Genomic DNA, 55,202 nt, shown 5'->3' on the forward strand with positions numbered 1-55,202 from the left:
GGCGCTGCTCGCCATGACTCAGGCTCTCGACCAGCGCCCCTGCCCTGCCGTGCATGCCCACGCTGCGCAGCAGTTCATGCGCGCGCGCTTGCAGCGGGGCGTCGCGCTGGATCGAGCGCCAGAAGCTGAAGGCGTGCCCGTCCTGGGCCAGGATCGCCAGCACGGCGTTCTGCAGCACGGACATGCTCCGGGCCAGCGCCGTGATCTGGAAGGACCGCGAGATGCCCCTGCGGGCCCGCTGCGCCGGAGACAGGCCCGTGATGTCCTGATCGTGAAGAAGGATGCGCCCGCGGTCCGGCCGCAGGGCCCCGAACAGCTGGCTGATCAGCGTCGTCTTGCCCGCCCCGTTGGGGCCGATCAGGGCATGGATCTCGCCCTTGCGGATGTCCAGCGACACGTCCCGGGTGGCGACGACGCCACCGAAGGCCTTGAACAGCCCGTCCATGGCCAGCACCGGTGCGACGGCGGCGCTCATGCCGAACCTCCCTTGGTTCCCAGCAGCAGGCTGGCCAGCCCCCGGCGCCCGCCGCTCACCGCGACGATCAGGAAGGCTCCGAACCAGAACTCCCAGTAGGCAGTCTTGCTGCCCAGCAGCTGCTCGATGAGCACGAACGCGGCCGCCCCCAGGACCGGGCCGCAGGCCGTCCCGCTGCCGCCGAGCACGACCATGAACATGAGCGCCGCGGACAGCTTCCAGCTCGTGAGGTCGGGCGTCACGAAGCTGGTGAGGTTGGCGTTCAGGAACCCGGCCAAGCCGCAGACCGCCGCGGCGAGCACGAAAGCCGCCAGCCGGTAGCGATCGACACTGAAGCCCGACGCCTCCACGCGCTGCTCGCTCTGGTTCGCGGCCGCCAGGACCAAGCCGAAGCGCGAACCCTTGATGCGCACGAACCCGAGCGAGGCGAGCGCCAGGGCGCCCAGGGAGGCGAAGTACAGGACGGGCCGGCTGCCCAGGTCCAGCCCCCCGGAGAACACGCTCGACCCGGTGATCGGGGTCTCCTCGTTTTCAGTGCAATAAGTGACGGTACGCAAAGCTAGCACTGGCGCGGGGGTGGTCTGGGTAGACCGTTGATTTCATTGACTTTCCTGTTCGCTTTGTAAACGGGTATGGTGGCCTCCCACTTTTGAGGTTCACGATGCAGGGTTGGCACACAACGTTTTTGGGGATGCGTGGGCTCCCCCGCGATATCAGCGACTTCGAGATGAAGGCATTTTTCACCTTCGATGGTGCCGAGCGCGACGCAATCAATGCACGCCGAGGTGATTCCCATGGCTGACGACAATTACCTTGGCCGGTCAACGACAACTATCTTGGCCGGTTGAGTCCGGTGCCGGGCAGGTCCGGGGGGCGGGGTTTAGCGTGAGGGGATCGAACAGCTCGAACCTCGCGGATGCCCGGCAAGAAGATCACGGACCACCAAGTGTTGAAGTACAAAGAACAACGCAACCGGCTGACGCAGGTTGCAGCGGCCGCCAAGGCGGGCATCAGCGAGCGCAGCGCTCGGCGCGTGGAGCGCAGCGACACACTGCCCTCGCAAGGCCCGGCGCGCAGCTGGCGCACGCGCCCTGATCCGCTGGCCGACGTATGGGACGCCGAGGTCGTGCCGCTGCTGCACGCCGACGCCCAGTTGAACGCGGTCACGCTGCTGGAGGAATTGCAGCGCCGTCACCCGGGCCAGTACGGCGCCAGCATGCTGCGCACGCTGCAGCGCCGACTGCGGCAGTGGCGTGCCGTGCACGGTGCCGAGCGCGAGGTGTACTTCGCGCAGGCCCACCCACCGGGCCGGCTGGGCCTGTCGGACTTCACCGTCGCCGACGCCCTGGGCGTGGTGATCGACGGAGCTGCCTTCAATCACCGGCTGTACCAGTTCGCGCTGGCGCACTCGGGCTGGCGCCACGTCGTGGTCGTCACCGGCGGGGAGAGCTTCCTGGCCCTGTCCAGCGGGCTGCAGGCGGCGCTGTGGCGTCTGGGCGGCGTGCCCGAGGAGCACCGCACCGACAGCCTGTCGGCCGCGTTCAACAACCTGGCCGAGCAGCAGGAGCTGACGCAGCGCTACGAGGCGTTGTGCAGTCACTACGGCATGCGCGCCAGCCGCTGCAACCCGGGCCAGTCGCACGAGAACGGCGCCATCGAATCGCGCCACGACTCGCTCAAGACCGCATTGGACCAGGCGCTGCGCCTGCGTGGCACGCGCCGCTTCGACGCACGGGCCGACTACGAAGCGTTCGTCGATGCCGTCGTGCAACGCTTCAACGCACGGGTGGCCCCGCGCCTGGGCGCCGAACGCGCGCTGCTCAGGAGCCTGCCGCCACGGCGCACCGCGCAGTACGAGGAGTTGCCCGCGCGCGTGAGCAAGTACGCCATCTTCACCGTCAAGGGCGTGCAGTACAGCGCGCCCAGCCAGCTCATTGGGCACCGGCTGATGGTGCGCCAGTACGCCGAGCACATCGAGTGCTGGCTGGGCGGCCAGTGCGTGCTGCAGCGCCCGCGGGCCACGCATCGCGATGGCCAGCGCCATCCGCGCGACATCGACTACCGCCACCTGGTGGCCGCGCTCAAGCGCAAGCCCGGCGCGTTTGCGCGCTGGGTGCTGCGCGACGCGGTGTTCCCGCGCGACGTGTACCGGCGCACCTGGGAGCGGCTGGCCGCGGCGTTGCCTGAGCGCCAGGCCTGCAAGACCATCGTGGGCTTGCTCGCGCTGGCCGCCGACGGCCACGAGGCACAGCTGGCCGATGAACTGGAGCAACTGATCGAGCTGGACCAACTGCCGGACCTGCACGCGCTCAGCGCACTGCTGGCCCCGCCCAGAGGGCACATGCCCGAGGTGGCGGTGCAACTGCCCGCGCTGGCCGACTACGACACCTTGATCGCGCAAGCGCAGGAGGTGGCTCGATGAGCGGCTCCACGATCACCGCCGGGCGGCTGGAGCTGATGCTGGCCGAGCTGCGGCTGCCCACCGTGCGGCGGCTGGCGGCCCAGGTCTGCGCGCAGTCCGACCGCGAGGGCTGGCCAGCACACCGGCTGCTCGAAGCCTTGCTGGAACACGAGTTGGCCGAGCGCGAGCAACGCCGGCTGGAGCGCCACCGCGCCGAGTCCGGCCTGAGCCCGGACAAGCGGCTGTCCGGGTTTGACTTCGCGGCGGTGCCCAGCGTCTCCAAGGCCCAGGTGATGGCGCTAGCCGAAGGCCACGAGTGGCTGGAGCGCGGCGCCAACGTGCTGCTGTTCGGCCCGCCGGGCGTGGGCAAGAGCCACCTGGTGTGCGCACTGGGCCACGCGCTGATCGACGCCGGGCGCCGGGTGCTGTTCACCCGCTGCAGCGACCTGGTGCAGCGGCTGCAGGCCGCAAGGCGCGACCTGCGGCTGCCGCAGGAGCTGGCCAAGCTGGAGCGCTTCGATCTGCTGATCCTGGACGACCTGAGCTACGTGCGGCGCGACCAGGCCGAGACCTCGGTGCTGTTCGAGCTGATCGCCGAGCGCTACGAGCGCAAGAGCCTGGCGATCACGGCCAACACGCCGTTCTCGCAGTGGGGCGAAGTGTTCGTGGAGCCGGCCATGACGCTGGCCGCGGTCGACCGCCTCGTGCACCACGCCACCATCCTGGAGATGAACGTGGAGAGCTACCGCCGGCGCTCGGCCCACGCAGCCCAGCCAGCGCGCCGGCAGGTCGCCTCCGACGCGGCCGAGCCCGTGTAGCTCTGCGCAGGCCGCGGGGCCGTGGACAAGTCACCTGCCCACAGGCAAGCCTGTGGACAGCCCCTGCGGGGTCCGTGACTTGCCCACCGCTTGACGATGAGAAAGGAACCACAGAACCAGAACAGCCGACCACCACATCAACGACAACAACTCCCGCTCCCGACCGGCCAAGATAGTTGTCGTCGAGCGGTCAAGGTAGTTGACGCCGGCCATTCCCACAAGCTTGGTCTGGCGCTCCATATTGGTTTCCTGCGCATGAGTGGGCGTTTGCTCGGTGCCTTTCGGGTAATTCCAGTAGCCTTGTGGCGCCACCTTGGCAACGAGCTTGGCATTGCAGCACCAGAAGTCGCCTCGCTGAGAGCCATGTATGAACGCGGGCGCACGCTATTCGATCACCAACAAGTAGCCTGCACGGTCCTTGGATTCCAGTGGATGAGCGAGCACCAGCGCCGCTCACTGGTACGTGAACTGCGCGACGAAGTGGCGCGCTGCGCCGACCGCGATCAGCTACTCGTGCGGGCGCGTCAATGGCTGTACAAGAACAAGCTGGTGATCGTGCACGAGCGGGCAATTCGGACACTGATTGCGGCGGCACTTGCCCAGCTTGAAGTTGAAACAGGCACCGCCATCGCCGCCAGCGTTGATCCAGCAACACTTGATCGCTGGCGAGCCTCAGTTTCAGAGCTGCGCCCAGATGGACAAACCCAGCAGAGTTGGCTATGGGCTGCACCGGCGAAACACTCAACCCGCCAAATCAGCGAGGTACTGGAGCGCATCGACCTGCTTTACACGCTGGACGTTCATAAGCACCTGGCAGACATCCCCGATCTCATCTTGCGCCGCTACGCGCGCCGACTTGTCTCCAGGCCGCCCTCAGCCGGAGCCAAGATCAAAGAGCCAGCGCGCACCGTGGAGGTCGCATGCTTTCTTCGGTATTGCCTGTTCACCACCACAGACCAGTTGATCCTTATGGTGCAGCGCCGGATCGCCGATCTGTGGCGTCAGGCTGCCGCCGATGTCCCCGCTACCGTCAATTGGGCCGCAATGTACAAAACGCTGCTCGGCGAACTTGTTGCCTTGAGCGCGCAAGGTGCGGTGCCAGATGCTGAGTTGCGTGCCCGTCTTGAAGCCTTGATCACCGAAACCCAGAAACGCAAACCACCGAGCAGGGCCTCCCTGGTCCGCGAGGGATTGATTGATGGAATTCGCCCCGTGCGGTCGTTGCTCGTCGCCATTGCAAAGCTGCCCTGGCAGGCCACCGGCGAGCATCCTGCCATCGAGTACCTTGCCAAGCTGCAAGCTTTATATCTCAAAGGATCCAGAAAGCTGCCAGTTGAAGTGGTGGCACCAAGTCTGGGAATGATCTGGCAGGTTTCGATCTCCAGCCCAGACCGGGAACGGGCGTTTCAGGCGTTGGAGGTGGCCACCCTGTTTGCCCTGCGCCGCGCGGTGCGCAATGGCTCGGTCTGGATTGAGCACAGCCTGAGCTTTCGGGGTCGTGCGCGCTTGTTCTTCACGGACGAGCGTTGGCAGGCAGAGTCCAAGAAACACGATGCCCGTCTATCGTTACCCAGCAAGGCTGCCACTTTCTTGAAGCCTTTGCTGGCCAGAGTAACTGCCGGTGTCGATGCGGTGGCCGCTGCAGCCCGCAGTGGCGTACTGCGCGTGGATGATGAACTCCATTTGTCGCCATTGCCCGCAGAGGACGAAGACCCAGAAGTGACCAAGCTGCGCGCGGCTTTGGATCACCGCATCGGTGAGGTTCAATTGCCGGAAGTGATTCTGGCCGTTGACGCCCAGGTGCGCTTTAGCTGGATCATGCTCGGACGTGAGCCGCGCTCTACCGACGAGCTGCTGATGGTCTATGCCGGCATCATGGCCCACGGCACCAGTCTGACTGCGGTCGAATGCGCGCGCATGATTCCGCAATTGTCTGCCACCAGCATTCGCCAGGCCATGCGCTGGGCGCGGGACGAACGGCGTCTGAGCCAGGCCTGCCAGGCTGTGCTGGAATTCATGCAGCGACACCCGATTGCCGCCACCTGGGGGCGGTCCGATTTGGCATCTTCTGACATGATGAGCATGGAGACCACCAAACGGGTGTGGCAAGCCCGGCTTGATCCTCGGCGCAACACACCTTCCATTGGAATCTACTCCCATGTAAAAGACCGGTGGGGCATCTTCCATGCGCAGCCCTTTGTGCTCAATGAGCGCCAGGCGGGCGTGGCCATTGAAGGTGTCATCCGCCAAGAAAAGCTGGAGACCAGCCAGCTTGCTGTGGATACCCATGGCTACACCGACTTTGCCATGTCACATGCCCGTTTGCTTGGTTTTGATCTTTGCCCGCGGTTGAAGGAACTCAAACAGCGCCACCTCTTTGTGCCACGCGGCACCAAAGTGCCCGCAGAAATCGCTGCGGTGTGCGAAGCCAATGTCGACGTCGCTTTGATCGAAAAGCATTGGGATAGTCTGGTGCACCTGGCAGCCTCGGTCATGAGCGGACATGCCAGTGCGGTGGCAGCTCTTGCGCGGTTCGGTTCTGCCGCCCAGGGCGATCCAATCTATGAGGCTGGCGTGCAATTGGGGCGGTTGCTGCGTACGGCGTTTTTGGCTGACTACTTTGTCAAGGACGCTTTCAGGAACGAGTTGCGCCGGGTGCTCAATCGGGGCGAGGCTGTTAACGCCCTCAAGCGCGCCATTTATACCGGCCGGATCAGCCCGGCGCAGGCCAAACGTGTCGATGAAATGCAGGCTGTGGCCGATGCGTTGAGCCTGATGGCCAACATCGTGATGGCGTGGAATACCTCACAGATGCAGGCGGTCCTGGATCGCTGGTCGAACCGCCGCCAGGTCATTCCACCGGAACTGATCGGGAAGATTGCGCCCACCAGGCTGGAGAGCATCAACTTGCGGGGTGTGTTTCGCTTCCCGGTTGACCGCTATGCTGACCAAATCCTGCCTTCGCGGCCAAATGCATCGATAACTGGCACCAATGGATGAAACCGACCACGGTTTGACGCCACGAATCGCAGATTTGAAAGTGAACAGGAAAGTCAATGAAATCAACGATCTACCAACACCACCTCCGCGCCAGTGCTAGCTTTTCGTACCGTCACTTATTGCACTGAAAACGAGGAGACCCCAACGTGGACATCCAGATGCGCACCAATGTGCCGCACATCTTCGCCATCGGCGACATCGTGGGCCAGCCCATGCTGGCGCACAAGGCGGTGCACGAGGCGCATGTGGCGGCGGAAGTGATCGCCGGCGAATTGCAGGGCAACAAGGAACTGGCCAGCGCCGCCTTCAACGCCCGCGTGATCCCCAGCGTGGCCTACACCGACCCCGAAGTGGCCTGGGTGGGCCTGACCGAAGACCAGGCCAAGCAGCAGGGCATCAAGGTCAAGAAGGGCCTGTTCCCCTGGGCGGCCTCGGGCCGCGCCATTGCCAACGGCCGCGACGAAGGCGTCACCAAGCTGCTGTTCGACGACAGCCCCGAAGCAGGATCAGGAGACGGCCATGCTGGCCGGGGCCACGGCAAGATCCTGGGCGGCGGCATGGTCGGCACGCATGCGGGCGACATGATCGGCGAGATCGCCCTGGCCATCGAGATGGGTGCGGACGCTGTCGACATCGGCAAGACCATCCACCCGCATCCGACGCTGGGCGAGAGCATCGGCATGGCGGCGGAAGTGGCGCATGGCAGCTGCACGGATGTGCCGCCTGCGCGCAAGTAAGTCCGCAGCCAAGCTACCCTGACAAGGCCCGAACTGGCGACGGTTCGGGCCTTGTGCTTTGCGTACCCAAACAATCGCCGCAGAATACTGTGCATTTGTACAGTATTCATGTCAGCCACTTCCAAGCCCAAGCTCTACAACCCACGCCACCCCGAACGCACGCTGCTCTACCAAATGGTAGCCGAGCACTACGAGACCTGGCTAGAGTTGGCCAGCGCGGGTCAGTTCGACGGCCAGGGCGACCACCACACCCCCAAGCCCTTCGTGCGCAAAGCGTTTGCCAAGTATCTTGAGTGCGGCATCTTTGCCCATGGCTTTGCCCGCGCTCGCTGCGGCGACTGTGGGCACGACTACTTTGTAGCCTTCTCCTGCAAAGGCCGGGGAGTCTGCCCCTCGTGCACCACGCGGCGGATGGTGGAGACGGCGGCACACCTGAGCGACCACGTTTTCCCCCGCCTGCCGGTGCGCCAGTGGGTGCTCTCCGTGCCCAAGAGGTTGCGGTACTTCATGCAACGCGACGGAGCGGTGCTGAGCATGGTGCTGCGCATCTTTCTGCGGGTGATCGCACAAACTCTGCAGACCCACAGCCCCGGTGCGGCCCATATGGACAAGGCAGGCCTGCACATCGGTGCCATCGCCTTCATTCACCGATTCGGCTCCAGCCTCAATGAACACGTCCACTTCCACGTTTGTGTGGTGGACGGGGTGTTTGAGGAAGTGGAGGGCGAGGGCGATGCTGATGCGACCCCTCGAATCTCATCGCCGGGTGTCATCTTTCACGCGGCCACCGGCATCGATGCGGCTACCGTGGCCCCAGTGCAGACCACACTGCAAAAACGCATCCTGCGCGCCTTCGTTGCTCGGGGCCTGCTGGAGAACTGTGACGCCAAAGACATGCTGGGCTACAAACACAGCGGCTTCTCGGTGGACGCCGGTGTCTGCATCGAAGCCCACGACCGCGCTGCGCTGGAGCGGCTGCTGCGCTATTGCGCGCGTCCACCGTTTTCCATGGAGCGCCTACGCAAAGAGGGAAGCAAACTGGTGTACCGCTGTGCCAAACAGCGCAGCGAGCCCACCAGTGACAAGCGTGGTGCCAAGGCAGATGAGCTGCACCTCACACCGCTGGAACTGATCGACCGCATCGCCGCGCTGGTGCCACCGCCACGCACCCACCGGCACCGCTACTTTGGTGTGCTGGCACCAAACTCGCCGCTGAGAGCGGCGGTAACGGCGCTGGCTCAGCCTGCTGCGTCGCAACCAGCCACGGTGGAGACTGCACAACCTGGCGCGGGCGTACCTGGGGTGGCGGCGCCGGGCAACGCGGCCACACCCACACCCGAACCTGAAGCACGCCCGAAGCGAGCGGCGCATTACTTGTGGGCGGTGCTGATTGCCCGCATCTACGAGGCATTTCCGCTGCTGTGCCCCATGTGCGGTGGGCAGATGCGCATCATTGCCTTCATCACCCACAGCGCCGAAATCCGCCACATCCTGAACCACATCGGGGTGGAGTCTGCCCCCCCGCACATCACCCCGGCACGCGGGCCACCGCTGTGGGAGGGCTGCGACGCGCCGGTGGATGATGGTGCGCAAGGCGAGCCGGATTGGGATCTGGCAGCTCAACCCGACGAGGTAGACCAGCGCGTCAATTGGTGACCCAGTGAAGCGGCGGTATCCATCGCTGCGGGGAAGCAGCTGCGCGCGCGCCAGGCCCAAATGCATACTGCCTCCCAAGCTCTTGCCATTGAGCGGCAAGCGAGCGCTCAACCTTCCTTGGCCGAACGTGTTTCGAGGCCCAAAACTCGTGCCATACTTGGCCTCATGCGGTTGAATTTCCTATCCGTCGCGCGCGGCTGGTCAGGCACCAGCAGGCGCGGCACGCCGCCGATGAACTGCAGGGCCGCGATGATCGAGCGCACCCAGTCCTCGGCCTGCTGGGTGCGCGTGGCGCAGGCATAGGTGAGGTTGGAGGCGCCCAGCACGGCCACGAAGATCTGCGCGCGCGTGATCTCCCCGCTGAACATGTCCACCAGCTCCACCGTCTGGCCAGCGTAGTCCACGAACAGCCGCTCGCCGGCCTTGTGCACCTGGCGCATGGAGCGCTTGAGGCCTCGTGCAAAGCGCGCGTACTTCTCGCAGAAGGCGCTGTACTTGTACGCCCGACCGTCGTGGGCGAGCTGGTACTCCTCCCACAGCAGCTGCAGCGTCACGCCGGGGCGCTTGAGCTGCTGGTGCAGCTCGGACCAATCGGGCTCCAGGTGGCGGGCGCTGCGGGCCACGGGCGCGGGGTGCAGCCGCGCCTGCAGGGCATCGTCGTCCAACTCGCGGGCCTGCGCCCAGGACAGCCCGGCGGCCCGCGCGCGGCTGGCGATGTCGCTCACACAGGTCTTGCCTACGCCAGCGGCGCGGGCCGCCTCGCGCTGGCTCAACCCGGCCTCGTGCAGCAGTTGGAGAACTCTTCTGATCTTGCTCATGGGTACCTTCGGTGTGGGCATCGCCTCGCTCTCGCTTCGTTCAACACAAAGCGCGCGAGGCTATGCCCGGTTGCGATAGGTCACCCCGGGGCCGCGGCGGCTGCCCGCCATCAGAATGGAATCGTGCCCGCGATCAAATGGAACGCTGCCCGTGATCGTCTGGACTGCTGCCCGCGATCACGTGGAACGCTGCCCGCCATCAGCGTGGAACGGTGCCCGCGATGGCGTGGAATACGCAGCGAACTCATCGAACGCGACCTGGGGCTGAAACTATCTGTGCGTTCAGTGGGCGACTATCTGGCACGTTGGGGTTTTACGCCGCAAAAGCCGATCAAGAAAGCTTACGAACAGCGACCTGAGGCCGTCAAGGCGTGGCTCGAAGATGAATACCCTGCCATTGAAGCCAGGGCCAAGCGTGAAGGCGCAGAGATCCATTGGGGCGATGAAACAGCCCTGGTCAACACGGATGTGCGTGGCAGAAGTTACGCGCCCACCGGTCAAACACCGGTGACGCGGGCAGTGGGTGGAACACGGCAAAAGCTTTCGATGATTGCCACCGTCACGAACCAGGGTAAGACGCGCTGGATGATCATTGATGAGGCGTTCAATGCCGACAAGCTGATCGAGTTTATGCAGGCCTTGATCAAGGACGCGCAGGGCAAGAAGATCTTCCTGATTCTTGACAACCTGAGGGTGCACCACAGCAAGCCGGTCAAAGAGTGGGCGGCATTGCACAAAGAGGACATTGAGTTGTTTTACCTGCCCAGCTACAGCCCCACGGATAGGCGTTTTAACCGCATGAGGCCAAGTATCGCACCGCGGAAGCGCCATCAAGCCGGCTGAGACACTCGATTTTCCCGCCCAGGTGTCAGGTTCACCACCAGGGTTTGGCGTTCAGGAGAGTGATTTGCGGCGCTCGGCGTGTACCGGGCGCAGAGCCAGTTCGCGGCAAGTCAGCGCCGGATCGCCGATCTGTGGCGTCAGGCTGCCGCCGATGTCCCCGCTACCGTCAATTGGGCCGCAATGTACAAAACGCTGCTCGGCGAACTTGTTGCCTTGAGCGCGCAAGGTGCGGTGCCAGATGCTGAGTTGCGTGCCCGTCTTGAAGCCTTGATCACCGAAACCCAGAAACGCAAACCACCGAGCAGGGCCTCCCTGGTCCGCGAGGGATTGATTGATGGAATTCGCCCCGTGCGGTCGTTGCTCGTCGCCATTGCAAAGCTGCCCTGGCAGGCCACCGGCGAGCATCCTGCCATCGAGTACCTTGCCAAGCTGCAAGCTTTATATCTCAAAGGATCCAGAAAGCTGCCAGTTGAAGTGGTGGCACCAAGTCTGGGAATGATCTGGCAGGTTTCGATCTCCAGCCCAGACCGGGAACGGGCGTTTCAGGCGTTGGAGGTGGCCACCCTGTTTGCCCTGCGCCGCGCGGTGCGCAATGGCTCGGTCTGGATTGAGCACAGCCTGAGCTTTCGGGGTCGTGCGCGCTTGTTCTTCACGGACGAGCGTTGGCAGGCAGAGTCCAAGAAACACTATGCCCGTCTATCGTTACCCAGCAAGGCTGCCACTTTCTTGAAGCCTTTGCTGGCCAGAGTAACTGCCGGTGTCGATGCGGTGGCCGCTGCAGCCCGCAGTGGCGTACTGCGCGTGGATGATGAACTCCATTTGTCGCCATTGCCCGCAGAGGACGAAGACCCAGAAGTGACCAAGCTGCGCGCGGCTTTGGATCACCGCATCGGTGAGGTTCAATTGCCGGAAGTGATTCTGGCCGTTGACGCCCAGGTGCGCTTTAGCTGGATCATGCTCGGACGTGAGCCGCGCTCTACCGACGAGCTGCTGATGGTCTATGCCGGCATCATGGCCCACGGCACCAGTCTGACTGCGGTCGAATGCGCGCGCATGATTCCGCAATTGTCTGCCACCAGCATTCGCCAGGCCATGCGCTGGGCGCGGGACGAACGGCGTCTGAGCCAGGCCTGCCAGGCTGTGCTGGAATTCATGCAGCGACACCCGATTGCCGCCACCTGGGGGCGGTCCGATTTGGCATCTTCTGACATGATGAGCATGGAGACCACCAAACGGGTGTGGCAAGCCCGGCTTGATCCTCGGCGCAACACACCTTCCATTGGAATCTACTCCCATGTAAAAGACCGGTGGGGCATCTTCCATGCGCAGCCCTTTGTGCTCAATGAGCGCCAGGCGGGCGTGGCCATTGAAGGTGTCATCCGCCAAGAAAAGCTGGAGACCAGCCAGCTTGCTGTGGATACCCATGGCTACACCGACTTTGCCATGTCACATGCCCGTTTGCTTGGTTTTGATCTTTGCCCGCGGTTGAAGGAACTCAAACAGCGCCACCTCTTTGTGCCACGCGGCACCAAAGTGCCCGCAGAAATCGCTGCGGTGTGCGAAGCCAATGTCGACGTCGCTTTGATCGAAAAGCATTGGGATAGTCTGGTGCACCTGGCAGCCTCGGTCATGAGCGGACATGCCAGTGCGGTGGCAGCTCTTGCGCGGTTCGGTTCTGCCGCCCAGGGCGATCCAATCTATGAGGCTGGCGTGCAATTGGGGCGGTTGCTGCGTACGGCGTTTTTGGCTGACTACTTTGTCAAGGACGCTTTCAGGAACGAGTTGCGCCGGGTGCTCAATCGGGGCGAGGCTGTTAACGCCCTCAAGCGCGCCATTTATACCGGCCGGATCAGCCCGGCGCAGGCCAAACGTGTCGATGAAATGCAGGCTGTGGCCGATGCGTTGAGCCTGATGGCCAACATCGTGATGGCGTGGAATACCTCACAGATGCAGGCGGTCCTGGATCGCTGGTCGAACCGCCGCCAGGTCATTCCACCGGAACTGATCGGGAAGATTGCGCCCACCAGGCTGGAGAGCATCAACTTGCGGGGTGTGTTTCGCTTCCCGGTTGACCGCTATGCTGACCAAATCCTGCCTTCGCGGCCAAATGCATCGATAACTGGCACCAATGGATGAAACCGACCACGGTTTGACGCCACGAATCGCAGATTTGAAAGTGAACAGGAAAGTCAATGAAATCAACGATCTACCAACACCACCTCCGCGCCAGTGCTAGCTTTTCGTACCGTCACTTATTGCACTGAAAACGAGGAGACCCCAACGTGGACATCCAGATGCGCACCAATGTGCCGCACATCTTCGCCATCGGCGACATCGTGGGCCAGCCCATGCTGGCGCACAAGGCGGTGCACGAGGCGCATGTGGCGGCGGAAGTGATCGCCGGCGAATTGCAGGGCAACAAGGAACTGGCCAGCGCCGCCTTCAACGCCCGCGTGATCCCCAGCGTGGCCTACACCGACCCCGAAGTGGCCTGGGTGGGCCTGACCGAAGACCAGGCCAAGCAGCAGGGCATCAAGGTCAAGAAGGGCCTGTTCCCCTGGGCGGCCTCGGGCCGCGCCATTGCCAACGGCCGCGACGAAGGCGTCACCAAGCTGCTGTTCGACGACAGCCCCGAAGCAGGATCAGGAGACGGCCATGCTGGCCGGGGCCACGGCAAGATCCTGGGCGGCGGCATGGTCGGCACGCATGCGGGCGACATGATCGGCGAGATCGCCCTGGCCATCGAGATGGGTGCGGACGCTGTCGACATCGGCAAGACCATCCACCCGCATCCGACGCTGGGCGAGAGCATCGGCATGGCGGCGGAAGTGGCGCATGGCAGCTGCACGGATGTGCCGCCTGCGCGCAAGTAAGTCCGCAGCCAAGCTACCCTGACAAGGCCCGAACTGGCGACGGTTCGGGCCTTGTGCTTTGCGTACCCAAACAATCGCCGCAGAATACTGTGCATTTGTACAGTATTCATGTCAGCCACTTCCAAGCCCAAGCTCTACAACCCACGCCACCCCGAACGCACGCTGCTCTACCAAATGGTAGCCGAGCACTACGAGACCTGGCTAGAGTTGGCCAGCGCGGGTCAGTTCGACGGCCAGGGCGACCACCACACCCCCAAGCCCTTCGTGCGCAAAGCGTTTGCCAAGTATCTTGAGTGCGGCATCTTTGCCCATGGCTTTGCCCGCGCTCGCTGCGGCGACTGTGGGCACGACTACTTTGTAGCCTTCTCCTGCAAAGGCCGGGGAGTCTGCCCCTCGTGCACCACGCGGCGGATGGTGGAGACGGCGGCACACCTGAGCGACCACGTTTTCCCCCGCCTGCCGGTGCGCCAGTGGGTGCTCTCCGTGCCCAAGAGGTTGCGGTACTTCATGCAACGCGACGGAGCGGTGCTGAGCATGGTGCTGCGCATCTTTCTGCGGGTGATCGCACAAACTCTGCAGACCCACAGCCCCGGTGCGGCCCATATGGACAAGGCAGGCCTGCACATCGGTGCCATCGCCTTCATTCACCGATTCGGCTCCAGCCTCAATGAACACGTCCACTTCCACGTTTGTGTGGTGGACGGGGTGTTTGAGGAAGTGGAGGGCGAGGGCGATGCTGATGCGACCCCTCGAATCTCATCGCCGGGTGTCATCTTTCACGCGGCCACCGGCATCGATGCGGCTACCGTGGCCCCAGTGCAGACCACACTGCAAAAACGCATCCTGCGCGCCTTCGTTGCTCGGGGCCTGCTGGAGAACTGTGACGCCAAAGACATGCTGGGCTACAAACACAGCGGCTTCTCGGTGGACGCCGGTGTCTGCATCGAAGCCCACGACCGCGCTGCGCTGGAGCGGCTGCTGCGCTATTGCGCGCGTCCACCGTTTTCCATGGAGCGCCTACGCAAAGAGGGAAGCAAACTGGTGTACCGCTGTGCCAAACAGCGCAGCGAGCCCACCAGTGACAAGCGTGGTGCCAAGGCAGATGAGCTGCACCTCACACCGCTGGAACTGATCGACCGCATCGCCGCGCTGGTGCCACCGCCACGCACCCACCGGCACCGCTACTTTGGTGTGCTGGCACCAAACTCGCCGCTGAGAGCGGCGGTAACGGCGCTGGCTCAGCCTGCTGCGTCGCAACCAGCCACGGTGGAGACTGCACAACCTGGCGCGGGCGTACCTGGGGTGGCGGCGCCGGGCAACGCGGCCACACCCACACCCGAACCTGAAGCACGCCCGAAGCGAGCGGCGCATTACTTGTGGGCGGTGCTGATTGCCCGCATCTACGAGGCATTTCCGCTGCTGTGCCCCATGTGCGGTGGGCAGATGCGCATCATTGCCTTCATCACCCACAGCGCCGAAATCCGCCACATCCTGAACCACATCGGGGTGGAGTCTGCCCCCCCGCACATCACCCCGGCACGCGGGCCACCGCTGTGGGAGGGCTGCGACGCGCCGGTGGATGATGGTGCGCAAGGCGAGCCGGATTGGGATCTGGCAGCTCAACCCGACGAGGTAGACCAGCGCGTCAATTGGTGACCCAGTGAAGCGGCGGTATCCATCGCTGCGGGGAAGCAGCTGCGCGCGCGCCAGGCCCAAATGCATACTGCCTCCCAAGCTCTTGCCATTGAGCGGCAAGCGAGCGCTCAACCTTCCTTGGCCGAACGTGTTTCGAGGCCCAAAACTCGTGCCATACTTGGCCTCATGCGGTTGAATTTCCTATCCGTGCGCGCAAGGCGTCGAGGAGGTTCGCCCCAGGCTCGACCTGGACGACACGATTGAGGGGCTGAACGAGGACTTCCATGCTGCGTGGGGCTGGCTTTTTGTTATGCACCGAACAAACGCCATGATTGACTCCCGCAGCAGATCAGCCAATAGAATCGCTTGAATGTGCAACATCACTCCGAATGATGTTGCCCCGCTTCCGCCCCCGGAACCCGCCTGCGCGGCACCGGCTCTCCCCGCCGCAGGGCGATGCAAGGCCACCCGCCGTCCCGCGCCAGCCCGCGCCGCTGCGCGCATCCAGGCCCTTTGCGCGCCATCACTCTGCGTTGTCCGGCCCCGCCGGCCCCGCCCTGCCCTGCGCCCCGATGCGCACGCCGCAAAAACTTCCGCCCAGCCCGATTCATCCTTTACATGAGCATGGTTATTTATAATCCTAGTCAGTTCATGTGATAAGGGCCCCTGGGGTCCACAACGGAGACAGCATCTTGAGCAGCAGAAACAGTGGCGGCCCGAAGCATGGGGCTGCCGGAACGCGGGCCGGGACGGGTTGCGCCGCGCGGCCCGCGCGCAGGCCCGCGTCCATCACGACCCCGGTGGAGAGGACATCCCTTGGAGCTCTCTGACATCGACCTGAACCAGCTGGTGCTGTTTCACCAGCTCATGGTGGAGCGGCGGGTCTCCAAGGTCGCGGACAACCTCAACCTCACCCAGCCCGCCGTCAGCAACTCCCTGGCCAAGCTGCGCCGGCTGTTCGGGGACGAACTGTTCCTGCGCACTTCCTCCGGGATGGTCCCCACGCCCTTCGCCGAGCAGTTGGCCGAGCCGGTCGGCTACGCCCTGGCGATGATCCACAGCGGCATCAACCAGCAGAATGACTTCGACCCGGCGAAGCTGAACCGTCCGGTCACGATCGGGATGACCGACATCGGCGAGATCGTCTTCCTTCCCGCGCTGGTGGAGCGCCTGACCCGCGAAGCGCCGGGCGCCACACTGAACACGGTACGCAACACCGCCGTCAACCTGCGCGACGACATGGAGTCCGGGAAGGTGGATCTCGCCATCGGTCTCCTGCCCCAGCTCAAGGCGGGCTTCTTCCAGCGGCGGCTGTTCCGGCAGCACTATGTCTGCCTGTTCCGCCAGGGCCACGCACTGGACCGGAAGCGGCTGTCGCTGGCCGACATCAAGGCCGCCCAGCACCTCGTGATCGTCTCGGCAGGGACCGGCCACGGCACGGTGGACGAGCTGATCCGCCGGGCCGGCGTCGACCGCACCACGCGCCTGACCATCCCCCATTTCGTGAGCGTCGGCCACATCCTGCAGCGCACCGACCTGATCGCCACCGTGCCGGACAAGCTCGCCGACCGGCTCGCCGAGCCGTTCGGCCTGACGTCCCGGCCGCATCCCGTGGCCCTGCCCGAGATCTCGATCAATGCCTTCTGGCATGCGAAGGTGCACCGCTCCCCCGTCAACCAGTGGCTGCGCGGCGTGGTCTTCGACCTCTTCGGCGAGGACCGCGCGCGCGAGCGGGCGATCGCCTAGAGGGGTCGCCACCGCCCGCGGCCGGCGGGCCTTGCCGGCCCAGGCCCCTTGGACCGTTTTCCCACCCCAGTCATGGCCCCACCCGGCCGGCTCCACCACAGAACATGGCTTCCTCCAATCCCGCTCCCTCCAGGTCACCGGCAAAGGCACAGCGTCGCGGCGCAAAGGCGCCGGGCGTCAAGCCGCAGCCCCACAAGCCCGCCGGGCTGCGCGAACGCCACAAGCAGGACAAGCTGCATCGCATCAAGACCGCGGCGCGCAGCGTGTTCATCTCGAAGGGCTTCGACGGCGCGACCACGCGGGAGATCGCCCAGCTCGCGGAGGTCTCGCACGCGACGGTCTTCCTCTACGCGCAGGACAAGCGCGATCTGCTGTTTCTCGTGTTCAACGAGGACATGGACGACGTCCTCGCCGAATCCTCGGCGGCGGTCAAGAAGCCCGGCCCGCTGATCGACCGGCTGCTGCGCTGGTACGAGCCCTTCCTGCGCTTCTTCAGCACCGAGGCCCCGATCGGCCTGCTGAAGCTGCATGAGCGCGGCAACGCGGACATCGGCCCGACGCCGCAAAGCGTGAGCGTGGACCGGCGCAAGGAGATCGTGCAGCGGGAGCTCAGCAACCTGTTCGAGGCCGCGATCCGTTCGGGCGAGCTCGCCAGCACCGTGGACCCGATGCTCGCGACGCGCGTCGTGCGCTCCGTGTTCTACGGAGAGCTGGACCTGTGGCTGCGCTCCCACCCGCATCCCAGCATGGCGCGCGGGCTGCGCGACCTGCGCGCCGCGCTGACGCTGATCGTCTCCGGCATGCTCCCGCGCAAGTAGGCCCATGGACCCAGGCCGTCCGGCCCGCCTGCCCTCCGTTCACGGCCCCGCCCCGCGCAGCGCCCGCATGCCGCCCCCCGGCGGCGCCAAACGCGCCTCTGGCAACGCGGGCATGGGCTCGTCGAGGCGCCAGATCCACGCACCCGCGGCCTGCGCCATCTTCTCCTTCGTCGCGCGGTCCTTCGCCGGCATGAAGGCACTGACCACGTGCAGCGGCAGGGGCTGGCCGCCGGCGTCCAGCAGCAGCGCATTGGGGAAGGCGGCCGCCGTCCGGGCGTCGTAGCGCAGCGGCTTGACGAAGCGCCGGCGCTGCGCGACGAGGGCATGCAGCAGGCCCAGCTCGTGCACGCCCTCCACGGGAATCCACTGCTCGCTGGTGAGCATCAGGCTCGCCGCGTCGACCTCGTAGGTGTGCTCGCGCCGCGCCCGGATCAGCGCCGCGATGACGAGGTGGACCCGTCTGCCGGTGTCGGCGTCGCAGGCCTCGAACAACGGGGCGAACGCACGCTCGATGCGTTCCCAGGTCCGGGTCGCCACCAGCAGGGGGGCATCCGGCGCATGCTTGATCCAGAGCCGGCGGCCGAGCGCCGTCGCGTCGCACGCCTTGAATTCACCGAGCACGAGCGCGAGGGGGCTCTGCCCCTCGCGTGGATGCAGCACGGCCAGCTTCTCCCTGCGCCGCCGCGCGGCCTCCTCGCGCCCGCTCTCCGAGAACGGCTCGGGCACGTACAGCCGCTCGGCCAGCGCCACGCCCCGGATGGTGATGCTCTCGGAGGCCTCCAGCAGGTACTTGTGCAGGACGCCCTGGTTGCGCTTGCCCTCCATGGCGGGCGACCAGCGGTTGAAGCCCGCGCTCTGGAACAGGAAGTGCATCAGCGCCCGCAGGGTCATGCGCCGCCGCCCGACGGCCACCTCGGCGGTATCCTGCGCCTCGCCGCGCGGCACCGCGCGGCCCGCCACGCGGCTCCAGGGGAAGCTCACGCGCAGTTCGAAGCATCCCGGGCTGGACTCGACGACGGCCTCGCCCAGGAGCTCGCCGAGGCCGGACTGGTGCGCATCGGGCTCGTAGGACGGGCATCCGGGATGGTGCCGCCCTCCCGAGCCCGGCACGCGCTTGAGCACGAACTGTCGGTGGCGCGCGACATACATCTCCACCCCTTCGGGACAGCACAGGCACCGCGGCCGCTGCGGCGACTCGTAGGCCAGCGCGAGCGCCTCCTGCAGACGGGGATCGTCCGCATCGAATTCGCTGCCGGCGATGGCGAACCGCTGGATGTCCATGGGCGAAGGGATGGCTTGCCCCATCGTCGGCCGCCATGCGGCGCGGCGCAAGCCGGAATGCCGCTGAAATCGAGGCGATATCGGCGCCATGTCGCTGTCCGCCCGGCGCCAGGCCCGCTGTCCGCGGCGTCCGGCGACCGGCACACGCCGCCACCGCGGCCCGCGCATCCCGGCGGAGCACGACAGCCGCGCTACGATAGGCGCAAAAGGGGGTGCGCCGGAAGGAACGGTGCAAGAGCAGCTGGTCTGCGCGGCGCATCCCGGATTCCGCTCCATGCCTTCATCGCCCAGCCCCGCCCCAGGCCGCCCGACGGCGGCCGCCCGCCGCATCCACACGCCCGCGCTCTCGGAGCAGCCCGCGGCGCTGGCCGCCGGGTGGCTGACCTGCTCCTACCTGCTCGCCCAGCGCGGAGCCATCGACATGGGCATCGCGGCCCCGTGCAAGAAGACCCTGCGGGAACTGCTGGACGGGCTCTGCGACGCCGACGCGCTCGGGCTGCTCGAGCGCGACAACCGCTGCGACCTCGAGGGGCACGTGCTCTACCTGGTCACGGAGCGGATCCGCGTCGGCCGGCTGCCGGGACCGCTGCTCGCCGCCGGCGTGGACCCGGATCTGCTGGAGGAACTCGCGGCCACGGCGGGCCTCACCGACGTCGTGTTCGTGCCGCGCACCGCCGAATGCCTGGCCACGTACCTCGCGCGCCACCCGGACTCCGCCGCCATCGTGCTGCGCGAGGAGAGCGGGGACGCTTCCGCCGCGACCAGGGAGAACGAAGCCGCGGCCCGGTGGTATGACGAGCGCTACGACGAAATCGCGCATGGCCTCCTGCGCTCCACGTCCAGGCCGCAGTACCTCGGCGGCGATCTCTCGCCGCGGCGGTGCCGCTACTGCGGCAGGACCGACCCCGAGACGTCCTTCCGGGACAAGGCCCATGCGTTTCCGGAGCAGATCGGCAACAAGGCCCTGATCGACCGCCGGGAGTGCGACGCGTGCAACCGGCACTTCGCGCGCATGGTCGAGGACGACTACGCCAAGTGGACCTTGCCCATGCGCGCCACCGGGCGCGTCACGGGCAAGGGGCTGCCTTCGTTCAAGTCCCGCGACCACCAGATGCGCATCGACGCGCGGGGCCCTCGGAACCTGGCGATCCGCCTCGGAGAGAAGGACCCGCGCCACCGCCTGGACGAGGAGACGCGCACCGTCACGCTGCAGCTCGAGCGCCAGCCCTACGTGCCCATGGGCGTCTTCAAATGCCTCGTCAAGATGGCGCTGGCCGTCATGCCCGAGCCCGAGGCGGGTGAATGCGATCACCTGAAACGCTGGATCCTGGCGCCCGCGCACACCTTCGAAAGCTATCCCTACCGCCCGCTGCGGCTGCTGGAGCAGTTTCTTCCGGGCCCGATGCCCAATGACCAGTTCCAGTACGCCCTGCTGCGCCGGCGCCCCGGCCATGCCGACTGCCCCTACCTGATCTTCGTGCTGCAGTTCTCCAACGTGCTGCACCAGATCGTGCTCCCGATGCACGACCAGGACCGCGCGCTCATCGAGCAAGGCCATTGCGAGGTCCCCTTCTTTCCGCACATTGGCGGGACGGCCGGCCATGTCCAGGCCTACGGCCGCAGCCAGGCCCGCGTGCGCGACCTCAGCGGAACGGCCGCCGTGTCGGGAGAGCAGCAAAGCCTGAGCTTTCGCTACGCGCAACGCATCGACCAGCCCCCGCCCCCGGCCCCGGCCCCGGCCTAGCGGCGCCTGTGCCGCGCCCCTACCCTCCGCCCCCGCCGACCGGAAGCAAGGGCGGCGGGACCCTAGTCGTTCATGAACTCCTCGAACTTGCGGTGCAGCAGCAGGCTCGGCGTGCGGGTCAGCCGCTCGGCGTCGACCAGGTACGACCCCACCGACTTCGGCTTGCGGACCAGTTCACGCGTCGCGAGGGCCGCCACGGCGCCCGCCAGCGTGCCCACGCCCAGCCCGAACGGCGTGTACGGACCGCCGCCCCCGAGCCCCGGGAGCGAGAGGAAGGCAGCCGCGACGGGCAGCCCCACGGACAGGATGCTGTATACGCCCTCCTTCCGGAAGAAGCCCAGCGACGCCCGGTACTCCGCCTTCGCCCGCTCGAAGCGCCGCACGAAGTCCGCCACGATGTAGCGGGCGTGCTGCTTGTTCTTGCAGCGGGAGATCTCCGCCTGCAGCTGCTGCAGCTCCCGTTGAAACGCATGCCGGAGCTCCACCGTGTCCTCGCGGTAGCGCAGGATGGTGTCGATGGGCACCTCGGCGAGGTCCCTGGGAAGAAGATCGACGACCGCCAGGTTCGCGAGGTAGGCGTCGGCACGCTCGTCGGAAACCGCCTCGGTGAAGGCCCCGTCGTTCGCGAAATAGGTCCCGACGGCCCAGCAGTCGGAGGAGTCCGTGGTCAGCTCCAGCGCGCGGCGCTGCGCCACCGAGGCCGCCAGGTAGAACATGTAGCCGCCGGCATGCTCGTGGGGCACCTCGAGGAAGCCGTCGGCGGTCAGGCGCTGCGCCAGCTGCTCGAACAGCGGCAGGAGCTTGGCGTCGATCTTGTCCGGATTGATGCGGGTGAACGCCTCGGAAGAGAAGCCGGCGGGCCAGGCCAGGCGGGTCCGCTGGGACTCCCGCAGCGCGTAGAAGTCCAGGAAGCGGTGGGCCGCGCTCGACTTCTCCGCGGCATCGACGGCCAGGTTCAGGATGACCCCTTCGGCCACCGCCGTCGCCACCTCCGGCGGGTCCTGCGGGACGTATCCGCCGGGAACGATGCGGTGCACGCGGTCCCAGACCAGCAGCGAGCGCTTGAGCGCGTCGAGATCGTTGAATTCGATGGTGGGATAGTGCAGCGCCTGTGGCATATCGCTCGCGAGACATGGAGTGGAAGAATGCGGGGCGGGCCCGGCCCCGCGCATCGTATCGCCCCGCGGCCCGGCCTGGCGCAGGCGCGTTGCCAGCCCCTCCAGGACCGGCGCATGGGCTGGCGGGACCCGGCGGCCCGTGGGTCCGTCCGTCCGCGGGTCCGGGTCCCCCGCCCGGCCGCCGCACGGTGCGTCGCTCGTCGCCACCCCGAAGCGCTTGCTGCCGCGTGCCCTTCGGAACGGAAACGTGGCGCGTGTCCGCGCCCCGCTTGCGGCCTGCGGCCAAGCGGACCGATAGTGCCATGGCTACCCGTGGGCATCGAGTCCACCCAGCCTTCATCGGGGCCTGCACGCAGGCCCAATGAAGTCCAGCCTCGCTGGCGTCGCGATCGTTACTCGCCTTGCAGTGCGCCGGATCCGTCCGGCCCGGTCATGCGAATGACCAGAGACCCGGTCCGGCCTTGCGCCGGACCGCGAACCGTGGCGCGTCCTCTCCTTGAGGCGCGCCACTGCGTGCCGGATGGGGCAGCGGCTTCGGTCGCTGCGCCATGCGGCCCAGAGCGAGTGCCGCACCCGCCAGGGCGCAGGCGTTCATGGCGTGCCGCCAGGTATCGCCGCAAAGCGCCTCGGCCCCGCTGAGGCATCCCAGACGGGGAACATGTTTCCCCGGCATGGGGAGCGGTGTCCCCCTTTTTTCATGGAAGGAGGACACCATGATCACGAATGTGATGAGAGCCCAGCGCGCCGTGTGCGTGCTGTTGGGCGGATCCGGGTCGCGCGCCGCGCAGCTCCCGGCCCCCCGCCGGATTCCGATGTTGTTCAAGCCCTGGTCCGGCACGGCGGCGCAAGCTCCCCGGCAAGACCAGGCCGAGTCTGCCACGGCCCAGGCCTGATCGCATGATCGACCGCTACCGCAGGCAGATCGCAGCCACGGTCGTCCAGCTCGCGAAGGACGACCCGGGGCTCGTGAGGGCCGTGATCGTCCAGCGGCGCAGGCTGGGCGACATCGAACCAGATGACCTGGCGTACCTTGAACGGATCGCCAGCCGATGGATGAGGATCGCCGAACAGGCGCGTTCGGGTTTCCGGCGCTGAAGCCTGCAGCCCGCTGCACGCACGGCGCCGCCGCCGCGCCGTTCGCGATCCTCCGCGGCCACGCCGGGCGGCCCTGCGTCCTCCGATGTTCAACACCAACCACGGGAGGCTTAGCCATGCCCCAAGAGAAGTCCCCTGCCCGTCACCGGCTCGAAACCATCGAGCGGCAGGAAGAGAAGATCTGGGTGGAGTTCTACCCCGAAGTGCGCCGCGATGAGACCCTCGCCGCGGAGATCCTGACGGAACTCGAACGCGACGAGACGCTCCGGCGCCGCCATCGCGGCCTGTACCTGTGCTGCCAGCGCTGCATCCGGCTCCATGAAAGCCGCGAGACACGCAACCGCCGCATCGGCAGGGCCGTGCGCAGCCTGCTGCGGGCCGTGTTCATTTCGTTCCCGAGGGCGGTCGCCGAGACGCTGGGCCAAGGCCGCAACGTCGCCGTGGCCTGCCTGCCGGAAATGGAAGAAGAGCCCGCAGCGCCCCAGGTCAGGCGCCTGATGGAGAGTGACGCCTACGCCCAGGCAGAGAAGTCCTTCAGGGAACGCGCCCGCAAGGCCGCGGACAAGACCGACACGGGCACGCACGCGCTCGCCGCAGAGGACACCGCCCCGGCGGTGCGGCCATCGGCGGCAGGCTGAGCCCGCCGCCCGCCAGAGACCGAACGCCCTGCGCGCCGCCCATGCGGCGCGCACGGGCGCATCGGCGCTCGCCCGGCCCCGACTGGACAGCGGGCTGGCGCGCCAACAAACGCCGCACTCACCCCGCCCTGCCCTTCTTTCCGCGCTCCAACCCCGTTCTCCCGCCTTTCGTGGCCACCTCGTCGCCCAGCCGCGCGCCACTGCGCTGCTTGGGACTGCGCCGCGCCTTGTCGGCGGAGGGTGTGCGGTCAAACTCCAGCAGCGCCGACGGGGGAACCCTCAAGGTCTCTGCAAGCACGCAGATGTTGCGCAGCGCCACGTTGCGCAAGCCTCGTTCGATCTCGCTGAGGTAGCTCCTCGACATGCCGCTGTCGTAGGCCAGCGCCTCCTGCGACACCCCGGCGTTGCGGCGCGTCGCTGCCAGGTGGCGCCCAAAGCACACGAGGGGGTCGTATTCCAGTTCCATAGCACTCCTTTGATCCGTACGCTATCGGATCACTTGCTATGGAGCTACTCGATATGAGAGCACTCGCTATAAGCGCACTCGCTATGAGTGCACCCTCTATAAGTGACATTCGCGCGCGCTGACCGCCTCCCGGATACCCCCGGTTCGCCATGGCCGCGGGCCGGAATGTGAGGCCCCGTCCTTCAGCCGGACGCCGCCGACGCCGCTACCGCCTCAGCGGCCGCCCTGGCGCGCATCCGGACGCCCGACGCATGCGTCGAGCTGTCCGTCGATGAGCCAGTGCAGAAAGGCAGTGGCATACGACGTTCCATGGTAGTAGCCCTTGCATTGCGCGACATAGCGCTCGAGATCGGCGAGCGTGCGGATGTCCGCCGGCTCGAAGTCGGTGATCTCTTTGAAGACCTCGGCCTCGCGCCGGGTCAGGCGTATCTGGTTGCCGCAACGAAGCATCGTCATGCACTCCCGGGACGGTGGGACTGCCATGTTCACGCAAAGTTCGACCGTTGTGCGAACGGCCGCGCCTCGCCATGGCAAATCGCACCCCGGTGCGACCGCCATCGGTCCCCGGTCCGATCCTGGTCTCAGTCGTCACGCTGCCCGCATGCGCCGTCGGCACTCCTGCAGGCCGGACCCCACCCTCCTGCCATGCCGCAGGGCGCCGGGCCCCGCGGCGTAGGTGAACGCTCCGCGAGCAACCGGGACTTGCCGGGCAGCGAGCACGCCCCCTAGACCAGCCCCTCCATGAGCTGCTCCAGGCTCGGCCGCGGGCACCGGGGCGGCCGCACGTCGCGGATCCCCAGCAGCTCGCCGATCTGCTCCTCGTCCGCGCCCCGGCGCACCAGGCGGTGCATCACCGTGTGGCGCACGTTCTGCGCCGACAGGCCGGGGATGCCGATCCGCCGGAAGATCTTGCGATAGGCATAGTGGATCTCCTCGCAGAGGTAGCGCATGCCCGATGCGGTCGGAATGCGCTCTATCGGAAAGGCAGCGCCTTCCTGCGTCAGGAAGAGTGCCTGCACCGGGTCCAGCCCCCGGTAAGCCAGCGGCTGGGCCCCGGCGGATCCCGGGGCCCGCACCGCGAGATAGGCGTCGATGGCCTCGCGCGCCGGCACGCTGGTGAAGTACAGGGGGCGGCTGCGGCGGTTCACCGCCACCTCGGCGCGGACCTCGGAATGCAGCCTGACGGTGCCATCGTCGTTCAGGTAGTCCCGCACCTGCATGCGCGCGACCTCGAGGGGCCGCGCTCCGGTCGCGAGCAGGATCCACACCATGGCCACGTCCCGCTCGGGTGTCGCCGTGTGCAGCCGCGCGCGCCGCATGGCGGCCTGGATGTCCTCGTCCGAGAGGATCACGGGCGCATCCGTCTTCCCGGCCGGCGCCATGGGCCCATACCGCTGCAGGGCCGACTCGATGGCCAGCCGGTGCGCGCGCAGCGTGCGCACGAACACCGCGCGGCTCTCGTTGAGGCCCTCGACGCCGATCTCGCGGACCAGCCGGAGCACGAGCGCCTTGACGCGCCGCTCGACCCCGGTGCGCGTCATGCCATGCTCGCGGGCCACCGCCTCGTAGGTCATGCCCCCGAGCACGGCAAGCAGCAGCATGGTGGAGAGTTCCAACCGTTCCGAATCCATATCGAGCCATCCGCCCAGCTTCCATCTGAGCCCGATGCTCCGGATTCGCGCCCGCTGGCGCCAGCCCGAAATTGCTCCCAATTGGGGGCGATTTCGGGAGCAGGCCCGCGCTGTCCATCGCAGCGCCTTGCGCCCGAAGCGGAAACCCGCCAAGCCGGCCGGCGGACACCGCGTCGCCGAGGACAGCCCGTGGCCGTCCCATTGACCCAGGTCAAGGCCCGCGCGAGGCCCGCGCGGGTCCGGGACAGCAGACCCGCGCCGGGCGAAGCCTGCCCTTCAGGCGAGCCGGCAGACCTCGTCGAAGGCGAGGCGCGGCAGCCGCGGATGGACCTTGGACGGGTCGCCCTTGCCCAACGTGCAGAGCACGTTCGTCCTGACCTGCGTGCCGGGCCAGAACTGCGCGTCGACCTGGTCGGCATCGAAGCCGCTCATCGGGCCACAGTCCAGTCCGAGCGCCCGGGCCGCGATGATCAGGTAGGCGGCCTGCATCGACGAATTGCGAAACGCCGTGGCTTCGATCATGGGCGCGTTGCCCGCGAACCAGCTGCGCGCGTCGACGTGCGGCACCAGCCTGGGCAACTGCTCGTGGAACGCCATGTCCATGCCGATGATCGCCGTCACGGGCGCGGAACGCACCTTGGGCTGGTTGGCCGGGCTCACGCATTCCACGAGCCTGGCCTTCTCCGCTTCCGAACGCACGAAGACGACGCGCGCCGGCTGGCAGTTGACGGACGTCGGCCCCCATTTCATGAGGTCGTAGAGGGAACGCAGCATCGCGTCGGGCACCGGCGCGTCGAGGAAGCCGTTCTGGCTTCGCGCCTCGGTGAAGATCTGCTCGGTCGTGATGTTCATGGGAATGATGCTCCTCGGAAGAATGGTGCCGTCAGGCCGGCCCGGCCGCGGCGATGAACGTGGCCACCGCGCCCCCGGGTGCTGGCGGCGGTCTTGGGGCCCGGTCAGCGCAGGCCCAGGATCTCCGGCCCGTGGGCCATCCACCAGGCCGAGCCCCATAGCAGGTGCACGGCCGCCGACAGCGGAAGACACACCGCGAGCCAGATCCACCAGGCGCGCGGGACCCTGCGGTGCCGGACCAGGTCGTAGACGAACAGCGGCGCCACCCACAGCAGCGTGTACAGGTCGGACGCGGCCGGGCTTTCCGGGTAGGTGCCAGGCAGCGGGATGCGGTCGATGCCCGCGCCCAAGGGCCAGACCGTGGCCAGGACCAGGAGGCGCTTGTGTGTCTGCGGATCACCGGTTCGCACCCACAGGGCCCAGGCGATCAGCACGGCAAACACGACGCCGGCGCGGATCTGCGACAGGGGCCGGTTCGGGATCCACGCCTGCAGCAGTTGCAGAAGGGCGGGTTCGGTGCCGGCCGGGGGCGCCGCCAGCATCTGGTGGATCGGCCGGTCGACGACGGGCACGAGCAGGACGCCGCTGAGGACCATGGCGGGAGCCACCAGCAAGGCCAGCATGCCGAGCCGCCGGTGCAGCCAGGGCGCGCCCGTGGCCACGAGGACGGACTGCACGAGCAGAAGGGCCAGCCAGCCGCCCATCAACACGGCATGGACGTGCAGCACGGGCGGCATCGGCCCCTGCTCGCCCGCGCGCACGGAAGCGAGCTTGGCGATCGAGCTGGGGACGAAGCCCGCCAGGGCCGTGGCCACGAACAGCGCGGCCATGAAGACGAAGATCCAGCGGTCCGCGAACGCGGCACCTGCGCTCCGGGCCGGTGCGCCGCGACCCAGCTGGGCGCTGGCAATGTGGTGAGTGCTCATGGTGGCTGCCTCATGGTTCTGCGTGCCGCACGCGCACCTACAGCGGCCGTGCGGACGCCGCCGCGGCAATCGCGAGCAGCCCGGCCATGATCGCGATGTTGTTCGCGAAATGCTGGACCTCGTTCGCGCGCTCTTGGGCCGGCGCGGCCCAGAAGTTATGGTTCAGCGGGGTGATGATGGCGGTCAGGACGAGCAGGACCAGCGCCGCAGGCACGATGCCCCGGCCCAGGATCAGCGCGCCGCCGCCGGCGACCCAGACCAGGATCGTGACGATGAGCAGCGGTCCCGGCACCGGCACGCCCTTGGCCGCCATGAGTCCCGTGACCATCTTGAAGTCCTTCGCCAGGCCGAGGGCCGTGACCAGGTAGAACAGGGCGACGACGACCCTCGCAGTCGCTGCTCCCCAGACGCTGAATGTCTCCATGGATACTCCGTTCATGTTCTTGCGATGGATCCGGGCGGACCGTGCGGACACCGGTCAGCCTTCCTGCGTCTGCTGGACCAGCCCCCGGCTCAGCCCGAGCACCGGCGGGAAGTCGGGCACCGCTGCGCTCGGGCGTGCGGAGAAGCGCCGATACCAGCCCTGGAGGCTGGGGCAGTCCTCCGGGATCGGGACGCCGAACAGCTCGGTCGTGGTCTGCAGCAAGGCAAAGCCGACGCAATCGGCGGTGGTCAGACGATCGCCGGTCAGGAACGCCCCGCCCCGGTCCGCCACCATGCGCTCGAGCAGCTGCAGCTTGCCGAGCCATGCCGCCATCCCGGCCCGCGCGACCGCCTTGTCCTGCGCCACCTCGGCCGCGAACAGCCGGCTGCCGTTGAAGGCCCAGATCCGCAGATAGACGGTGGCCTCCTCGATGACGGTGATGAACTCCCGCGTGCGCGCGCGCTCCACCGGGGTCGCGCCGATCAGGTCGGGCGAAGGGAAGCGTTCCTCCAGGTACTCCAGGATGGCGAGCGAGGAGCCGATGACCTGCCCGTCGCCGATGTCGAGCGCCGGGACGGTGCCGGCGATCGTCACGCCTTCGATGATGCGCCGCGTCCTGTCCGGCGGCGGGGCGACCTGCACGCGTTCGATGCCCTCGATGCCCTTCTCGGCAAGGTAGACGCCGACGCGGCGGGGATGGATGGACCAGGGTACTTCGTACAGCTTCATGATGGCTTGTCTCCGGCGAGGCTCAATGGGGCGTGACTGGCAGGAGGCGTCCCAGCGAGCCGTCGCCCCAGCCGAGGATGTCCTGGTCGCCGGACGAGAACATGTCGAACACCTTGCCGATGACCACGTCGTGCGTTCCGTACTGCGCGACCTGCTCGATCCTGCAGAAGATGCTCGCCGGCGCGTCGTCGAGATACCAGAGCCCCTCGTGGACCTTCCATGCCGGGTCCTTGAAGCGCTGCTCCCGCAGCCTGGGGTCGCAGAAGGGCCGGAAGTGCGGCTCCGTGGCGCTGTTGAGCAGGTTCACGCAGAACAGGCCGGCCGCGCGGACATGCCGGTACGCCGATCCGTCGCGGTTGATCGAGATGGCCATCGAGCAGGGTTCGAGGGCCACGGGCATGATGGCCGACATGGCCAGCCCGACCGGCTCTCCGAACTCGTCGAAGCTGGTGACGATGCTCACGGGCGCGGGGGTGAAGCGCAGCACGCGCTTGAGCCGGTCCGGGATTTCCGGGGGCTTGGCGATTTCAATCAATTGGGTCATCTTGGGAGCTCTTGTGGGTGGGGGCGCCAGCGGCACGGGCCGACGCCATGTGCGACGGCAGGGCCGGCCGCGCGGCCGGGTTGTCTTCAGGGGCTAACCGCGCTTGAGGGCCAGCAGGCCGGCATCCTTGCCCGCCAGCGTCGCATTGAGCGCAGCGTGGTTGGCCGCCGCCCGGACGTCGCGCAGCGCGCGTGACAGGCGGTTGTTGTAGATCCCCTGGCCCCCGCTGAGCTCGAATACCCGCTCGAGCGCGCCGAGGCACAGCCTGGAAATCGTGGAGGTTGCCGAGCGGTTGCGCAGGATCTGCTCGGGCGGCATCGCCTGCCCGCTCAGCACGATGGGCTCGCACTCGCACGTGATCTTCTGGAGCAGTTCCCAGGCATAGGTCACGTCCCCGACCGCGCTGCCGACCACCGTCTGGAACAGCTCCAGCTCCGCCGGCGGCCGCCCGCCGAACTTGCCGGGGCTGTTGCGGATGCTCTCCACGAAACTGTCGATGCCGCCGCGCGCCGCGCCAACCATCGCGCTCTGGAGGCTGTGCGGCGCCAGGCCGCTGAAGAAGTCTTGCAGGTCGACCACGCGCACCTCGGGCACGAAGGCCCCGGCGACCTCCAGTGTCTTGCTGCCGGTGCCCGCGAGGCCCATCACGAACCAGTCGTCGTGGATCGCATAGTCGCTGCGGGGGACCAGGAACAGCTTGCGCGCCGGTGCCCCCTTCTCGTCGAGGACCACGCCGCCGAGCAAGGCCCAGCTCGCATGGTCGGTGCCGCTCGAGAAGGGCGACTTGCCGCTGATCTCGTAGCCCCCATCGACCTTCCTCGCCTGCAGCGTGGGAGCGAATGCGGAGGAAACCAGGGCCTTCCTGTCATCGCCCCAGACCGCGGCCTGCGCTTCGGCGGGGAAGGTGCCCACCACGACGGAGTGGCCCGCCAGCACGCAGTAGATCCAGCCGGTCGAGCCGCAGCCGCGCGCGAGCTCGTAAACCAGTTCGTACAGTTCGTGGAAGCTGCGGCCCAGTCCGCCCCACTGCGGCGGCTGCACGAGCCGCATCAGGTCCGCATCGTAGAGCTCGGCGATGGTCTCGCGCGGAATGCAGCGCTCGCGGTCCGTCTGCTCGGCGCGCGCCTCCGCCTTGCGGCTGATCCGGCGGGCGCGCTCCAGGAGCTCGGCGTGCGATGGCGCCGCGGCGGCGGTGGCGCTCGCCTTCGGCGAGGGATTCAGTACAGCGTTGTTTGACATCTCGGATTCCTTTTTCAATCTGGTTCAACGACTCGCGCCTGGCACTGCCGAGCGCGCGGCGGGACGCGGCGACGGGAGGGCGGAGCCATCCCGCCGCAAGGTCGCCCGCCCTCGCCCGGGGCTCAGAAGAGCGGGTAGGTCAGCGGCAGGCCGAGGTGGTGTTTGCCGTGCAGTTCGCGGGTCGCGTCCCAGTCGACGAATGCATGGACCGACACGGTGTTGAGATCACGCCAGATGCGCTGCAGCGCCTGGTCGTTGTGGAAGCTGGACGCCCCCGAGGCGCCCATCATGGCGTTCACGGTTTCCCGGCTGTGCTTCGAGATGAAGGCCGTCAGCCCCTTCAGCTTCAAACGCTCGTCCACGGTGAATGGACGGCCGGCCAGGATCTCGGCGGCGTGGCCGTAGACGGCACGCGCCAGCTCGTCGGCGGCACGGGTGGCGATCTGGAACTCGCCCAGCATGATCTGGGCATGCTGCTGCTCCTTAACCACCGCCCCGGTGAAGTTGCGGACCCGGCGCTCGACGGTTTCCTCGTAGGCCCGCAAGGCCCCCTTCAGGCACCCGACGATCACCGGAGCGAAGGTGCAGTACACCAGCACGAAGAAGGGAATCGAGTACAGCGGGTTGTCGTAAAGGCGGGACCCCGCCGTCGGACCTTCGTAGAACTCGCCCATGGCGGCCGAACGGTGGTCCGGCACGAACACATTGGTGGCGACGTAGTCGTTGCTGCCGGTTCCCGACATGCCGGCGAAGTGCCAGTTGTCCTCGACCTGGACCTGCGCCACGGGCAGCAGAAAGCCGCGCTGCTGGCCATCCTCGGCCATGCCGCCGATCATGACCCAGTCGGCATGCATCACACCCGACCCCCACAGCGCCCGCCCGCTCAACTCCCAGCCGCCGTCCACCTTGCGCGCCTTCATGTTGGGGGCCGAGGCCGCCGGCAGCAGCACATAGCCCTTCTTCCCGAACAGCTCCTCGTGCGCCCGCTCCGGGAACTTCGGCACATAGATGTTGTGCATGATGTAGAAGGCGGCGATCCAGCCCGTCGAAGGGCAGGCCTCGCTGATGATCTCGATCACCTCCAGCGCGGTGGACAGGCTCGCTTCGGCGCCGCCCCAGCGCTTGGGCACGAACATCTGCACGATACCCGTCTCGATCAGTTCCTGGATGGAATCGTCGTGCGGCTTGCGCCGGACCGCCGCCTCGGCAGCACGGGCTCGGATGCGCGGAGCGATCTCTCTCGCGCGCTGGATCAATTCGGAATCAGTATTTGGCATTCTCGGCACCTTCTAAGGACGTGGAGTACGGGAGACTCCTCCGCCTGCGGCGGGGCCGGGCGGGACTCAGGACCGAGTGAGGTCATGCGCGGCCGGGCTCTTTTGCTTTCGCGGCCCGGTCCTTCGCAAGCGGAGTTGTCTCTTGGTGCATAGCATCTCAGCACCCCCTCCAGCACGCCATCCGCTTTTTGCAGCGGCTATCCCGGGTCTACATCTTCTTGATGTGTGTCGGGTTCCTCGGCCCCGTCCATGGCACATCGCATGTGCCGTGTGCCAGCGCGCGGGGCGCGCCGGCCGCGGAGCGCGTCGGGCCTCGATCCGGGCAGGAAGCCAGGGCACCCGCCGCGCAGCGGCTCCTCCTCCTTCCCGGGCGCCCGCTCGGCCGGAGAGTGCCTTGCCCGGCACGCTGCCGCCACAAGCGGGCGGAGTCCGGCTTCACTACCGGCAGGGCTGCGGCAACCGCCCCCTCGGGGGCTGCGGGATGTCCCGATGCCACTTCCCCGCGCTTCATGGTATTTTGGATTGATATGAGCTAGATCATTTTCAATCATGATCATTTTTTTGGGTTCGCCTGCATTGAAGCCGGTGCCTTGGGCGAGCCACGCAAGGCAGCCGGCGGGCGGAAGGTGCTGACGAGAAGATGCCCGGACGCGCGTCGATGCGCCGCACGGGTCGACCGACAAGGAGACAAGGGATGCCAAGTTCCGGGTTTGCGGAGACCTTCCGGTCCCAGGCACTGCTGTCGCGCCAGCTGTTTCAAACGCACGACCCCGACGAGGCCCGCAGCCGCGTCGGCGAGGTGCTTTCGCCGCACGAGCTCCGGGTCCTGGACACCGGGGACGCCGTGGACACGCGCATGTACCGCGTCACGCTGGGATCGATTTCGCTGCACCGCCTCAGCTACGGCGCCGCCGTGGAGGTCCGCCCCGGACGCATGGAGAACGCCTACCTGGTTCAGATGCCGATCTCGGGCTCGTGCGTCGTGCGCTGCGGAGACACCACCGTCGATTCCAGCCCGGGCGTGGGCACCGTGGTCACGCCCACCGAGCCGCTGCACCTGCTGGGGCACAAGGGGTGCGACCAGATCATCGTGCAGATCGACCGCTCCCTGCTGGAGCGGCATTGCGGACAGCATCTCGGACGGGACCTGTCGAAGCCGGTGAAGTTCGCCCCCAGGATGGCGCTCGATGGTTCCCAGATCGAGCCCTGGCGCCGCCTGATCGAGCTTCTGGTGAGCGAGGCGGCCCACGACAGCGGCATGCTGGCGTCGCCGGCGGCGCGATCCAACCTGGAGCAGATGCTGGTCAGCGCCCTGCTGTTCGGACAGTCGAACAGCCTCAGCGACGAACTGCGGCGCCCGACGCCGCCGATGGCCCCCTACTACGTGCGCCGCGCCGAGGAGTACATCCACGCCCATGCAGGCGAGCAGGTCAGCATCGCGGACGTCGCGGAACACGCGGGCGTGAGCATCAGCGCTCTCTATTCCGGCTTCAAGAATTTCCGCGACACGAGCCCCGCGGCGTTCCTGAAGTCGATCCGCCTCCAACGCGTTCGCGCCGAACTGCTCGAGGGGGCTTCCCGCGACGAGACGGTCACCGGGGTGGCGATGCGCTGGGGATTCACGCACCTGGGCCACTTCACCGCCGCCTACAAGCACAAGTTCGGCGAAGCGCCGTCCCAGACGCTGCGCCGCTCCATTCGCTGACGGGCGGGCGCGTGCCAGCCCCGGCGGCGGCCGGGCCGCGAGAGGCCCAGCCCACCCCGTCCTGCTCAATCCAGCAGCGCCGCCTTCAGGTCCCGCCAGCTCCGCGCATCGGGCGCGCAGATCAGCCCGCCTGACATGTGCGCGGGGAGAAAAGGCGAGCCATCGAAATGCGCGCTGTGCCCGCCGGCTTCGCGGTGCAGCAGCCAGCCCGCGGCGTGGTCCCAGGGCATCAGCTTGTTGTAGAACAGCGCGTGGACCTGCCCGGCCGCCGCAAGCCGGTACTCGTGCGCCGCGCAACGCAGCCAGCAGGTGGTCGACAGCGAGGACAGGCGCTGGTTCACGCGCGTGCGCAGCGGCTCGGGCAGGAAGTTGGTGCCGATGACGCCGTCCATCTGGTCCGGGGGCACCGGTGCAGCCACCCGCAGATCGATGCGGCGCCCGCCGCCTTCATGTTCGAGCCATGCGCCGCCGCTCCTGAACGCGTAGGCCGTGCTGCCGGTCACCGGATCGTGGATCGCGCCGGCCATGATCTCTCCGCGCACCACCGCAGCGGCCATGACGCCGAACAGCGGAAGACCGCTGGCGAAATTGCGGGTGCCGTCGAGCGGATCGACCACGAAGGCCAGGTCGCGGCCGCCGATGCGCTCCAGCAGTTCCGGGTCGCGGCCGGCCGCTTCCTCGCCCACGATGAGCGCGCCCGGGAACCGGCGCGCCAGGTCGCTGGCGATCGCCGCCTCGGAGCGTTCATCCGCCAGCGTGACCACGTCGAATGCCGAGGTCTTGCGCGCTATCTGGTCCGGCGCGAGGCGGTTGAAGCGCGGCATCAGCTCGGCCTGTCCCGCCGCCTGCAGCACCTTGCCCATCCATAACAGGTCATCCATCGAAAACGCCATATGCCAGCCTCCTTGCGGCGTTTCAGTGTTGGCCCCGCACGGGCAGCGGCAATGCGTGCAGCGGGTCCCTTCCTTGCGGCCGCGCGCGCAGCGGGGCCAGGCCACGCTTCCATGGCGATGCCGCGTACGTGCGGGACGGCGGGGCACCTGTGCCTCCGGATCCACCCGAGCGCATGCGCGCGCAGGCCGCTCCTTCGCGGTCGACCGGCGCCGTGCGCTCGCGGGACGCTACGCCGGGGAGCGCGGATGCTGGCTTCCTTGGTCCGCGATCCAGCGGCGCACGTCCTCGGCCCGCCACGCGGTGACCCGGGGCGACAGCTTCACGGGCGCAGGGAAGCTGCCGCTGTCGACGCGGCGCCACAGGGTCGACTTCGAGATGGGCACGAACACCAGCACCTGGCGTTCGCGCAGAAACCCCGTCTCGGGCAGCACGGCAGGACGTTCGGATGGGTAGGTCATGGTTCGACTCCTACACCGGCAAGGCCGGTCGGTGGCCGACCCGCTCGTTCACGTGGGGCTAGGTCAGGATGACACCCACGCTAGGGACGCAACACGCTGGCGCACACCGTGGACGTCCCCTGGACGGTGTGGCGATCGACAAGTTCATGGCCGCGCTCGGCGGACGCCTCTGGTCACCGCGGCGAGCGACGGCAGACCATCCGGCGGCGGGCAGGCGCGAGGAAGAGAATTCGCAAGCAGCTCCAGGGCTGGAGGGTCGAGGAGATCCAGCTGTCCCCGCCCGAAGTCACCGCGGAGAACACGGGCGCATGCGGGCTGCCGGAACCATATCGCGCCTGCGCCAAGAGGCATAGGGTGCCGGGCCGCGGCGCCACGTCCTAGCACCGAATGCCACGCCGCGGGAGACAAGTCGGAGTGACTTCCCGCAGCGGACCTTGTCTCGTGTCGGCGCAGTCGTTCCCTCGCCCTCGCCTGGGGAGAATGCGGCAGGCTCGAAAGACAGCGGCGGCAGGCATCTCGCGCGCGGAGCCGAAGGAATCCGAGCGCATCGGTGCGGCAGGGCTTTTATAAAACCAAAAAGAATATCAAGCTTCTCGTCCATACGAATCGAGATATACTCAAACCAGTTCAACTGGCTGTTCCCAGCAGCCACGACAACGCCCGCCGAAGGCGCCACATCGTCCCGCGCGGCTAGCTTTTGCGGCTATTGCCGCCCGGTGGGTCTGTAGAGCTGCAGCCTATCCCGTTTCTCCATGCTCATGCAGGTCCATTCCAGCCTGCGTTGCCGACTGAACCCGATTCCAAATACCGCCATTCCCATGGGCAAGTACGTCGTTTCGCCCGCGACACACCAGACCGACTGTGGCCGCTTCCGCGCCTCCGTCTCGGTCCAACGCTCTCAAGGCAACGGCAGCTACTGTCGAGTGTTCCGCTTTGACAGAGCCTTTGCCTCTCGCGAAGCCGCGCGAATCTTCGCAGTCACCCAAGGCTGGCTGCAAACGTGCATGCAGCACCCTCCGGCGTGCTGAGCAACTGCGCCCCACCGCGTCCCTTCCATCCGTCCGCATGTGGCCTCCACATGCACATCCCTAGCGCAAACGGCGCGCCCTTGCGCGCGCCCCATGAATAAAGGCTTTTCCATGTCCAGCAAGATCTATGTAGGCAACCTCCCCTACTCCGTCACCGATTCCAGCCTGCAGAGCAACTTTGCCGAGTTCGGCAGCGTCGCCTCCGCCAAGGTCATGACGGACCGTGAGACCGGCCGTTCCAAGGGCTTCGGCTTTGTCGAGATGGCTTCCGCCGAGAACGCCCAGGCCGCCATCAGCGCTTTGCACGGCAGGTCCGTCGATGGACGCTCGATCGTCGTCAACCTGGCTCGCCCCCGCGAAGAGGGTCGTGGTGCGGGTGGCCATGGTGCCCAGGGCTACCGTGCAGCCGGCCGTTCGGATGTCGGCTACGGCGATGGCGGCTACGGCGGTGGTCGCTACTGAACCCAGCCGCACCGCAGAAAGACCGGCCCATCTGGGCCGGTTTTTTTCGCCTCCACCGGCCCGCTGTGGACCGCCGCCCAGCCTCTGGGCCGATGGCGCTGTGCCCCATCCTCGTTCGGTCCCTTCAAGGGTCTGCGCGCTTGTCCGCGGCGATGCGGACGCGATTGCGCCGCCTCGTTGCCGTTCGTGATCGCTGCACTATTCCCGCGGCACCACCTCGGCCGGGGGATCCACCGGCGCGCCTGCGTCCGCAGTCGGCGGGGTACCCGATAGGGCAGCCGTGTCGCCCCCCGGCTGGGCGCCGGGCTGACTGCCAGCCTCCCCGTTCGCTTCCGGGGCTGCCGGCTTGCGGCGCACACGCTTGAGTACGGACGGACCCATGGCGTGCTCCATGGCCTCGTGCGCAGCGTCAGCCCCGCTCCCTGGTTCCGCCGCCGGGAGGATGGGATCGGGCTCGCCCCCGGACTGGCTGGCATTGCCGACGTCGAGCGCGGCGGCATCGTCCATGCGCGGTTCGCCGGCCGCTGGCGCAACCGGCCGAGGGGCCACCTCGCCCAGATCTCCATCACGCGCCCCCATTGCATTCATGCGCCTGCGCAGACCGGTGGCCTGCCGGCGCGCCGAATTGGCGATGTCCTTGATCTGGCGCTTCAGCGCGGCGCGCTGGATGTCCAGCTCCTGGGTGCTGATGACCTCATGGATCTCCAGCGTCTGCAGCAAGGGCATCAGCTGGTCGAGCTGGTTGAGCACCTCGAGGTACCGCCGCCCGCTCGAGGACAGGATGCCGACCTCGATCTCCAGCGGCTGCGTGTCATAGGTCGCGAAGCTGCTGATCCCATGGGCCTTGAAGAGGGCCTCCGCGCCGTCGAGCGCCTGGTTGAGCCTGTTCTTGACCGCGTCGATGTCGGCGCGCAGCGAGGTCTCCTCCCTCTCGACGTCCTGGTGGTCGATGCGCGTGCGCGCGATCACGGAAATGAAGTGGGCGTTGAGCTGCAGCGTGTTGAACATGCGCACGAACAACCGCTTGGCCTCCGCGCTCGTGAAATGCGTGCGGACCTTCAGGCTCGCCGCCTCGACCCTGCGGAAGTCGGCCTTGGCCTCCCGCGCCAGGATGCGGGCGTTGACCGCGCCCTGGTCCGTCTTCACGATCTGGATATCAGCCATCGCCGCCTCCGGTGCTTCGGTTCCTGCGGCCGATCTTCGGCGCCCGCCGCGCGCGCCGCCACCCGAAATCCAACCCGAATCCGGCGCATTTCGGCGACAGCCCGCGCGGGCGGCGCCGGGCGCCTTGACCCCGCCCCGCCGTCCCGCTACGGTGCTGTCCAACGGTAGCTGGCCCGCGGGCCCGGCCCGGCGGACACCCCGACCGGACGGATCCCGACTGCGAGCCCTGGAGCATTGGCCGCGCGCACGTCCGCGGCACCGGCAGGAACAGGCTTTCGAGGCAAGCGCCTGGCCTTGCGCCGAAAGCTCTTTCCGACCGGTAGCTGGCACACCGATCACGGCGGATCACCCGCCTACCTACAAACCAGCCTGGGTCCATTGACCCGCGAGCCTCGGCGCCATGCCGAGAGTATTCACCCCGAGGGGCACCCGCCCCTCACGGGGATTGGGCTGCCTCCTCCCTTCCTGGAGTCAGCCATGCCGACAAGCATTGCATCCCGCCGCCCGCGCGCGCCAGCGTCCGCGGACGTCTTCTACATCCTCCCCAGCACCGCGCTGGCGGGTGCCTCGATCGTCGGGGCGCCCGACTGGTCCGACATCGATCCCGACGGCGACGACGACGCGCACGAATGGACGGTGGAAGAGATCGTGTATCTCCATTGGCGCCTGCTCAAGGACGTGCGCGATCTGGCGAACACGAGAACGCCGCTGGACGAGAAGCTCGCGACCCTGGGCTGGATCTTTACCGACCCGGAAAAGGACCGCCTCCCCTTCTCGTTCGTCAACTGCCTGCGCGTGGTGGGCTGCAGCCCGCTCTCGCCCATCGCCTATTGCGGCCGGGTGGACAGCGAGGAGATCCGCGATCACATCGCGCGCAACGTGAAGGGGTGGCTGATGGAGTCGCTCGCACGCTACCCGCGCTGGGTGGCGGAGGCGTTCGCAAGCAACCCGGGCTGGATCGAGGCTCGGCTCGCCCGGAACCCCCAGTGGATCAACGAGCAGATCAAGTGGCTCTCGTTCCAGGGCGACCTCTTCGCCTGATCCCCCTCTTCCTGGAGCCCGCGGACGCGGGCTCCGCAACCCAAGGAGATGCCATGTCTTCATTCGAAATCATGCTGTGCCTCGTGCTCGTGCTGGCCGCCTACGGCGTCGCCGCGCGATGGGACGACGAGGCAGCGCGGGCCGCCCGCGCCGAGTCCCGGTGCACGGCCTCGGCTGCCGCGCCGTTCCCCGGCGCGGGCCCGGCCCGGCGCCGGTGCGCAGACCTCCCCGCCAGGGAAACCTCCGGACAGGGGGTGGAGCCATGACACAGGCAGCCACCTTCGCGCGCTCCCGGCCGCTGGTGCCGGTCTGCGACACCGCGGAACTCGAGTTCCTCATCAAGGAAAGCGAGATCGTCACGGGCATCGCCGGCCGGACCTTCGTGGTCCTCGGCTCGCGCATCCAGTCCTACCGCATCGCACTGCGGCCCAGCGGCTACCTGCTGCGTTCGCAGGACGGCGAGGCCATGGCTGCCGACACGCGGTACGTGAGCGCCGCCGACTGGCCGGACCACCCGGTGTCGCGGGCGCTGCAGGCCGGCCTGCTGTTCACGTTCGAGATCGGCCGTTAGGCCAGCGCCATTGCCGCGCGGGAGGTCCGGTCCCCGGGGCCGCCTGCGCGGGCGCCACATCCATTGGAGGAAAAACATGCATCGCATAGAACCACTTGGGCAGCCCGCACGCGCGCGGCCGCCCGGAACGCACAGGACGTCGCCATGACGGAGACGGAATACGAGCTGCGCATCGAGGACGTCAAGGCACGCGCCCACGGCCGCTGGGACGAGATCCTGCGCTGCCTGGGCGTGGACGAGCGCATCCTCAAGCACAAGAACCTGCCGTGCCCCCTGTGCGGCGGCACGGACCGGTTCCAGTACACGGACCGATACGGCGAAGGCAACTACCACTGCCGCAACCGGGATTCTTGCGGGCCGGGCGGTGGCTTCAAGCTGCTGCAGGCTCTCAAAGGCTGGGACTTCGTCACCACGCTCAAGAAGGTCAACGAGTGCGTCGGCGGCCTGCCCGCCGCGACCGCGTCCCACGCGCAGCCGGCCGGCGCCGAGCGCATGCTGCTGCTCGCGCGCCGCATCTGGGACGAAGGCCTGCAGATCCGGCGGGGCGACGAGGTGGACCGCTATCTCTGCGGCCGCGGGCTCGGGATGGACGTCTATCCGAGCGCGCTGCGCTACCACCCGCGCCTGGGCTACTACGAGCGCGGTGCCGACGGCAAGACCCGCCGCGTGGCCGAGTACGCCGCGATGCTCGCGCGCATCGACGGGCCGGACGGCCAGCTGGTGTCGCTGCACCGCACCTACCTGAGCGGCGGGCGCAAGGCGGCCCTGCCCGATGCCAAGAAGGTCCTGACCGCGGGCATCAACGGCGCGGCCATCCGCCTGTTCGAGCCCACGGAGGTGCTCGGCCTCACCGAGGGCATCGAGAACGCGATCGCGGTGCACCTGCTCAAGGACATCCCGGTCTGGCCCGGCCTGAGCGCGGGCAACCTGGAGAGGATCTGGCTGCCGGACACCGTGCGGCGGGTGCTGATCTTCGGCGACAACGACGCTGACGCCGACTTCGACGGGGAGGCCAGTTCCTACTTCCTGGCGCGCCGCCTGCGCAAGGAGGCACGGCACGGCCCCGCGCGCGAGGTCGAGGTCCACATCCCGCGCAAGCCGGGCGCCGACTGGGCCGAGGTCTGGTGGTCCATCGTGCAAAAGATGAGACGCGCCGCGTGACGGCGGGGTCCCGGCGAAGGCGCCGCCTTCCCGGGCCATCCCGGACGGGTCCGACCGGAGGTCGGACCCGCCTTCTCGGTGACTTTCGCCACAGGCGAGGTCAGCGACAAGGCATTGGAGCATCTCCCGGAGCATCGCTCCGCTGGTAGCTGCCAGACCAAGCCGCGCATCGCGCGGCGAAGGCAGCCCTGGAGTTGGCACGCGGCATCCGTCGCGCGCACCGTGAAGCGGCGAACGCCGCTTCGTTCACCACCCCGCGGGGACCGTTCCCCGAGGGGAGGCGCGTCCCCGCATTTGTCTTTGGAGATTCAAATGCGCAATGGACGAACCCTCGAGGAGCTTGCTCGCGAACTGACGCGCCAGCTCGAGACCAAGAAGGACCTGGTGCTGCCCCCGTCGGCGATGCGGCACGAGACCGACGGACAGGGCGAGACGCGCCTGGTCATCGACCATCCCGATGGCGGCCGCTTCGCCGTCACCGAGCTCGCGCGCCGCCAACTGGCCGGCAAGCTGAACATTCCCTATGCGTACTTCGAGCGCATGCGCACGGAGCAGCAGGACCTGCTGGATCGCAACGTCAACACCTGGCTGCAGTGCGACGAAGGACACAAGATGGTGCGAACCCTGGATGGCCAGGCCCGCGCCTTCCTGTCCGACCGCTACCGGCGGTTGGACAACTACGACCTGGCCAACGCGGTGATCCCGATCCTGGGCGGCCTGCCCGACGTGCGCTTCGAGTCGATGGAGCTCACGCCCACGAGGATGTACATCAAGGTCGTGGTTCCGCCGCTGGCCTACACGATGGCACCCGGCGACATCGTGCAGGCGGGCATCGCGATCACCAACTCCGAGGTCGGGCACGGCACGCTGTCGGTGCAGCCGCTGCTGTACCGCGTCCTGTGCAGCAACGGGCTGATCGTTCCCGAGCGCGCGCTGCGCAAGACCCACATCGGGCGGGCACTGGGCGCGGAGGACAATGCCGTCCAGGTCTACAAGGAAGACACGCTCCTCGCAGACGACCGGGCGTTCTTCCTCAAGGTGCGCGACGTCATCCAGGACGTGGTGGCCGAAACGACCTTCCTGGAAGCGGCCCGCAAGATGCAACGGACCCAGGGCATCCAGCTGCGCGGCGACCCCGCAAAGAGCGTGCAGGTGCTGGCCAACCGCTACGAGCTCAGCGATGGGGAGCGCGCCGGCGTGCTGCGCCATCTGGTCAGCGGCGGCGAGCTCTCCGGCTACGGGCTGGTGAATGCCGTGACGCACTTCAGCCAGGAGATCCCGGACTACGACCGGGCCACCGTGTTCGAGGAACTGGGGGGCAAGCTCATCGAGCTGCCGGCCCGCGAGTGGGAAGGCCTCGCCGCAGCAAGCTGAACCGCAGCGGCGCACGGGCATGGCCCCATCCCCGGCCCCGGGGATGGGGCCCCTCGCCGCAGTCGGCGGTGTGCGGTCAGCGCGGCGCCTGCCGCGCCGAGCCCCTCCAGAACTTGCGGACCTGGATGACGCCCTCGACCCGTCCGAGCACCTTGAGCTGACGCCGGGTGCTTTCGGCGGCGTCCTTGATGACCGTCTCCGGATACCGGGTGTTGGCACAGCCCAGCACCAGGCCCGTGCCCGGCCGGTATTCGAGCGTGCGCACGAGTTCGCGCCCGTCGCAGGCGATCAGATAGTTCCCGTTGCCGCGGAACTCGGTGACCGCGAAATCGACGAACAGCGTGTCGCCATCTGCGATGTCCGGCTCCATATCGTCGCCGTGCATCCGCCTGGCGCAGCAGCCATACATCTGGTCGCGCACCTCGCTCGCCACATCCTGCACCCACTCCTCCGGCTCGCCGTCCGGCGCGGCGGCGGGTTCCGTCGGGGCCAGGGCCTGGCGCAGGGACCGCTTCTCGCCCAGCAGCCCCAACAGCCACGAGGGGTCGCCGTCCATGCCCGTGCACAGCAGCTTGAAAGAGGCGAGGTCCGGCAATCCCGGCGCCGTGCAGTCGATCCAGCGGCGCGTGGTCTGGTAGGCCCGGCCGGTGATCTCCGCCAGGTGCACGGCCTGCTTGTGCCCTTCCGGGATCCGGGCATCGCGCAGGCGCTCTAGCAGCCGGGCCTTCAGGCTGACGGACAGCGCCGCGTCCTCGTCGGCGCGCCCATCCGCTGCCTGCACTTCCAGTTCCCGGGATTTGGTCCTCGATGTCTTGTTCATTTCGCTCTTTGCCATGCCACCCAGCTTTGCCACGATTTCGTGACCGTCAACCGCTCCATCGTCCGCCGCCACCCCGAATCTGCCGGTTTCCAGGCCACATCGGTACCTGTCGAAACAATTTAGAGCAATTTCTATTGAAAAAATCACACTTCAGAGCATAAGCTCTAACCTGCCTGCACGCGCATGCAGGCGGAACCTGGCGCGAACCTGCCTGCAGCCAATCGGCGCCGAGCACGGCACGTCACCTCGCCCCCAGGGGGCACACCAAGGAGGAGGTACCCATGGTCGCCATCGATCTCTCGGAGGTCCAGCTTTCCAACCTCACGCTCTTGCTGACGATGCGCGACAGCATCAGCCGCGACCCCACCCTGGCCTGCGGGCTGTTTGGACTGCGCGAGCCCGACGCCCGATACCTCGCCTCACTGTCCAGCACACAGATTCTCGCCATCGTGGCCAACGTTGGCAACGAGACCCTGTTCGCTCCGCGCGCCGACCTGTTCACCCTTCTGCGCTCGCCCCTGCCACTCGCCGGCGCCCTCTGCGCCGTCCATCCGCCTGCGCCGATCCTGCCCGCTGCTCCGGTGGCGGCCGCCGAGCAGGCGCCCTGCATGTGACTGCGACATGGTGCCGCCGCCCCCCTTGCCGACCGCTCCGGTACGCCACGCGGAGCGCCAGCTCCAGCGGCTCGGGCTCGCCAGGGAATGCGCGCAGCTCGGCGCGCGCCTGCGCACGATCGAGATCGTGAGCGGACTCCACCAGCGCCAGATCCTGCGCCTGCTCCATGCCGACCACTGCGTGCCGCCGCGCGGGCGCTCGCCCGAGACGCCGGAGTGGTACCACGGCGGCACGCTGCTGGACCGCACGGAGGCATCGGTCTTCGCAAGCCTCTACCGGCGCCTGCGCGGCCTCGACTTCGACCCGGCCCAGGCGTTGCTGGGCGCGTACCGCCACTATCGCGGCATCTGCCGGCGCACGCCCCGGCTCAGCTTCGATCGGGCTTTCGACCTGGCGCGGCACCTCGACGGCATCTGGAATGCCAAGGAGGTCTGCTTCTCCCTGGTCACCTGTGCCGTCTGCGGCAGCGAACACCTTGCCGAGGCGGGCGCCGCCGCGCACGCGGCCGGCAACTGCCCCTTCTGCAAGCTGATGGTCCGCTTTCCCCGCGACCCGCGGGTGCAGATGAGCTTTCCCACGCCACCGCTGCCGGACCCGGCCTGCCTGCAGTGGCGCCTCGCTCCGAACGCACGGCTGCACACCTCGCGCGACTGACCCTGCCGCGGCGGATCCGCCCGCGCGCCCACCTCGCCGGTTGCCGGCACCACCCCCGTACAGAGGAAGGACACGCACACGGACGGAGGACCGGCCATGCAGCCCGTCGACGCATTTCCACCAAGAGAAGCCCCTGCGGGGCAGCCCGGCGATGCCGCGCCGGAGAGTCCCGCAGCCGTGCCACCGCAGGCGCCAGCCGCCTTCGCCTACCCCGCGGTGGATCCGGGCTTCCCGGCGCTTGGACTCGACGAACTGCTGGCGGCGCACGCGAATCTGCTGTCGCGCATCAAGATCTGCTACGGCACCGATCGCCCGACCTTCGAGCGCGATGTGCTGCCGCTCGTGCGCCGCTATGCGGCGTTCGTGCACCTACTGCCAGCCACGCCCGCCAACTACTTCAATGTGCCGGGCGGCCTTCTGCAAGTGGGACTGGAAACGGCCTTCTTCGCGCTCCAGGGAACGGACGCACACATCTTCTCGGGCCGGGCCACGATCACGACGCGCCGGCACCTGGAGCCGCGCTGGCGCCTGGCCACGTTCATCGCAGGCCTGTGCGCTGAAGTCCACCGCACGCTGGGCCAGGTGATCGTGACCGACCACGCGGGCAGCGAGTGGCAGCCCTATCTGCTCGGCCTGCACCCGTGGCTGTCGCAGCATGCCGTGACGCGCTACTACCTCAAGTGGATCCCGAACGCCCCCGACAGCCCCGGCCTCTCGCTGTTCGTCCTGCCCCAGATCGTGCCGGTGGAGACGCTGCAGCATCTGGCCCAGGGCAACACGGTGGTGGTCCCGCACATGATGGCAAGCCTGTCGGGGATGCCGCTGTACCGCGAGCACAACATCCTGGCCGAGCTGGTCCGCCGCTCCGCGGCCCTGGTCATCGACCGGTTCCTCAAGGCCAGCGCCGACCGCTACGGCAAGCCCCAGCTCGGATCGCACCTGGAGCGCTATCTCGTGGATGCGCTGCGCCGCCTCGTTGCGACCCATCCCGCCTGGCTGCCGAACAGCGAGCGTTCCCGCGTCTGGTACGGCCGCGACGGGCTGTTCCTCGTCTGGCCGAACGCGGCCGCTGACGTCCGCAAGCTGCTCGAAGCCGACCAACTGCCAGGCGTCCCGAAGGCGCCCGAGACGATGCTGGAGGTGCTGCTCGGCGCAGGCGTCTTCGAAACGCGCGCCGACGGCAAGCCGCTCTGGACGATCGCGCCCCCCGGCGCCAAGACACCGCTGGAAGCGGTCAAGCTCGCCGCGGCCGCTGCCGTGCTGGCCGGCCTCGAACCCAGGCCCGAACCGCTGGCAGACGCGCTCGCCGCCGAGCTCGGGGCCGCCCCGGAGGGCAGTGCCGCGCCCACGCCCACGCCCACGCCCGCGCATTCCCGCGCGCCCGGCCCGCTACCCGCGGCGTCTCCAAGGGCCGAGCCGCACCAGCTCGAGTTGCCGGTCAGCGCCCTCGGCGCCGCAGGCCCAGGGACGCCAGCGCCCGAGACCGGCGAACGGGCGGCGGACACCGGGGGCCCCCAGTCGACCGTCCAGGGCGCATCTGCGAGCGACGCCTCCTCCGCGGCGCAAGCGGACCCTCCCGTCGCGCCCTCCCTGGCCTTGCACGCCCCGATGCGCCTGGCTCCGCACGTGCGCGCGGCCCTCGTCGACATCGTCGACGCCCTGAACACCGGCAGCGCCGCTCCGATGGCCGCAGCGACGCCCGCCGGCCTGTTCGTGGCGCTCGCGGAATTCGAACGCCGACATGTCGAGCCGTCGCTGGCGCTGCGCGCGCTGCGCGAAGCACGCATGCTGGCGGGCGGCGGCGACGGACCGGCGCCCACCTCGACCTGGGTGTTCGGCGGCGAGGCATGCCTGGGCCTGACCATCGCGCCGCCCTTCGTCTCGGGAATGGAGCCCGCGGCGGACGCAGGCAGCGGGAATCGCTGAGATGCTCGTACGCCGCTACGAGATGCCCTGGCGGCGCGCCTACGAGGGCTATGCGTGCCTGGCGTGGTACCTGGCGTTCGCCGTGACCCTGTTCGAGGCCGCGGTACGGGCGCTGCCATGGCTGCTGGCGGCGCCGATGGCGATCGCCTGCCTTCTCGCCGCGCTTGCCAGAACGGCGCAGGCCCTGCGCGTGCTCGTCGTCCGTGCTTCCCTTTCCGGCCACGCGATGGAAGTCATCGTCCCCGCCCAGCTGGAAAGGCTGCTCGCAGGACCCGACAGCGTCTACATCGGCCAGGGCTTCGAGTGGCAGCCTGTCCATTCCCAACGCCTGTACGAACTCGCGAAGATCGACTACCGGGACTATCTGGTCCCGCCCGCCCTGCTGAAGCTGCTGGGATACCGCGTCGATCCCCAGCCGGACGCCGAGATCGGCCTGCCGTACATCCACGGCGTCGAGCCGCAGGAGCGGCCGCTGTACCGGCCACTGCAGAACATGGAGGGGGGCACCCTGCTCGTCGGGACGACGCAGGCCGGCAAAGGCGTCGCGCTCGCCAACCTCATCACCCAGGCGGTGCGGCGCGGCGATGTCGTCATCGTCATCGACCCCAAGAACAGCCACCGCCTCAAGCGCGTCGTCAAATGGGCCTGCGAGCGCTATCGCGAGCCCGACACCTTCCTGGAATTCCATCCCGCCTTCCCCGAGACGGGGATTCGCATCGACTTCACCTTCAACTGGCAAAAGCCCAGCGAGGTCGCCTCCCGCATCCAGTCCATCATGCCGCCGGACACGGCCGGTGCCTTCAGCGCCTTCGGCTGGGACGCAGTGAACGTGGTCGTCCAGGGCCTCGTGGAGTTGGAGGAGCGCCCCAACCTGCTCAAGCTCACGCGCTACATCGAGGGCGGCATCGAGCCGATCCTGGAGGCAACGCTGCGCCGGCACTATGCCGCCATGCTGGGGCCCGGCTGGCGCGAAGTGCCCGAGATGAAGAAGCTGCTGCACGACGCGCAGCGCGGGAACATCCGCCGTCCCTCCGAGGCATCGAGCAACGAACTGCTCGGGCTTGTCTCGTACTACGAGCACCATGTCCCGGAGGCGCAGCGCACGAAGACCATCGACGCGCAGGTGCGGACCTTCAGGCACGACCGCGAGCACTACCAGAAGATCACGGCCAACCTGCTGCCGGTGCTGTCCATGCTCACCTCGGGCGACCTCGGCAAGACCCTCTCGCCCGATCCCTTCGATGCCGACGACACGCGCCCCATCATGAACCTCGAGAAGATCGAGCAGGCGGGCCACGTGCTGTACATGTGCGTGGACTCGCTGCCCGATCCCTCCGTGGCGTCGGCGATCGGAGCGCTCGCGCTCGCGGACCTCGCCGCGCGCGCCGGCATGCGCTACAACCTGGGCGCCTACCGGCGCATCTCGCTGTTCGTGGACGAAGTCTCCAACGTGATCAACCTCCCCCTGATCGAGATTCTCAACAAGGGCGCCGAGGGAGGCATCTACACCACCTGCGCGATGCAGACGCTGGCGGACCTGGCGCGGCGCCTCGGGAGCGAGGACGCGGCGCGCATGGTGCTCGGCAACCTCAACAATCTGATCGCGCTGCGCACCAAGGACGGCCCGACCCAGGAGTTCGTGGTCGAGACCTTCGGCCGCACGGCCATCCATACCGTTCGTGTCGGCCTCAACCACGGTGCCGACGCACACCTCGGCGACTTCTCGTCGTCCTACTCGACGCAGATCACCGAGACCCAGGAAGAAGCCGTGCCGGCGGACATCCTGGGCAAGCTGCCCAATCTGCACTACTTCGCATCCGTCTCCGGCGGCAGGCGCATCAAGGGGCGCTTCCAGATCATCGACCCCGACCACGGGCGCGGTAGCGCACGGCCATCATGATCCGCGTCGTCACCATCGCCTCGCTGACGGCACTGTTGCTGCTGGTCCTGTACCTGCCCTCAGCACAGCCGCCCGAGCGCTTCATGCAGCAGCTACGCCAGGAGCATCAGCAAAACAGCGACTTCTGGGGAGCCGACACGGCCGAGCGCATGCTGGACAGGATGATGGAGCTGCAGGCCGATGCCGCCGCCGCCTCGCCGGTTCCCGCCGCGTCAAGCGCCCCCGCGCACACGGGCGTGGACCAGGCCGTCGGGCGGGAGATGGCGCGGGTGAACCAGCGGCTGTTCAACAACCCTTACTTCCGCTCCATCGACGCGCTGCTCGTTCTGGCCTCCTACCGCCTCGCGATGCTGCTGGAGTGGCTGCCCAAGTACTGGCTCCTCGCGTTGGCGCTGGCCACCGACGCCTTCCTCGAGCGCGCCGTCAAGTCCAGGGAGTTCCGGCAGCACGACCCGGAGATGTTCGCCCTGTGCGTGAGCGCCGCGATCTTCACGCTGTGCGCGAGCGTGCTGGCGATGGTCTGGCCCTGGACGCTGCATCCGGCCGCCTGGGCCGCAGCGCCCGTTCTGGTGTGCGCCCTGGCCACCCGCGCGATCGCGCACTTCCACCGCCGGTCATGACCGGCGGATGCGCAGCCGAAGTCCAGCACCGTTCCTCCAGGCCTCAGACCGCGAAGTCCTCCAGCACCTTGCCCTGCTCCAGGGCATCGCGCAGCCAGCGCGGACGCGGCCCGCGGCCGGTCCAGGCATTGCCCTTGTCGTCCCGGTATTTCGCTGCCAGCGCCTTGCGCTTGTCCGGCGCCTTCTTCGCGGTGCCGGCGACCTGGGCCTTGACGTTCGGGCGTTGCCCACCGAACTTGAGATCGCTGGGGCGCAGGCCATAGTGCGCTATCGCTTCATTGATGCGCGCCACGACCTCCGCGACCTCCTTCTTGCGCAGGTCCTGCGCTTCCTTCTGGAGCAACTCGATCTCTTTGGTGATGTCGGCATAGGTGCGTGCAGCGTTCTTGGCCATGTAGAGCGTTCCCAGTCAGGTTGTGATGTGCCAATGCTAGCGGCTCTCTCGCGCAAGCCCAGGGCTGGCGCGGCGCCAAGGCAACGTCCGAGCGCGCTTGCCGAGAGCTGTCGCCGAAATCCCCCCCATATCCATCGCATTCCAGGGCGACAGCATGGACCGCCGCCCGTACGCTCATGGCACCGAGTTGTGTTCGATGCGGCCGCGGTCCCAGGACCGCGCCAACGCTCAGGAGATCGAGATGGACCATGCCCTGTCATCGCGCGACGAACCGATCCAGCACCGCCCTGCCAACCCGCAGGCGCCCGCCGACACCATAGTCGAGGCGAGGCTGTGGCTCGAGGAATACGCGTGGCTGTACAGCATCCTCAAGAGTGCGGCGAACGTCTGCCCCACCTTCCGCTTCCCCGATCTGATCAGCGCCGCCGTCTCGTTGAGCCTGGCCAATTCGGCAGACCAGCAGGAGGTCTTCCGGTTCCTGGGCACCCAGCTGGTCCTGCGTCCTCCCACCACGGCGCGCCGGCGCGAATCGATGTGGCGCGCGCAGTACGAGCAGTTGCGCGAGCTGCAGCGCTCACCGGCGAACCGCCATCCGAACCCGAACTTCCAGCTCGACCAGCTCACCACCGCCTGCGTCGCGCAGGCACGCCGCATCGATGAAAGCGGCGCCCGACTTCTGCGCCAGGCCCGGTTGAACATGGCCGAGCGCGCGAGCGGGGCCTCGGCCCACGCCGCACACGCAGAGCGCTGACCCCGCGCCACCGACCCCGACCGGCTGCGCGACCCGCCGCCGGCCCGACCCTCCGCCAGGCTGCACCGCCGCATCCTGACCACCCGCATCCGACCTTGCCCGGCCCCGCCGGTCGCGCCTCCGCCTCCGGTTCCCGGGGCGCGGACCGCCATCCATGGGACAAGTCATGCGATCTCTACCGTTCATCGCCGCACTCTTGCTGCACGCCGCGCCGGGCACGGCGAGCGCGTGCTGGGACGTCGCGGCGCAACGCTACGGCATCTCCGCCCACCTTCTCTATGCCGTGGCCCGCGTCGAGTCCGGGCTCAATCCGCGCGCGGTCAACAACACGCACCAGGCACGCACCGGCACGCGGGACATCGGGCTGATGCAGATCAACAGCTCGCACCTCCCGAAGCTCGCGCGCCATGGGATCACCGAGGCGCATCTGTACGACCCCTGCACCAACCTGCAGGTCGGCGCCTGGCTGCTCGCCGATGCGTTCGCGCGCCACGGCGTCACGTGGAACGCGGTAGGCGCCTACAACGCCGCGTGCTCGCAACTCAAGGGCGAGGCATGCGCCCGGGCCCGTTCGGAGTATGCGTGGAAGGTCTACCGCCGGCTGCCGCAGACACCGGCCGCCATGCCGGCTGCCGCCGTCGCTGCGCAATCGTCCCCGTCCCGCGGTCCCGCCGCTGGCGGCACGCGCACGGGCACAGGCACGGCGGTCGCAGCGGCGGCCCGCCCGGCGGCCTCCGTGCGCTACCACGTGCGGATCAGCCCGAGGGTGGCGCCATGAGGTGCGGGACCTGGATCGCCGGCTGCATGGGCGCACTCGCGCTCTGCGCCTGCGCCCTGCTGCGTCCGCCGGCAGCCCCCTCGGCGGCGGCGCCGGCCGCGGCCGCACCGCACACGGGTGCGCTGCGCATCGCGCAGGCGGAAAGCGGCCCCCGGATGGACACAGCCCGCTTCGCACCGTTCGTGCTGTGCAGCGACGACGCGTGCCCCCGCGTCACGCCCAAGACCCTTGCGCAGGCTGCTCCCGCACGGCAACACGATGCCGAGCAAGGCCCGAGGCCGGCATCGCTTGCGCCCCTCGCCTCGCCGGAGACGCCGCGCAAAGCTTCCGCGCAGCAAGCTCCCGCATCGAAGGGTCACGAGGCCGGCACCGCGGTCCCGGCCACGCCGCAGCCGTCCCCCGCATCTCCCGACAGACCGGATGAGCCCGAAGGCGCAGCCAGGCCGCAGCGGCGCGGCGACATCGCCGTGACCGTGCGTTTCCCGTTCGGCGACGCACGGCTGAACGAGGCGGCCAGGGCGCAGTTGGACACCGCTGCCGGCCAGGCCTCGGAGGCCGGAGCGCTGCACCGGCTTCGCATCGTCGGCAGAACCGACAGCGCCGGACCCCAGGCCGTGAACGACGCGCTGGCAATGGCGCGCGCCCGCGCAGTGCGCGACCACCTGCGCCACCGCCTCCCGCGCTGGCCGGCGGCCGTGGACATCGAGGCCGCCGGAGCGTGCTGCTACGCCGCGAGCAACGACACCGCGCAAGGCCGCTTCGCGAACCGGCGCGTCGAGATCACGCTCTCGGCATCCGATCCGGAGGACGCCCCATGAGGACGCGCCCTACGGACGCCATCCGGACGCTGCCGGCCCCCGGCGGCCTTCGCCCGGATCCACCCGAAGAGCCCGCGGGCTCCACCGCGCCGCGCCGCAGCGGCTCCACCTCCGGCAGCTACCGGCGGCCCGAGCGCCTCCGGCCCGCCATCCGGCCGTCCCGTCCCTCAGTCCTTCATTTCCAAAGGAGTTCTTCATGAGCATCGCCATCCTCTCCGCCCCCGCACCGGCCGCCCGGCGCTCGTCCGCGCGCAAGCTGATCGCCTTCGTCTGTCTGCTGGCGCTCGCCATCGCGGGACTGGCGCTCGCGTTCCCGAGCCATGCACTCGACCTGGTGGCCTTCACGGGCATCACCGGGCCGCTCACCAGCGCATTGACGCAGATCGCGGAACTCGGCCCCGGCATCAAGGCGCTCGTGGGCTTCGTCGGCTTCGTGGTCGCGCTGATCTCGCTGTCGGCGCTGCGCAACTTCGGCCCCGTCCTTTTTTATGTCGGCCTGGCCATTTTCGCGGCGGTCGGCTTGGTGATCGCCGGCGCGATCATGGGCGCGGTCGTCTGAGCCCCGGCGCACCCGATTCCGGAGGCCCCCATGCAAGCGGACACCTACATCCCGCGGCGTCTCGACGACAGCTGGAAGCTGGGCTTCTGGGACGTGGACGTCGCCGCGCCCATCGTGTTCATGTTCTTCGTCGGCTACCTGTCGTCGAGCAAGGTGGCGTTCGCGGTCTGCATGGCCGCCGGGTTCGCCATCTCGCGCTGGATATCGCGCCTCAAGGCGGACAAGCACCCCGCGTTCGCCCTCCACTGGCTCTACTGGCACCTGCCGACCAACCCGGCGACGTCGATGCGCGTGACGCCGCCGTCCCATCTCCGCCGGATGGTCGGCTGAGCCGAGGCGCACCATGGACTTCGAGCGACTCAGCGGCGACCTCAAGGAGCTACGCCGGCGCAACCGGGGACTGGGCCTGGCCGTGGGCGCGCTGGCCGCGGGCTTGTTCGTCGCGCTCATCGTCATCCTCCAGCTCCTGGGGACGGTGCGCACCGTGGTCGTTCCACCGTCGCTGAGCAAGACCTTCTGGGTCACGGCCGACCAGGCATCGAGCGAGTACCTCGAGCAGATGGGCAGCTTCGTCGCCTGGCTGATCCTGGACGTCACCCCCAGCTCCATCGACTGGAAGAAGGACATCCTGCTCGGCTACGTCGACCCGGCGCAATACGGCGCGCTCAAGGCGCGCCAGGAAGTCGAGGCGGAGCGCCTCAAGCGCATCAACGCCGCGACGGCATTCGCGCCGCAGCAGCTCGTGGCCAGCGAGGAAGCGCAGTCGCTGGTCGTGCGCGGACGCCTGCGCACCCTCGTGAACGGCTACGAGACCGCCAACGAACTCAAGGCCTACCGCATCGACTTCGGTCATGCCGGCGCTCGCATGCACGTCATCGGATTCAAGGAGGTGCCCTATGCGGTCAAGTGACACCGCGCGCACGCCACTGCGCCTGCCCGTGGCCCGCCGCGCCGTCGGCGGCGCAGGCCCGGCCGCGCGCGCCGCAACCGCGCCAGCACGCGTGCCCTTGCCGCCGACACGCGAGCGCTGGAAGCGACTGCCTCCCGCCGCGCGGCGGATCCTCCTCGTCACGGCCCTGTCCTTCGGGCTGCATGCCCATGCGCTGCAGGTCGTCGAGGCGAGCGACGGCGTCGCCGCCGAGGCCATCGTGTCGTTGAAGGAGCCCACGCGCATCCGCATCGAGGGCACGCCGATCACCGACGTGTTCGGCAACATCCATTCCAGCCATTGCGGCGGCCCGCCGATGCCCGCTTCCGCACCGCCAGCCTCGCCCGGCTCGCCCTCCGCCACGCCCGGACTCTCCCCCGCGGGTGCGTTCTCATCGCCCGCGGTCAATCCGGCCGGGGAGGTCATCGTCGAGTGCGATCGCGACAAGGGCGAAATCTACATCCGCCCGGTCGGCGATGCGGCCCAGCCGATCAACCTCTTCGTGGCCTCGGCCTCCGCCACCTACACCTTGCTGCTGCGCCGCTCGGACACGCCCGCAGACACCATCGTCATCCGCGACAAGACGCCGCGCGCGCTGCGCCCGGCCGCCGCCGAGGCCGCCCCCTCGGGCCCCGCGCCCAGCCACGTGCGCGCGATGAAGGCGCTGCTGGTGGCCATGGCGTCCGACCGCGTGCCGCCGGACGTCCGGGTCGAGGAGCGCTCCCGCCCGGTCCAGCTCTGGGCCGAGGCACGCCTCACGCTGCTGCGCCAGTACGAGGGCCGGGGCCTGACCGGCGAGAAGTACCTGCTCCAGAACGTCAGCGCGGCGCCGATGGTGCTGGCCGAGCAGGAATTCGACCGCCCCGACAGCCGCGCCGGCGGCGAGACCGTCGGCGTGGCGATCGAGCACCACAGCCTGCGGCCGGGCGAGAGCACCAGCGTCTACGTGATCCGGCGGGGAGGCGAACGATGAACGCGCCCTCCATGCCCCCGGGCGGCCGCCCGCCCGGCTACGCCGTGCGCGGACTGATGGACCGCTTCTCGCCGCGCCAGCGGCAGTACGCCCTGCTGGGCGCAATCCTCGCGGCCGGCATCGGACTGCTCTGGCTGATCTTCAGCTTCGCCGGGCCGGGGCCGCAGCCGCGCGGCGGCAGCGCTCCCCAGGTGCAGCCAGGCGACGTCACCAACATCGGCGTGCTGCCGCCGGGCGCGCAGGTCAACCCGCTCGACCAGTGGGTCGGCACCGCGGGCCGCAAGCTCGCGCAGTACGAGACCGAGCGCGACGAGCAGAACCGGCTCAACAAGGAGCGCCAGGCCTTCGAGGGGCGGACGATGCAGCGCTTCGCGGAGTTGGAGAAGCGCCTGACCGCGAACCAGCAGCCCCCGGCCGCGCCCCCTCCTGCGCCACCCGCGCCGCCGCCACCGCCGCCCGCGCCGGCGAGCCCGGTCGCCATGCCGCCTGCTGCGAGCCTGCCGCCGCCCCCGGCGCCGTCGGCTGCGGGGGCAGGCGCGATGCCCGCCGGCGCGCCCAGCCTGCAGCCGCCCACGCCTCCCGTGCCTCCCACGCCGACCATCTCGCGCGTCACTCTGGTGGACCGGTCCCGCGCGGTGGCCACCGGCAGCGGGGATGGACAGGCTGCCCGAGACGGCGCGCCAGGCGCGTCCTCCAGCACGCAGAAGACCGTCTCGACCTTCCTGCCCGTGAGCTTCACGCGGGGAATCCTGCTCGGAGGCCTGGACGCACCCACGGGCGGACAGTCGCAGAGCAACCCGCATCCCGTGCTGATCCGTCTCTCGGACAACTCGGTGCTTCCCAACCGGTTCCGTGGCGAGTACCGCGAGTGCTTCGTGGTCGCCGCCGGCTACGGCGACATCAGCTCCGAGCGCGCGTACCTGCGCACCGAGAACCTGTCCTGCGTGCGCGCCGACGGCGCGACGCTGGAGGTGCGCATCCAGGGCAGCGTCTACGGCGAGGACGGCAAGGTCGGCATGCGCGGCCGCCTCGTGACCAAGCAAGGGCAGATGCTCGCCAACGCCCTGCTGGCAGGTGTGGTCAGCGGCATCGGCCAGGGACTGTCCACCGCCAACACCACCTACAGCACCTCGGCCCTGGGGACGATCGCCAGCGCCGACAGCAACGCGGACGCCTACCGCGCTGGACTGGGCCAGGGCGTGGGCAAGGCGCTGGACCGCCTCGCCCAGTACTACATCAAGCTGGCCGAGAACACCTTCCCCGTCATCGAGGTGGACGCCGGCCGCCAGATCGACGTGGTGATCACCAAGGGCGTGCGCATCGACGTGCCGATGACCGCCATGGCCGGGCCCACCGCCGGCCCCTCCCCCTCCCCCGAAACCCGCTACCTGGAGGCCACCGATGATGGCAACTACTGAACCCGTGCGCCTGCGCCGCTCGCGCACCGCCGCATTGCTTTTTGAGGCCGCACTGTGTGCGGCGCTGCTCGCCGCCCTGCCGGCCGGCAACGCCGCGACGCCCGAGGAGGCCCGGCTCCTCGCTGCGCTGCGCAAGGCGCACCCCGGCACGCAGTTCACCGAGGTGTCGCGTACCGACGTCGAAGGGCTCTACGAGGTCTGGATGAACGGCAACGTCGCCTATGTGCCGGCGGCCAACCCGCGCTTCTTCGTCTTCGGCCGCCTCTTCGACACGCAAGACATGCGCGACATCACGGGCCCGCGGATCGCGCAGCGCAGCACCGGCCCGGGCGGGCCGTCCGAGCCGGTGTCTCGAACGGTGGCAACCGTCTCCCTGGAGCAGCTGCCGCTGGCCGACGCGATCCGG

The 55,202-nt window shown here is 68.2% G+C and carries 54 protein-coding genes and 4 pseudogenes (2 of these 58 running past the window's edge); 37 read left to right on the forward strand and 21 right to left on the reverse strand.

The window, feature by feature from the left end; genetic code table 11:
- Together J2X09_RS03525 and J2X09_RS03530 are read right to left on the reverse strand one after the other, a co-directional pair.
- Positions 1–475, reverse strand: the 5' portion of a protein-coding gene (locus tag J2X09_RS03525) for an ABC transporter ATP-binding protein (protein ID WP_017404452.1). Its footprint begins 284 nt before the window's first position; the window shows 475 of its 759 coding nt (coding positions 1–475); its start codon is at positions 473–475; its stop codon lies beyond the left edge, outside the window.
- Positions 472–1,032, reverse strand: coding sequence for a branched-chain amino acid ABC transporter permease (locus J2X09_RS03530; protein WP_187427609.1), 561 nt, complete (start codon positions 1,030–1,032; stop codon positions 472–474). The genes J2X09_RS03525 and J2X09_RS03530 overlap by 4 nt, the downstream gene beginning before the upstream one ends.
- 359 nt (positions 1,033–1,391) lie before the next feature.
- On the opposite strand from J2X09_RS03530, the gene istA reads away from it, so the two are divergent.
- The gene (istA, locus tag J2X09_RS03535; RefSeq protein WP_105817909.1) at positions 1,392–2,897 is read left to right on the forward strand and encodes an IS21 family transposase; all 1,506 of its coding nucleotides are present in this window, start codon (positions 1,392–1,394) and stop codon (positions 2,895–2,897) included.
- A complete protein-coding gene (gene istB, locus J2X09_RS03540) occupies positions 2,894–3,694 on the forward strand; it encodes an IS21-like element helper ATPase IstB (RefSeq protein ID WP_105817910.1) in 801 nt (266 codons plus the stop codon). Before istA ends, istB begins: the two co-directional genes overlap by 4 nt.
- Before the next feature lie 30 nt (positions 3,695–3,724).
- Here the strand turns inward: istB and J2X09_RS03545 are convergent, their stop codons facing one another.
- On the reverse strand, positions 3,725–3,934 hold the full coding sequence (locus tag J2X09_RS03545) for a hypothetical protein (protein ID WP_204731961.1): 210 nt from the start codon (positions 3,932–3,934) through the stop codon (positions 3,725–3,727).
- On the opposite strand from J2X09_RS03545, the pseudogene J2X09_RS03550 reads away from it, so the two are divergent.
- From J2X09_RS03550 to J2X09_RS03560, 3 genes and pseudogenes are all read left to right on the forward strand, one after another.
- Positions 3,902–6,694 (forward strand): annotated as a pseudogene (locus J2X09_RS03550) (Tn3-like element IS1071 family transposase); the annotation flags it as partial. The gene J2X09_RS03545 and the pseudogene J2X09_RS03550 sit on opposite strands and share 33 nt — an antisense overlap.
- A 131-nt stretch (positions 6,695–6,825) precedes the next feature.
- Positions 6,826–7,431 (forward strand): annotated as a pseudogene (locus J2X09_RS03555) (oxidoreductase dimerization domain-containing protein); the annotation flags it as partial.
- A 108-nt stretch (positions 7,432–7,539) separates the two neighbouring features.
- Positions 7,540–9,087, forward strand: a complete 1,548-nt coding sequence (locus J2X09_RS03560) for an IS91-like element ISCR8/ISPps1 family transposase (protein WP_011117152.1) — start codon at positions 7,540–7,542, stop codon at positions 9,085–9,087.
- A 107-nt stretch (positions 9,088–9,194) separates the two neighbouring features.
- Here J2X09_RS03560 and J2X09_RS03565 read toward each other — a convergent pair whose 3' ends face one another.
- Positions 9,195–9,905, reverse strand: coding sequence for a transposase (locus J2X09_RS03565; protein WP_204731833.1), 711 nt, complete (start codon positions 9,903–9,905; stop codon positions 9,195–9,197).
- A gap of 240 nt (positions 9,906–10,145) precedes the next feature.
- Here J2X09_RS03565 and J2X09_RS03570 point away from each other — a divergent pair.
- The 6 genes and pseudogenes from J2X09_RS03570 to J2X09_RS03595 all read left to right on the forward strand — a co-directional run.
- Positions 10,146–10,682, forward strand: a pseudogene (locus tag J2X09_RS03570) (IS630 family transposase); the annotation flags it as partial.
- Positions 10,683–10,826: 144 nt separating this feature from the next.
- The gene (locus J2X09_RS03575; RefSeq protein ID WP_310307407.1) at positions 10,827–12,884 is read left to right on the forward strand and encodes a Tn3 family transposase; all 2,058 of its coding nucleotides are present in this window, start codon (positions 10,827–10,829) and stop codon (positions 12,882–12,884) included.
- Between the two features lie 131 nt (positions 12,885–13,015).
- Positions 13,016–13,621, forward strand: a pseudogene (locus J2X09_RS03580) (oxidoreductase dimerization domain-containing protein); the annotation flags it as partial.
- A 108-nt stretch (positions 13,622–13,729) separates the two neighbouring features.
- Positions 13,730–15,277 (forward strand): IS91-like element ISCR8/ISPps1 family transposase, encoded by a 1,548-nt coding sequence (locus J2X09_RS03585; RefSeq protein ID WP_011117152.1) that lies wholly within the window; start codon positions 13,730–13,732, stop codon positions 15,275–15,277.
- Positions 15,278–16,072: 795 nt separating this feature from the next.
- A complete protein-coding gene (locus tag J2X09_RS03590; protein WP_059400306.1) occupies positions 16,073–17,002 on the forward strand; it encodes a LysR family transcriptional regulator in 930 nt (309 codons plus the stop codon).
- A 104-nt stretch (positions 17,003–17,106) separates the two neighbouring features.
- Positions 17,107–17,820, forward strand: coding sequence for a TetR/AcrR family transcriptional regulator (locus J2X09_RS03595; RefSeq protein WP_059400305.1), 714 nt, complete (start codon positions 17,107–17,109; stop codon positions 17,818–17,820).
- Between the two features lie 39 nt (positions 17,821–17,859).
- Here the strand turns inward: J2X09_RS03595 and J2X09_RS03600 are convergent, their stop codons facing one another.
- Positions 17,860–19,101: a DUF1173 family protein gene (locus tag J2X09_RS03600; RefSeq protein WP_204731950.1), complete on the reverse strand. Its 1,242-nt coding sequence runs from the start codon at positions 19,099–19,101 to the stop codon at positions 17,860–17,862.
- A 274-nt stretch (positions 19,102–19,375) separates the two neighbouring features.
- Here J2X09_RS03600 and J2X09_RS03605 point away from each other — a divergent pair, with 274 nt between their 5' ends.
- Entirely contained in the window at positions 19,376–20,845 is a 1,470-nt protein-coding gene (locus J2X09_RS03605) for an HNH endonuclease (protein WP_092939579.1), read from the forward strand.
- 62 nt (positions 20,846–20,907) lie between these two features.
- Here the strand turns inward: J2X09_RS03605 and J2X09_RS03610 are convergent, their stop codons facing one another.
- Positions 20,908–21,963, reverse strand: a complete 1,056-nt coding sequence (locus J2X09_RS03610; protein WP_059400303.1) for a DUF6236 family protein — start codon at positions 21,961–21,963, stop codon at positions 20,908–20,910.
- 713 nt (positions 21,964–22,676) lie between these two features.
- On the opposite strand from J2X09_RS03610, the gene J2X09_RS03615 reads away from it, so the two are divergent.
- The 3 genes from J2X09_RS03615 to J2X09_RS03625 all read left to right on the forward strand — a co-directional run bounded on the left by J2X09_RS03615 (position 22,677) and on the right by J2X09_RS03625 (position 23,696).
- Positions 22,677–22,856, forward strand: coding sequence for a hypothetical protein (locus J2X09_RS03615; RefSeq protein WP_139222803.1), 180 nt, complete (start codon positions 22,677–22,679; stop codon positions 22,854–22,856).
- Between the two features lie 4 nt (positions 22,857–22,860).
- Positions 22,861–23,058 carry a hypothetical protein gene (locus tag J2X09_RS03620; RefSeq protein ID WP_059400301.1) on the forward strand — a complete coding sequence of 66 codons (198 nt, stop codon included), beginning with the start codon at positions 22,861–22,863 and terminating at the stop codon, positions 23,056–23,058.
- Positions 23,059–23,174: 116 nt separating this feature from the next.
- On the forward strand, positions 23,175–23,696 hold the full coding sequence (locus J2X09_RS03625; protein ID WP_059400300.1) for a hypothetical protein: 522 nt from the start codon (positions 23,175–23,177) through the stop codon (positions 23,694–23,696).
- A 118-nt stretch (positions 23,697–23,814) separates the two neighbouring features.
- On the opposite strand, the gene J2X09_RS03630 is transcribed toward J2X09_RS03625, so the two are convergent.
- The 10 genes from J2X09_RS03630 to J2X09_RS03675 all read right to left on the reverse strand — a co-directional run bounded on the left by J2X09_RS03630 (position 23,815) and on the right by J2X09_RS03675 (position 31,784).
- On the reverse strand, positions 23,815–24,162 hold the full coding sequence (locus J2X09_RS03630) for a helix-turn-helix domain-containing protein (RefSeq protein ID WP_082136761.1): 348 nt from the start codon (positions 24,160–24,162) through the stop codon (positions 23,815–23,817).
- A 213-nt stretch (positions 24,163–24,375) separates the two neighbouring features.
- On the reverse strand, positions 24,376–24,618 hold the full coding sequence (locus J2X09_RS03635; protein ID WP_242455311.1) for a hypothetical protein: 243 nt from the start codon (positions 24,616–24,618) through the stop codon (positions 24,376–24,378).
- A gap of 269 nt (positions 24,619–24,887) precedes the next feature.
- On the reverse strand, positions 24,888–25,763 hold the full coding sequence (locus J2X09_RS03640; protein WP_059400299.1) for a tyrosine-type recombinase/integrase: 876 nt from the start codon (positions 25,761–25,763) through the stop codon (positions 24,888–24,890).
- Positions 25,764–26,069: 306 nt separating this feature from the next.
- Positions 26,070–26,645 carry a malonic semialdehyde reductase gene (locus J2X09_RS03645; protein ID WP_059400298.1) on the reverse strand — a complete coding sequence of 192 codons (576 nt, stop codon included), beginning with the start codon at positions 26,643–26,645 and terminating at the stop codon, positions 26,070–26,072.
- 104 nt (positions 26,646–26,749) lie between these two features.
- Complete coding sequence (locus J2X09_RS03650; RefSeq protein WP_059400297.1) at positions 26,750–27,571, reverse strand: hypothetical protein; 822 nt, start codon at positions 27,569–27,571, stop codon at positions 26,750–26,752.
- A gap of 37 nt (positions 27,572–27,608) precedes the next feature.
- Positions 27,609–27,995 carry a DoxX family protein gene (locus J2X09_RS03655; RefSeq protein WP_059400296.1) on the reverse strand — a complete coding sequence of 129 codons (387 nt, stop codon included), beginning with the start codon at positions 27,993–27,995 and terminating at the stop codon, positions 27,609–27,611.
- Positions 27,996–28,049: 54 nt separating this feature from the next.
- Complete coding sequence (locus J2X09_RS03660) at positions 28,050–28,724, reverse strand: glutathione S-transferase family protein (protein WP_059400295.1); 675 nt, start codon at positions 28,722–28,724, stop codon at positions 28,050–28,052.
- Positions 28,725–28,746: 22 nt separating this feature from the next.
- Positions 28,747–29,268: a flavin reductase family protein gene (locus J2X09_RS03665; RefSeq protein WP_059400294.1), complete on the reverse strand. Its 522-nt coding sequence runs from the start codon at positions 29,266–29,268 to the stop codon at positions 28,747–28,749.
- Between the two features lie 93 nt (positions 29,269–29,361).
- Entirely contained in the window at positions 29,362–30,507 is a 1,146-nt protein-coding gene (locus tag J2X09_RS03670; RefSeq protein ID WP_059400293.1) for an acyl-CoA dehydrogenase family protein, read from the reverse strand.
- 122 nt (positions 30,508–30,629) lie between these two features.
- On the reverse strand, positions 30,630–31,784 hold the full coding sequence (locus J2X09_RS03675) for an acyl-CoA dehydrogenase family protein (RefSeq protein WP_082136759.1): 1,155 nt from the start codon (positions 31,782–31,784) through the stop codon (positions 30,630–30,632).
- Positions 31,785–32,478: 694 nt separating this feature from the next.
- Between J2X09_RS03675 and J2X09_RS03680 the strand changes: the two genes are divergently transcribed.
- Positions 32,479–33,489 carry an AraC family transcriptional regulator gene (locus J2X09_RS03680; protein ID WP_059400291.1) on the forward strand — a complete coding sequence of 337 codons (1,011 nt, stop codon included), beginning with the start codon at positions 32,479–32,481 and terminating at the stop codon, positions 33,487–33,489.
- Between the two features lie 65 nt (positions 33,490–33,554).
- On the opposite strand, the gene J2X09_RS03685 is transcribed toward J2X09_RS03680, so the two are convergent.
- Positions 33,555–34,382, reverse strand: a complete 828-nt coding sequence (locus J2X09_RS03685) for an inositol monophosphatase family protein (RefSeq protein ID WP_059400290.1) — start codon at positions 34,380–34,382, stop codon at positions 33,555–33,557.
- Between the two features lie 228 nt (positions 34,383–34,610).
- Positions 34,611–34,841: a helix-turn-helix transcriptional regulator gene (locus J2X09_RS03690; protein ID WP_059400289.1), complete on the reverse strand. Its 231-nt coding sequence runs from the start codon at positions 34,839–34,841 to the stop codon at positions 34,611–34,613.
- An 818-nt stretch (positions 34,842–35,659) separates the two neighbouring features.
- On the opposite strand from J2X09_RS03690, the gene J2X09_RS03695 reads away from it, so the two are divergent.
- Both J2X09_RS03695 and rbp read left to right on the forward strand, forming a co-directional pair.
- The gene (locus J2X09_RS03695) at positions 35,660–35,869 is read left to right on the forward strand and encodes a hypothetical protein (RefSeq protein ID WP_082136757.1); all 210 of its coding nucleotides are present in this window, start codon (positions 35,660–35,662) and stop codon (positions 35,867–35,869) included.
- A gap of 111 nt (positions 35,870–35,980) precedes the next feature.
- Positions 35,981–36,331, forward strand: coding sequence for an RNA-binding regulator (gene rbp / locus J2X09_RS03700; protein WP_059400288.1), 351 nt, complete (start codon positions 35,981–35,983; stop codon positions 36,329–36,331).
- Between the two features lie 198 nt (positions 36,332–36,529).
- Here rbp and J2X09_RS03705 read toward each other — a convergent pair whose 3' ends face one another.
- Positions 36,530–37,495, reverse strand: a complete 966-nt coding sequence (locus tag J2X09_RS03705) for a DUF1845 domain-containing protein (protein WP_242455310.1) — start codon at positions 37,493–37,495, stop codon at positions 36,530–36,532.
- Positions 37,496–37,972: 477 nt separating this feature from the next.
- On the opposite strand from J2X09_RS03705, the gene J2X09_RS03710 reads away from it, so the two are divergent.
- The 5 genes from J2X09_RS03710 to J2X09_RS03730 all read left to right on the forward strand — a co-directional run bounded on the left by J2X09_RS03710 (position 37,973) and on the right by J2X09_RS03730 (position 41,642).
- A complete protein-coding gene (locus J2X09_RS03710; RefSeq protein WP_059400287.1) occupies positions 37,973–38,536 on the forward strand; it encodes a hypothetical protein in 564 nt (187 codons plus the stop codon).
- Between the two features lie 53 nt (positions 38,537–38,589).
- Positions 38,590–38,802 (forward strand): hypothetical protein, encoded by a 213-nt coding sequence (locus tag J2X09_RS03715; RefSeq protein WP_059400286.1) that lies wholly within the window; start codon positions 38,590–38,592, stop codon positions 38,800–38,802.
- Positions 38,799–39,107, forward strand: a complete 309-nt coding sequence (locus tag J2X09_RS03720; protein WP_059400285.1) for a hypothetical protein — start codon at positions 38,799–38,801, stop codon at positions 39,105–39,107. Before J2X09_RS03715 ends, J2X09_RS03720 begins: the two co-directional genes overlap by 4 nt.
- Before the next feature lie 144 nt (positions 39,108–39,251).
- The gene (locus tag J2X09_RS03725; RefSeq protein ID WP_059400284.1) at positions 39,252–40,268 is read left to right on the forward strand and encodes a DUF7146 domain-containing protein; all 1,017 of its coding nucleotides are present in this window, start codon (positions 39,252–39,254) and stop codon (positions 40,266–40,268) included.
- A 312-nt stretch (positions 40,269–40,580) separates the two neighbouring features.
- Entirely contained in the window at positions 40,581–41,642 is a 1,062-nt protein-coding gene (locus tag J2X09_RS03730) for a DUF932 domain-containing protein (protein ID WP_059400283.1), read from the forward strand.
- Between the two features lie 76 nt (positions 41,643–41,718).
- On the opposite strand, the gene J2X09_RS03735 is transcribed toward J2X09_RS03730, so the two are convergent.
- Positions 41,719–42,462: a S24 family peptidase gene (locus J2X09_RS03735; RefSeq protein ID WP_092939577.1), complete on the reverse strand. Its 744-nt coding sequence runs from the start codon at positions 42,460–42,462 to the stop codon at positions 41,719–41,721.
- 281 nt (positions 42,463–42,743) lie between these two features.
- Between J2X09_RS03735 and J2X09_RS03740 the strand changes: the two genes are divergently transcribed.
- The 5 genes from J2X09_RS03740 to J2X09_RS03760 all read left to right on the forward strand — a co-directional run bounded on the left by J2X09_RS03740 (position 42,744) and on the right by J2X09_RS03760 (position 48,177).
- Entirely contained in the window at positions 42,744–43,076 is a 333-nt protein-coding gene (locus J2X09_RS03740) for a hypothetical protein (RefSeq protein ID WP_059400281.1), read from the forward strand.
- A 7-nt stretch (positions 43,077–43,083) separates the two neighbouring features.
- Positions 43,084–43,731 carry a FlhC family transcriptional regulator gene (locus J2X09_RS03745; RefSeq protein WP_059400280.1) on the forward strand — a complete coding sequence of 216 codons (648 nt, stop codon included), beginning with the start codon at positions 43,084–43,086 and terminating at the stop codon, positions 43,729–43,731.
- Between the two features lie 96 nt (positions 43,732–43,827).
- The gene (gene mobH, locus J2X09_RS03750) at positions 43,828–45,657 is read left to right on the forward strand and encodes a MobH family relaxase (RefSeq protein ID WP_082136756.1); all 1,830 of its coding nucleotides are present in this window, start codon (positions 43,828–43,830) and stop codon (positions 45,655–45,657) included.
- A 1-nt stretch (position 45,658) separates the two neighbouring features.
- Complete coding sequence (traD, locus tag J2X09_RS03755; protein ID WP_059400278.1) at positions 45,659–47,557, forward strand: conjugative transfer system coupling protein TraD; 1,899 nt, start codon at positions 45,659–45,661, stop codon at positions 47,555–47,557.
- Positions 47,554–48,177, forward strand: coding sequence for an IncC plasmid conjugative DNA transfer DtrJ family protein (locus J2X09_RS03760; RefSeq protein WP_059400277.1), 624 nt, complete (start codon positions 47,554–47,556; stop codon positions 48,175–48,177). Before traD ends, J2X09_RS03760 begins: the two co-directional genes overlap by 4 nt.
- 43 nt (positions 48,178–48,220) lie before the next feature.
- Here J2X09_RS03760 and J2X09_RS03765 read toward each other — a convergent pair whose 3' ends face one another.
- Complete coding sequence (locus J2X09_RS03765; RefSeq protein ID WP_059400276.1) at positions 48,221–48,571, reverse strand: H-NS histone family protein; 351 nt, start codon at positions 48,569–48,571, stop codon at positions 48,221–48,223.
- A 241-nt stretch (positions 48,572–48,812) separates the two neighbouring features.
- Between J2X09_RS03765 and J2X09_RS03770 the strand changes: the two genes are divergently transcribed.
- The 9 genes from J2X09_RS03770 to J2X09_RS03810 form a co-directional block, all read left to right on the forward strand.
- Entirely contained in the window at positions 48,813–49,322 is a 510-nt protein-coding gene (locus J2X09_RS03770; RefSeq protein WP_059400442.1) for a hypothetical protein, read from the forward strand.
- A gap of 166 nt (positions 49,323–49,488) precedes the next feature.
- The gene (locus J2X09_RS03775) at positions 49,489–50,100 is read left to right on the forward strand and encodes a lytic transglycosylase domain-containing protein (protein WP_082136755.1); all 612 of its coding nucleotides are present in this window, start codon (positions 49,489–49,491) and stop codon (positions 50,098–50,100) included.
- The gene (locus J2X09_RS03780; RefSeq protein WP_082136754.1) at positions 50,097–50,918 is read left to right on the forward strand and encodes an OmpA family protein; all 822 of its coding nucleotides are present in this window, start codon (positions 50,097–50,099) and stop codon (positions 50,916–50,918) included. The genes J2X09_RS03775 and J2X09_RS03780 overlap by 4 nt, the downstream gene beginning before the upstream one ends.
- A gap of 196 nt (positions 50,919–51,114) precedes the next feature.
- Entirely contained in the window at positions 51,115–51,477 is a 363-nt protein-coding gene (locus J2X09_RS03785; RefSeq protein WP_059400274.1) for a hypothetical protein, read from the forward strand.
- Positions 51,478–51,507: 30 nt separating this feature from the next.
- Positions 51,508–51,807, forward strand: a complete 300-nt coding sequence (traL, locus tag J2X09_RS03790; protein WP_059400273.1) for a type IV conjugative transfer system protein TraL — start codon at positions 51,508–51,510, stop codon at positions 51,805–51,807.
- A gap of 13 nt (positions 51,808–51,820) precedes the next feature.
- On the forward strand, positions 51,821–52,387 hold the full coding sequence (gene traE, locus J2X09_RS03795; RefSeq protein ID WP_059400272.1) for a type IV conjugative transfer system protein TraE: 567 nt from the start codon (positions 51,821–51,823) through the stop codon (positions 52,385–52,387).
- Complete coding sequence (locus J2X09_RS03800; protein WP_059400271.1) at positions 52,374–53,378, forward strand: type-F conjugative transfer system secretin TraK; 1,005 nt, start codon at positions 52,374–52,376, stop codon at positions 53,376–53,378. Before traE ends, J2X09_RS03800 begins: the two co-directional genes overlap by 14 nt.
- A complete protein-coding gene (locus tag J2X09_RS03805) occupies positions 53,375–54,796 on the forward strand; it encodes a TraB/VirB10 family protein (protein WP_059400270.1) in 1,422 nt (473 codons plus the stop codon). Before J2X09_RS03800 ends, J2X09_RS03805 begins: the two co-directional genes overlap by 4 nt.
- Positions 54,780–55,202, forward strand: partial view of a DsbC family protein gene (locus J2X09_RS03810; protein WP_059400269.1) — the start only. 426 nt of this gene lie beyond the right edge of the window; 423 of the gene's 849 nt are visible here — the first part of the coding sequence; it begins with the start codon at positions 54,780–54,782; its stop codon lies off the right edge, out of view. Before J2X09_RS03805 ends, J2X09_RS03810 begins: the two co-directional genes overlap by 17 nt.

This window comes from Hydrogenophaga laconesensis, assembly GCF_031457235.1.
GTDB classification, from domain to species: domain Bacteria; phylum Pseudomonadota; class Gammaproteobacteria; order Burkholderiales; family Burkholderiaceae_C; genus Hydrogenophaga; species Hydrogenophaga laconesensis.

Bases quoted from the DNA above. Each gene is read 5' to 3' on its own strand.
- J2X09_RS03735 (WP_092939577.1), bottom strand. From the start codon at position 42,462: ATGAACAAGACATCGAGGACCAAATCCCGGGAACTGGAAGTGCAGGCA.
- J2X09_RS03760 (WP_059400277.1), top strand. From the start codon at position 47,554: ATGATCCGCGTCGTCACCATCGCCTCGCTGACGGCACTGTTGCTGCTG.
- J2X09_RS03600 (WP_204731950.1), bottom strand. From the start codon at position 19,101: ATGGACATCCAGCGGTTCGCCATCGCCGGCAGCGAATTCGATGCGGAC.
- J2X09_RS03715 (WP_059400286.1), top strand. From the start codon at position 38,590: ATGTCTTCATTCGAAATCATGCTGTGCCTCGTGCTCGTGCTGGCCGCC.
- J2X09_RS03740 (WP_059400281.1), top strand. From the start codon at position 42,744: ATGGTCGCCATCGATCTCTCGGAGGTCCAGCTTTCCAACCTCACGCTC.
- J2X09_RS03635 (WP_242455311.1), bottom strand. From the start codon at position 24,618: ATGACGATGCTTCGTTGCGGCAACCAGATACGCCTGACCCGGCGCGAG.
- J2X09_RS03705 (WP_242455310.1), bottom strand. From the start codon at position 37,495: ATGGCTGATATCCAGATCGTGAAGACGGACCAGGGCGCGGTCAACGCC.
- J2X09_RS03770 (WP_059400442.1), top strand. From the start codon at position 48,813: ATGGACCATGCCCTGTCATCGCGCGACGAACCGATCCAGCACCGCCCT.
- J2X09_RS03725 (WP_059400284.1), top strand. From the start codon at position 39,252: ATGACGGAGACGGAATACGAGCTGCGCATCGAGGACGTCAAGGCACGC.
- J2X09_RS03775 (WP_082136755.1), top strand. From the start codon at position 49,489: ATGCGATCTCTACCGTTCATCGCCGCACTCTTGCTGCACGCCGCGCCG.
- J2X09_RS03585 (WP_011117152.1), top strand. From the start codon at position 13,730: ATGTCAGCCACTTCCAAGCCCAAGCTCTACAACCCACGCCACCCCGAA.
- J2X09_RS03720 (WP_059400285.1), top strand. From the start codon at position 38,799: ATGACACAGGCAGCCACCTTCGCGCGCTCCCGGCCGCTGGTGCCGGTC.
- istA (WP_105817909.1), top strand. From the start codon at position 1,392: ATGCCCGGCAAGAAGATCACGGACCACCAAGTGTTGAAGTACAAAGAA.
- J2X09_RS03655 (WP_059400296.1), bottom strand. From the start codon at position 27,995: ATGGAGACATTCAGCGTCTGGGGAGCAGCGACTGCGAGGGTCGTCGTC.
- traL (WP_059400273.1), top strand. From the start codon at position 51,508: ATGCAAGCGGACACCTACATCCCGCGGCGTCTCGACGACAGCTGGAAG.
- J2X09_RS03785 (WP_059400274.1), top strand. From the start codon at position 51,115: ATGAGCATCGCCATCCTCTCCGCCCCCGCACCGGCCGCCCGGCGCTCG.
- J2X09_RS03745 (WP_059400280.1), top strand. From the start codon at position 43,084: ATGGTGCCGCCGCCCCCCTTGCCGACCGCTCCGGTACGCCACGCGGAG.
- J2X09_RS03765 (WP_059400276.1), bottom strand. From the start codon at position 48,571: ATGGCCAAGAACGCTGCACGCACCTATGCCGACATCACCAAAGAGATC.
- J2X09_RS03805 (WP_059400270.1), top strand. From the start codon at position 53,375: ATGAACGCGCCCTCCATGCCCCCGGGCGGCCGCCCGCCCGGCTACGCC.
- mobH (WP_082136756.1), top strand. From the start codon at position 43,828: ATGCAGCCCGTCGACGCATTTCCACCAAGAGAAGCCCCTGCGGGGCAG.
- J2X09_RS03670 (WP_059400293.1), bottom strand. From the start codon at position 30,507: ATGTCAAACAACGCTGTACTGAATCCCTCGCCGAAGGCGAGCGCCACC.
- J2X09_RS03710 (WP_059400287.1), top strand. From the start codon at position 37,973: ATGCCGACAAGCATTGCATCCCGCCGCCCGCGCGCGCCAGCGTCCGCG.
- J2X09_RS03680 (WP_059400291.1), top strand. From the start codon at position 32,479: ATGCCAAGTTCCGGGTTTGCGGAGACCTTCCGGTCCCAGGCACTGCTG.
- traE (WP_059400272.1), top strand. From the start codon at position 51,821: ATGGACTTCGAGCGACTCAGCGGCGACCTCAAGGAGCTACGCCGGCGC.
- J2X09_RS03620 (WP_059400301.1), top strand. From the start codon at position 22,861: ATGATCGACCGCTACCGCAGGCAGATCGCAGCCACGGTCGTCCAGCTC.
- J2X09_RS03560 (WP_011117152.1), top strand. From the start codon at position 7,540: ATGTCAGCCACTTCCAAGCCCAAGCTCTACAACCCACGCCACCCCGAA.
- J2X09_RS03640 (WP_059400299.1), bottom strand. From the start codon at position 25,763: ATGCTGCTGCTTGCCGTGCTCGGGGGCATGACCTACGAGGCGGTGGCC.
- J2X09_RS03645 (WP_059400298.1), bottom strand. From the start codon at position 26,645: ATGAACATCACGACCGAGCAGATCTTCACCGAGGCGCGAAGCCAGAAC.
- J2X09_RS03565 (WP_204731833.1), bottom strand. From the start codon at position 9,905: ATGAGCAAGATCAGAAGAGTTCTCCAACTGCTGCACGAGGCCGGGTTG.
- istB (WP_105817910.1), top strand. From the start codon at position 2,894: ATGAGCGGCTCCACGATCACCGCCGGGCGGCTGGAGCTGATGCTGGCC.
- J2X09_RS03685 (WP_059400290.1), bottom strand. From the start codon at position 34,382: ATGGCGTTTTCGATGGATGACCTGTTATGGATGGGCAAGGTGCTGCAG.
- traD (WP_059400278.1), top strand. From the start codon at position 45,659: ATGCTCGTACGCCGCTACGAGATGCCCTGGCGGCGCGCCTACGAGGGC.
- J2X09_RS03545 (WP_204731961.1), bottom strand. From the start codon at position 3,934: ATGGAGCGCCAGACCAAGCTTGTGGGAATGGCCGGCGTCAACTACCTT.
- J2X09_RS03730 (WP_059400283.1), top strand. From the start codon at position 40,581: ATGCGCAATGGACGAACCCTCGAGGAGCTTGCTCGCGAACTGACGCGC.
- J2X09_RS03610 (WP_059400303.1), bottom strand. From the start codon at position 21,963: ATGCCACAGGCGCTGCACTATCCCACCATCGAATTCAACGATCTCGAC.
- J2X09_RS03625 (WP_059400300.1), top strand. From the start codon at position 23,175: ATGCCCCAAGAGAAGTCCCCTGCCCGTCACCGGCTCGAAACCATCGAG.
- J2X09_RS03615 (WP_139222803.1), top strand. From the start codon at position 22,677: ATGATCACGAATGTGATGAGAGCCCAGCGCGCCGTGTGCGTGCTGTTG.
- J2X09_RS03780 (WP_082136754.1), top strand. From the start codon at position 50,097: ATGAGGTGCGGGACCTGGATCGCCGGCTGCATGGGCGCACTCGCGCTC.
- J2X09_RS03605 (WP_092939579.1), top strand. From the start codon at position 19,376: ATGCCTTCATCGCCCAGCCCCGCCCCAGGCCGCCCGACGGCGGCCGCC.
- J2X09_RS03660 (WP_059400295.1), bottom strand. From the start codon at position 28,724: ATGAAGCTGTACGAAGTACCCTGGTCCATCCATCCCCGCCGCGTCGGC.
- J2X09_RS03665 (WP_059400294.1), bottom strand. From the start codon at position 29,268: ATGACCCAATTGATTGAAATCGCCAAGCCCCCGGAAATCCCGGACCGG.
- J2X09_RS03800 (WP_059400271.1), top strand. From the start codon at position 52,374: ATGCGGTCAAGTGACACCGCGCGCACGCCACTGCGCCTGCCCGTGGCC.
- J2X09_RS03650 (WP_059400297.1), bottom strand. From the start codon at position 27,571: ATGAGCACTCACCACATTGCCAGCGCCCAGCTGGGTCGCGGCGCACCG.
- J2X09_RS03630 (WP_082136761.1), bottom strand. From the start codon at position 24,162: ATGGAACTGGAATACGACCCCCTCGTGTGCTTTGGGCGCCACCTGGCA.
- J2X09_RS03695 (WP_082136757.1), top strand. From the start codon at position 35,660: ATGGGCAAGTACGTCGTTTCGCCCGCGACACACCAGACCGACTGTGGC.
- J2X09_RS03595 (WP_059400305.1), top strand. From the start codon at position 17,107: ATGGCTTCCTCCAATCCCGCTCCCTCCAGGTCACCGGCAAAGGCACAG.
- J2X09_RS03690 (WP_059400289.1), bottom strand. From the start codon at position 34,841: ATGACCTACCCATCCGAACGTCCTGCCGTGCTGCCCGAGACGGGGTTT.
- rbp (WP_059400288.1), top strand. From the start codon at position 35,981: ATGTCCAGCAAGATCTATGTAGGCAACCTCCCCTACTCCGTCACCGAT.
- J2X09_RS03675 (WP_082136759.1), bottom strand. From the start codon at position 31,784: ATGCCAAATACTGATTCCGAATTGATCCAGCGCGCGAGAGAGATCGCT.